The sequence below is a fragment of the Streptomyces angustmyceticus genome, from assembly GCF_040701845.1.
Taxonomy (GTDB): domain Bacteria; phylum Actinomycetota; class Actinomycetes; order Streptomycetales; family Streptomycetaceae; genus Streptomyces; species Streptomyces angustmyceticus_A.
This window is the reverse complement of sequence record NZ_JBFBHQ010000037.1, coordinates 1-48,895: the sequence shown is the minus strand read 5'-3', so window position 1 is coordinate 48,895 and position 48,895 is coordinate 1. Positions and strand designations below refer to the sequence as shown.

Genomic DNA, 48,895 nt, shown 5'->3' with positions numbered 1-48,895 from the left:
CAGCCGATCCGCTTCGGCGCCCTGGCCCCCGACGGCTTCGGCTCCAAGGGCGTCGTCCGCGACCCGGCCACCGGCGACCTCAAGGTCATCGACGTCCGGGAGGAGGGCACGGGCGGTGTGCTGGTGCACGACGCCCACAACCCCTCGCCCACCACGGCCTTCGCGCTCTCCCGGCTCGCCGACGCCGACACCCTCCACCACACCCCCATCGGGGTCCTGCGCAGCGTCGACCGGCCCGTCTACGACACCCTCATGTCCGACCAACTCGACGACGCCATCCAGCAGAAGGGCAAAGGCGACCTCGCCTCCCTCCTCACCGGCAACGACACCTGGACCGTCGCCCCCGCACCGAGGAGCCCGCGATGACCTACGTGATCGCCGAGCCCTGCGTCGACGTCCAGGACAGAGCATGTCTGGGCGAGTGCCCCGTCGACTGCATCCACGAGGGGGCGCGCTCCCTCTACATCGACCCCGACGCCTGCGTCGACTGTGGCGCCTGCGAACCGGTCTGCCCGGTCGAGGCGATCTTCTACGAGGAAGAACTCCCCGAGGAGTGGTCGTCCTACCGCGTTCCCTCACCGCAAGCGGGAACGTGAATGCCCCCGACGAACAGACCGGCGCGGCCCCTTGCGGATGAGGTGATGCTTCATGCCGCTGCGGCGACCGGCGGTCGTACGGCCGTCTGGCGCATCGAGCTGAGCCGTGCGCTGGCCGGCGCGGTCCTGATCGACCTGTCCCTTGCCGGCCGCATCGCCATGCGTCCCGACCGTGTGACCGTGGTCCGTCCAGGTCCTACCGGCGACCCCGTGCAGGACGAGGCGCAGCGCCGCCTCGCACACGGGCGACGCACGGCCTCGCCCGAGACATGGGTCGGACGTCTCGCGCCCCCTGTCCTCGTCGGGGTTCAGGAACGTCTCGTGGACCGAGGCCTGCTGGTCCCCGACTCCGGGCGCGGAGTGCTGTCCCGCAGCCCGCTTCTGCTGCCCAAGGGAACCCCTCGGCCGAGCCCGCACACGAGCACGGCCACGGCCGTTCGCTCCCTACTGCGGGCCGCACTACCCCGATGGATATCCGGCTTCCCGCAGTCGCCCGGACCTGCGCAGAATCACACGTTCCCTTCTCCGGACTCGCCTCAGGACACGGTCGCCCTCGCGTGCTCGGCCGTCTCGGCATCCGTCAGGGCTGCCGCCCATGCCTTGATGTGCGGCTACTGAAACGCGCGACCGGTGGACCTCCAGTCCCACGGCACCGTCGCCTTCGGCACATAGCCCCGGCCCCCTGCGCGCTGCCCGCGACCCGCGACGCAGCCCGTGAGACGGAACGAATCCCCGCCCTCGCCCTACACGCTGGGCGCGCGGAACGGGACTTGCCGGCGGGCGGCCTCGTCGATCTCCTCGACGGTGAGGAGGGGCGTGGCCCGGGTGTGCAGGCCCCCGCTGGCCTTGACGGCGAGGCTGATGGCGGCCATGGAGACCGGGTCGGGCAGGTCGATGATGAGCACGACGTCGTCCTCCCCGAACGCGAAGTACACGGACTCGACCGTCCCGCCGAGAGCCGTGACGACCTGTTCGACGGCAGCGCGGCGCCCACTCGCGCCTTCCTTGAGCAGCCCCTTGGTGCCCTCGGGCGTATAGGTGGCCTGGATCAGAAACTTCGGCATCGGGACGCTCCCTGCCCATCGCATGTCCGGTGTGCAGAGGGCCTTCCCGCTGTCACGCCGACCGCCACGCACCGAATGCCCTGATTCACCCGTTGGATGCCAAGGCGGCGGGGCATCCGCCGGCGGATGCCGGCTCCGCGCCGACGTGGTGGACGTAGCGGCACGCGTAGGGCAGCCCCCTGAAACGCCGAAGGGCCAGCCCGGGAGGAAACCTCCTGGACTGACCCCTTTCTGTGCCCCCGGCAGGATTCGAACCTGCGACACCCGCTTTAGGAGAGCGGTGCTCTATCCCCTGAGCTACGGAGGCCGGGCCTTGCGTAAAACGTAGATGAATACTCTGAGTAATGATTCATCCGGTTCCTGGCAAGGGAGCGGACCGCCGCGAGCAGCGGTCCCAGACAGGGTAGCGGATGGGGCTGGAGTGTGGTTGGCGCCTCGGCTCAGTTCATGATCGCGAAGCTGCTCGTGGGTCGCTGCTGAGGTCTGCAGTCTCGGTGTGGGCGTCGGAGTAGGCGGGGTCTTCTTGGTAGCGGGCTGCGCTTGTGGCGTTTTGGGCGAGGAGGAAGCCGAGGATGACGAGGCTTTGGGCTTCGGCGCCGAAGGCGATCATGCGACGGTTCCACAGGGAGCGGTCGAGTTGGGAGAAGCCGGCTTCGGTGTCTTCGCGGCCGCCGTAGAGGGTCTGGTGGACGGCGGTGTTGTCGGGGATCTGGAGGAGGTTTTCGGCGCGGTGGAAGCCGGTCTCGGTGTCGCTTTGGCCTTGGTTCTGTTCGCCGATGGTGCTGGTGACGCCGACGGATTCGCGGTGCTGGTGGGGGCCGCGGGGGCAGGGGATGTCGAGCAGGTGGTACCAGCGGTGGGTGTGGGTGCTGGCGCGGCGTTCGAGTTTGCCGACGGACAGGGGGATGAGGGTGCTGGTACCGTCGTCGAGGAAGGCGCGTTCGTGGACGCGGCCGCTGTTGGACCACAGTTCGTGGCGGCAGCACCCGAAGTCGAGGGTGCGGATGTAGCGGGGGCTTGCGCCTTTGTGCTGTTTGTTGACCAGTAGGCGCCCGCGGCGGGCGATGACGTCGCGGTGTATGCCGCGCAGGGCGCCGTCGTAGAGGACGCCCATGCAGCCCTCGGCGGCGTCGAGGATGGCGCAGGCGAGGTCGAGGGCGACGGCGGCTTCGCCGCCGGGCTGGTTGTGGGGGACGTGGGCGTAGCGCAGGAAGACGCGGCGGAAGTAGCCGCGGTGGCGGGTGGAGAAGACCACGAACTTGGTGCCCAGCACCATCGCGCCCTCGCCGGTGTGGGCGTGGATGTCGGTGTCGGCTGCTGTTCCGGCCGGCGTTGCATTCTGTGCGTTGTTGCCGTTGCGGTCGGCGCCGCCTTCCTTCTGCCAGGAGGAGGCGGGGTCGACACGGTGGCGGCGTACTTCGCCGGTGGTGGGGTCGACGCTGAAGGGGGTGGTGGACAGGGTGGGGGATTTGGCGACGGTGCCGTCGCCGGCGATGAGTTGGTGGCGCTGCGGGCTGCTCCAGGAGCGTTTGGCGTCGGTGGGCAGCAGACCCTGGCGCAGGGCTTGGGCCAGAGCGAGGTCGGCGAAGGTTTCGCTCAGTTCTTCCAGGCGGGGGATAAGCAGGGTGCGCTGGGCGTGTTGCCACTGGTGGCGGGAGGGCCCGGCCTCGGGCAGGCGGGCGGCTTCGTCGTGGCCGAGGTGCTGCGCGACGCTGCCTCGGATCGTCGTCCACACGCTGGGTTCTTGCAGGTCGCCGGCGCAGTAGCGGGCGGAGCCGTGGATGCCACGCAGGGCGAGGAAGAGCAGGTAGATGTAGGGCGGGTAGTGGGGCGGGCGCCCGCGGCGCGGGCCGGGAGTGGGAGCGAGGATGTCGGCGAGGCGGTAGAGGTCGTCGAAGCGGGCCACGTCGGTGATGCGCTGGGAGACGGTGCGTAGGTCGGCTTCGCCGGCGCGGCGTGCGGCCTTCTTGCGGGCTGCGCGCGGGACGCGGTCGCCGAAGAGGTCATCAGGCATCGAAGTCGACCCCGTTCGGTGGTGTGTGGTGTGTCGCCTCGGCGCGCCACTGGTAGCCGATGAGGGCTGCGGTGCTGTCGAGGGAGGCCATGCCCAGGTGACGGGCTGCGACCTCGATACGGCCGGTGGCGGTGAAGACCGCCCGGCCCGCGTATGCGGTGATCGAGGCGGGCCGCACTGAGCGGTCGGCGCCCAGGCCGATGCGTTTGAGCATGTCGCGCAGGGCGACGCAGACCCGGGCCTGGACCTGCTCGTCGGTACCGCCTCGCACCGAGACAGCCAGCCGTAGCCGGTGCGGGGCTTGTTCGGGTGGTGCCGTCGCGTGGAGGTGGTGGGCGCGGGCGGCCAGCACCTGGGCGCTCCAGGCATCCAGCGGGCACCAGCGCGGCTGCGTCTTGGCCGAGCCGTGCATCCACACCCGCGCACAGGCCAGGTCGATGTCGCGGGGCGCGATGTGGCCGATCTCGCCGCTGAATCCGCCGGCCAGGGCCAGGGCTGCCGCGGCGGAGTGACGGGTGGGGCGGTCGGTGAAGTCGGCCGCGCGGCGTAGTTCGACCGCCTCCGCCTCGTCCAGTGGCCGGGTGGCGCCGCACAGACGGGCCGGCAGGTCGATGTCGCGGGTCGGGTCGGTGTCGGTCAGGGCGAGACGGCGGGCGGTGGCGAAGCACATCCGCAGCACGCTGCGGCGCAGATGCCGGGTGGACAGCGAAGCCGGCGCGACGTGCCGGTGACGGGTGTGGCCGTGCGCGTCGATGAACTGCGCGGCAACCGCAGCATCGACATCGGCGAGCAGCGGCGCGCCGCGGACGGCGGCGAAGGCTTCGAAGCGGCGCAGCAGCTGACCGAACCGGCTCAACGTCTGCGGGGACATCTCGCCGCGCGCGACGAGTTCCTGCCAGGCGGCCAGGACGGCTGTGACGGCTGCGGCGAGCGGGACCTCATCGGCCATGCGCCGCCGCCGATACGACGAAGCGGCCCGGTCGGCGGGGTGCCGGGGCGGGCGGATGCGCGGTTTCCGGCATGGGGTGACCTCCACACGGTCGGTGCATACATGCACCGTGGGGAGGCCGGAGGGATTCGGCAACAGGAACGGGCCGTACCGGTGACGGGTGCACCCTTTCGGGGTGCGGCCTGATGTGCTGTCAGAAACCTGGGCGAACTGGGCGGCTGAACATGGGCGCTGGTTCCCTTCCGGGGCGGGCTGACATGCTGATCGTTACGTGGTGGATGGCGAGGGGATCGAACCCTCCGCGGGCAGGATCCAGAAGCCGGCCGCGAGCACCAGCCGCCACCCTCAGGGCGCCGGTCCACTCGGACCGGCGCCCTTGTGGTTCCGGGCGGTCAGGCGGTCGGTGCCAGGGCGCCGTGCAGCGTCTGCAGGATGCCTTCGAGGAAGGCGCTGTAGCGGGCGTCGGGCAGCTCCTGGATCTCCTGGCGGGACATGCCGAGCAGCAGAGCGGCACCGGCGGTGCTCCGGGAGTCAGCGGCGTCGGCGCGGGTGCCGTCCGCGGCGCTGCCGTCTCGGTCCTTGACCCCCGCCCCCTCCTCCTGCCCCGCGCCTTCCTCCTGGCCTTCCTTGCCCTCCTGTTCACCGCTCGAGTCCGGTGACTGCGGTTGCCTGGGGGCGTGCCGGCCGGGCAGGTGGACTTCGAGCCGCTCCTCGTCGCGTTCCACGATCAAGGCGATCTCCAGCCACTCGACCATGTAGTGGCCGCGCATGGGCACACCGGGCAGGCCGGCGCGCAGCAGGCGGGCCAACTCCTCCTGCCGCACGGGCCCGCGGGCCAGATGGCGACTCGCCGCGGCGGCCGACCAGTGCGCGGCGAGAAGCGGGCGAAGTACCTGTCGAGCCTGGTCCCGGTCCCGCCGCCACGCGTCGGCGAAGGCCCGCCCCCGCTCGGTGATCGCGTACTGGCCCCGGCCGGCCTCGACCAGCCCGATGTCCGCCAGGAACGCCATACAGTCGCCGACGGTGGCCGCACCGATGCCGACATGCTCCGCCAGCGCCGCCCGCTGCACCGGGGCGGTGCCGATGGCGAGGTCGGCGAGCCCCAGAAAGACGTTGACCTGCTTGCGGGGATTCGCGCGGTAGCTGGGCAGCGTGCGACGTGCAGGCGACTTATCAGCACGCCGTTGGCCGCGGTGTTTTGCGGATGTGCGGGAGTCCGCGTTCCGGTCGCTACCTGAATCTGCGCGATGAGAGGAAGAAAAAGACACGTTGAGCCCAATTCCTGGCCCGGTGGGGCCGAATTCCTGTAAGGCTCTCGCACCTGCGCCGAAAGGCACATAGAATCAAGGCGATGCGTGAGCCCAAGACCGCGTATCCACGTGCCGCCGAATCGACCTCGGCGGCACGTACGCGTGTGCGGACGTTTTCGACGTGGCGGCCTTGCGCTACGCATCACCGCCCGCGTCCCCGGATGCCATCGCGTAGACCCCGCCTGTCCGGGTCAGTGTCCCGTTGGTGACCATCCGGCTCAACTCCCGCCGCAAGCTGGCGGGCTTGACGTCCGGGCGTGTGGTCTCCATGTGGTGGGTGATCTCTTCCCGGGCGGCGCGGAGGCGGGAGCGGAGGAAGGCCACAACCTCCTGGGCGATCGTCCGCGGCCGCCCCTCAGGGACACCTGCGGTGCGATCCCCGTCCGCTGCCGAGCTCTGGTCCGCCGCCGGCAGCAGCTCCTCGGCGCCGCGCACGACACGCTGGGAGACCTCAGCCCGCGTGTTCGCCGAGTTGAAAGCCGAGCGGGCCGCCGACAGTTCTTTCTCCGCCCGGGCGAGTCGGCCCTTCGCCTGCGTCAGCAGCGATGCGTCGTCTGCGGCCAACGACCTCAGCTGATCGAGGACGGCCAGTGCCCGATGCGACCGCATGGAAGAACCTCCCCACAGGTATCCAGAATTCGGCGAAACACTGAGGAGCGTATCCAGCGACTTCTCAGTCCCGTAGATCTTCTCCCGGAAATGCCCCCTCAACGCCACAGTCGGCGAGGCAAATCCGCATCGAACGAAATTCGAAATGGAATGGGTCGCCCCATGCGAGAAAGCAGCATTTCGCGCCTCACATGCCCTCTGGCCTGGTCTTTCAATCCATTGCCTCAGTTACTCACTGTCAGTGTGGCGGGCGCTGAAAAAGGAGGGGGCGCACGGTAGTGAAACGGGCGCTCACGCAGTGGCGGGGAAGCCCGGCTGTCCGGCGGCAGTGAGTGAAGGCTGTGAGCGGGTGCTGTGCTAACGAAAGGCGTAGCGGCGAGGGCTGAGCTGTATGGATGAGGTTGTACCGGTGCATCGAAGGGTGTCTACGCGAGAGTCCGCCAATGGTGTATGTATGCACCATGGCAGCGGTAGGCGGCTGCCGAGGAGTGAGGAAGAGGGGCGGCGAATGACGCGTGCGTGGGATGATCCGGCCATGCCCCGGAGCAGTAACGACAAGGTGCCGCGCGACTATGTCGTCGACGAAGCCTGGCCGCACGCCGCTCTCGTGCCCGATGCCCCCGTCAGCGCCCACTATGGCCAGGCACTCGCCCGCAACCTGGAGAATGCCCTCGCCGTCAGCGGGCACAGCCTGCGGACTCTCGCGGAGGCGACGGGGGTCACGCACTCCACCATCAGCCGCGTCATCCACGGCAAAGTGATGCCCGACCTTGGCACCCTGGCCCGGTTGGAGGCCGCCTTCGGCTTCCAGGTCTGGCCGGGCCCCGGCGCGCTGCCGACTCCTCCCCCTTCTCGATAGGAGGAGTGTGGGCGGGTGTGCCGCATCCCCCGTCCGCCCGCGTGGGCGCGCGCGGCGCACACACCGCCCCTACGCTCGCGCCATGTGTATGTATGCACCGCCTGGGAGTGGTGACGTTTACCTTGTCTGCTTCGACCGGCGGCACCGGGTCGCCCTGATCCGCCCTGGACCGCCGAATGCCGGTCACCCCTGGGGCTTGCCGGCTGTGCGGCGCAGGGAATCCGAGCCGTACCGGCGGGCCGCGCAGCGCCTTGTGCGCGCGATGGCTCCCGCGGGGGCCATCCGCCTCGGGGCGGTCACCGGCCGCATCCCTGCTGTCGCATCTGGCGCCCGGCCGCAGCGGCGGGGCGGGCGCCGCATCTTCACCGGGCACGCAGCCTCGCCGGGCGCCCCGTGCGACGTCGGTGTACCGGTCGTCTGGCTCCCGTACAACCAAATCACCGACCATATCGGGCACTTGGCGGTCGGCGACTTGAGGCTGTTTCTGGAGGGATACGTGGACGGCTGGATCCCGGACGGCTGGATCACCCTGCAGTAGCGCTGCCCATCAGGCACCGGTGGCTCAGCGCTCCTGCGACGCGCGGGGTGCCCGGGCGAGTCGGTCAGCTGCTGCCGCAGGCGCACCCGGAAGCCGGCTCGGCGGGTCCGGTGGCGGATTGGCTGCCGCAGCAGGCGTCGCTGCCGGGAATCTCGCTCTTGCCCATCTGGCCGGCGTCGGCCTTGAGGACGTAGACCTCCCAGGGCCCCTTGCCGGGGCCGTGCGCCCAGACCTTGTCCTGGAGTGCGTGGCAGCAGGGGTGTCGTTCTCCTTGAAGGTCGCAAGCCCCGCTTCCACCAGGCGGTCGGTGGCGGCGTTGGCCTGCTCGGTGGAGTCGACCTCGACACCGAGGTGGTCCAGGCGGGTCTCCTGGTCCGCCTCGCCTTCGATGAGGACGAGCTTCAGCGGCGGCTCGAGGACGGCGAAATTGGCATATCCCGGGCGGTGATTGGCCGACTCGACGCCGAACAGTTTGGAGCAGAACTCCACCGACGCCTCAAGATCGGGAAGGGCTGCTGGTGATGATGTATCCGGCGCTGGCCAAGGTCCGATACGACCGTCTGGACAGCGTCACCCGCGACCGCCGCCTGCTGATTCCCTCACTGGTGATCAACTGGATCGTCGGCCCCGCCGTGATGTTCGCGCTCGCGTGGATCTTTCCAGCCCGACCTGCCGGAGCACCTGCCCGGGCTGATCATCGCCGAGCTGGCCCGCTGCATCGCCATGGTCATCATCTGGAACGACCTGGCCTGCGGCGACCGCGAGGCCGCTGCCGCCCTGGTCGCCCTGAACTCCGTCTTCCAGGTCCTAGCCTTCAGCCTGCTGGCCTGGTTCTACCTCTCCGTCCTGCCCGGCTGGCGGGGCCTGCAGCAGACCAGGCTGAATATCTCGGCGTGGGAGATCGCCCGCAGCGTGCTGATCTTCCTAGGCATCCCCCTGGCCGCAGGCCTCCTCACCCGCCGCCTGGGCGAGAAGGCCAAGGGTCGCAGCTGGTACGAGACGAAGTTCTGACATACGCGCACTGCCCAGGATGGACGGTGATGTTCAGGATGCCTCCGGAGCAGTCAGCCGCTTTGCCAGCTCGTCTGCGGTCACGGGGTAGCGATCATTCTTGACCGTGCGGTAAGCCCGCAGTGCCCTGTCGATCTGTGCCCGAGAGTTCGGCGCGAGATGGACCAGCAGCAACTCGTAAAGGGCCTGGTTGTTGTCTTTCGCTGGGATCATCTTGCCCTTGCGGGAGGCACCATCCGGTGTCTCCTGCCAAACAGCCGAGAACGGAGCGGCCGACATTCGCCATTCCAGCTCGGACAGCCGCTCAAGCAGCTTGGGCCAGTCGAGCAGGCGCTGCTCGATGATGTGGCGTACAGCGCGGGCGACTTGCACCTGGACCGCGGGCCGCATGAACGAGTGGCCCTCTCCGTCACGTCCCTTAGGGGCACGCAGGTCTTTGGGTGCCGCATGTGCCTCATACCGCTCCCGCATCTTGCCGCAGGCTTCGAGGAGTTCGTCGATGCGCCTGGCAAGAATTTCGTAGCTCTCGTCGAGGACGTCATCGGCGGCGCGCTGCGAGGTCTTGTTCATGCTGTCGTGGAGCCCGAAGCCGAGGTCCGTGAGAACGTCGTAGAGGACACCGATCGTGGTCCAGGCTGTACCGGTGACCCCGACCTGCCGGGTAGCAAGCTTGAGTTCACCATCGGTCCCGACCTTGCTGAACACTTGCACCACACCGTCACGGCGTAGGAAGTCGTGGTCGTCGAGCAGTCGACGGGTCAGGATGGCGAAGCCGTCGTCCTCGTCCAGGGCGATGTTCTCCTGAGCCGTCGTCTTTACCGCGTTGCGGTTGATGTTCGTGAAGAGTCGGCGGGTGCGACGGCGGCCGGCTTCGTTGTCGAAGTGCGGGACCACTATGACGCTGATGTCCTCACGACCCAGCTCGGGGTCACGCTTCACAGCGTCCTTGATCGCCTTGAGGCGATGCTGACCGTCGAGTGCGAAGAACTGATGAGTGCCATCGAATGTCAACACACCAAAGTTGCGGTCCATGCCGGACAAGACGTCGCCGTTCTCGGAGTTCTTCTCCATCTCCAAGGGGATGTACTCGGGGGCGCCACCCCAAGCCGCGACGATGATGGCCCCGAGGAAGCGATTCTCGTTTGTGAGCAGGTAGTTGGTGATCTCAGCCGTGCGGGCACCGACACCGCGCTGGATCATCGTCCCTAGGTCCTGGTTCCCACCGAGGTCGTGTGCGAAGTTGATCTCCCGCGCGACGGCGGCGTAGCTCATGAGGCACGAGTAGTAGGTCCAGTTCCCAACCTTCGCTTCAAAGGCCGGGACGAACGTCTTCGAGGGCATGAGTTCCTCTGTTTCGTTGGGAGTTGATCAGGACTGCCAGGCGGAGCGCGGAGTACCGAGGCGCCCACGGAGCTTGGGGCGTCCCCGGTCATTGAGAGGTGGATTGTGCAGGCGAATGAGGCGCTTCTCCAGCCCTTCGATCCTGTTGCGCTCCTGCACGGTGGCGCACCAGAACTCCATGGGCTGGAGGATGAGGTATCGCGCTAGCCGCTGATTACGGTTGGTGGGCTCCGTGTCGGTCCACAGACTTTCGGGGTCGCCGCGAAGGAACTTCCGGTAGTCCTTGTATCGCTGGCGGATCGTGTTTCCGTAGTCGGTCTGCGACGCCCCGGCCTGCCCGATGTACAGGAGTTGAGGGAACGTGCCGTGAGTCGGCACGCTGCCGACCTGAAACTGGAACGGCGGCCGCCAGACGAACATGTACAGGCCAGGAGCGTCCGGGAGCGCCGGAGCCAGGTCCTCCGTGGCGCGGTGGATTTCCCATGGTCCAGCGAACTCCACGAGGTCTTGGGTGAGTTGCTCACAGTGCTCGGCGTCGAGCATGCGGAGCAACCCCAGCTCCACCTGGAGGGCGGGGCTGTCCTCCTCCCGGTACCTCTGGACTATTCGGCTGAGTGAGTTCGAGTTCACTGTGCCCGAGCCAGCCATATGTCAGGAGCCCTCCCCCGCTGAGTGACCTTGATGGAGCTCAGTGTGACAGGCAGGACTGACAAACAATCAGCGAAAAACGCAAGAGGCCCAGTTCGCGGAGCGTTCCGTCAACTGGGCCCCTCGCTAAATGTGGATCAGAGGTGGCAAACGGCGCAGCCGGCCTCGTCGCTGTCATCGTCGAGCGCGTCGGACAGGACCTCAAGCAGCGGCCTGTTCGGCTTCACCTTCTTGGCTGCCCGATCGAGCGCCGCCTGATGCTTCGCCTCGATCTCGTCGCGACGTCCTATCAGCTCTCCCAGCGACTCGCCCTGAGACCAGGTGTACTTTCGGCCTTGCATGGCCGTGTCCTGGTGCCTGACCTTGTCCTCGTACTCAACAGCCTTTTCGTAGAGATCCGGGTGTCGGTCCTTGAGGCCGACCCACTCGTGCTTGCGCTGGAAGAAGCAGAAGTAGCAGCCGGAGCGCGTGCGCCACTCGTAATAGCCGGGGAGGCCGATGCCGGCTTCGTCGAGGATGCGGTCCACGCCCGCGCGGTCAATCCCATCCTCGCGGAAGGGGAAGACCGCAGTGATGTTCGGCTTGGTGCTGACATAGCCGAGCCGGTTCTCGTCTGCGCGGATGGCCACGTACGAGATGGCCTCGTCGTCGCCGATCCATTCCTCAAGTGGCCTGATCTTCAGGTTCTTGGTGCACCAGCGCATTTGAGGGCTCGGCAGCGTGCCCTGGTAGACCTCGAGCCAGTGATCGAAGTCTCGGGAGGAGTTCAGTCGCTCGATTGGCTTACCCAAGGCGCCCTCAAGACGGTTGAGGTACTCGTACGTCTCTGGCAGCTCGGCCCCGGTGTCGCAGAAGAAGTACTCCATCTCCGGCACACGATCGCGCATGTAGATCGCGAGAGATGAGGAGTCCTTGCCCCCCGAGATCCCGAGAACGTGGCGTTTCTTGCTCTGGGAGCCGTCGGTGTCTGTCACAGCTGCTCCTTCTTCTCAGATGTGGCGCTGCCCTGGCCGGACATGCGCTCGGCCAGGGCGGCGAGCAGGATACGTGCGCCGTCGGGGCCCAGTGCTTCCTCAGCTTGCCTGATGACACTGACAACGAGCTTGTCCGCTGCATTTCGCGACTTCTTCGGGACGTGGATGAGCGTGCGCTCCTCCGTCCCTTGGGGAGTGGTGAGCGTCAGTAGGTGGGTGTCGATCTGGCGCTGCTTCGGCTTCGTACGATTGAGGGATGCCACGGCGGGCTCATCGACTACCTCCTCCTCCGCGACGTCGTACAGATGGCTCACGCGGTCAAGTGCACGTGCCCTGTCCCGTACGACACGGGGGAAGACCTCCATGTTCCGGTCAGTCCAGTCACCGAGTGCCTGATTGACGAGCTGGACCACGACTGTGCCGAGCCAGTCGTCGTCGGGCAGCATCTCGTTTAGCACTCGGGTCACAAAGCCATGGAGACTGACCTCGAGCGAGGCATCGGCGAAGCCACGCATACGCTCGGCCAGACCTGTCCGCAGCTCGCCGGTACTCGATGCAGGGAGCCTGAATTCCTGCGCCAGTGTCTCGACTACATACCGGGACAGGTTCGCGCTGGCATCCGTAAGTTCGTTGAGCGCGGCGGTGAGGCGTGCGACGTATGCCTCTGCGGCCTCGGGATCCTTCTGCGTGCCCGGAGTGATCTCCTCGAAGCCCAGGGCTTCCGGGAGCTCCTCAAAGACCAGCTGGTCGGGGTCGGTCGCTTCGGTCAGTACTCGGCGAACGACGAGGGTGTCATCGCTAAGACGCTTCGTCTTCCGCGAGTATTGGTCGAGGACCATGATCCGTTCCAGCATCCCGCGGGTTACCGCGAGCAACGCTGGGTTCCGATTGGCACGGCTGCGCGGGATATCAACGCCGAGCGACTTAACGAGACCGTCGAGTACGACTCGCCGCTGACCGCGATCAAACGGGGTCGATTTGAGCGCGAACCGCTCGGGGTTGACGTTCAAGCGCTCCATGATCGGAGCGGTGAGGCGCGGGCAGTAGTTGCCTTCCTCAAAGAGGGCTACATCGTTGCCCCGGATGACGAGTCCGGCAACTACCAGGATCGGGACGACACCGGCCTTGACGCCGTACGGAGGCGCCATGAGCCGCTCGTAGATCTCGACGATGTTGGTCGGTTCCTTTGCGTCGCTCAATGCCTCCTCAAGCGCCTCCCAAACAGGCATAACACTCGCGTTCGTGGCGGCTGTCGGGCGAGACATCCCGTGAGTATGAATGCTGCCTTCAGAGTTCTTTCCGCCAGTGATCTCGCCAGCGGCACGGTGCAGTCCGAGGTGCTCAACGACGCCGTCGTACAGGGCACGCTCTGCCGGGAACTTGTCGTGGGGCCAGCCGAGCAGAGGCAAGCCGGTCTTCTCGATCATCGACGTGAGGACTTCACGGCGTGTTCGAGCGGCGTTACTGGTGAGCTGGTGACGTCCCACCATCTCGTTCCGTACGTGCGGGGTCTGGTCGTAGACCACGTTGCATGCTTCGGATACGAGCCCTGCGTAGCTGCGGGCCATGAGTTGCCGGGCGGGCTCACCGTCGGTGTCCTCACCGCTATTCCACAGGAACCAGCTCGACTCGTCGCTTCCCGGGCGGAACGCCTCGGCGAGCATGGCGGTGATGCGCTGGGAGAACTCACCAGCTCGCTCGTTGATCTCCCGCCGAGCGACATGGTCTAGGTCCTCGTCGCTGATGAGGTCCTGGAGCGCCACCAGGGTGTTGCCGACGTCCAGCACCGCCTGGGGATTCTTGGTGACGCCCACGACGACTGGGAGTGGCGAGTCCACCCCAGGGCAGCTGTTCAGGCCACCGAAGTGGAAGACGAGCATCCCGTCTGCCGCGTCCTGAACGACCTTCGGACCGCGCAGCTTTTCCGTCCGATGGCTGACCGCGGTGACGAAGTGCCGCTGCATACCGGTGAGCTGGCTGTGTGCGCCAGCGGCCACCGCGTTCGGGAGGACATTCGTCCCGAGGTGCTTGTTGAAGTAGCGCACCACGTCATCTGGCTGCAGCTGAGTGGCGATCTCTCGAACCCGGGCGTCGATGTCGACATCGGTGCCCTGCCAGATCCGGTACTCATCGCTGTACGAACGGTGGACGACCAATCCGTCTTCCACCAATTTGTCCAGCCGCTCCCGCAACTGGTCGAACCGCTTCGTGTCGGTGGCGTCGGTCGGGTCGTTCAGCGCGAACTGGATCATCGCCGGCGTAGCGCGCAACAGCCCATCAGCGTCAATGAGATTGAGGACGCCGATCGCCTTGAGCAGCTCCTGGTCCGTTTCGGGGAGCCCGTTGGCCTCCTCAAGGCGAGTGTTGATCTCCAGCCACCGGCTTGCTTTCGAAGACGCGAGAATCGTGGTGCGCCCTGCAGAGAAGAAGAAGTCGTATAGCTGCGGGAGACGGATCGTCGAGGCGAGCTCCGCTGCTTCGACCGCGCAGGTGTCGAGGCTGCGCCGTACTGTGAATGGCTCATCGTTGACCAGGAAGCCGCTGAGGCTTCGATCGTTCTGGCCGATCTGCGCTGCCATGAGCGGAGCCGCGACGGCAGTAAGAGGGTGTAGTGGGTACAGCTGGGCGAATGACTCTGCCGAGATGTCAACTACCGAGTGCAGCGACTGCTGGCGCCAGATGCCGTACGCCGCCTGCGCCTGAGACTCAACCAGCTTGCGGCCCTGCGCCGGCACCTCGGAATGGGCCAGCTTCCGCTGGAGAAGGTAGACCGCATCACCCAGGTTGGGAGCGAAGGTGACGTCCTCGAATCGGCCCTGGATCTTGGCCCACTCCTGGGTCTGCACGGAACTGGACCGCGAAGCGTAGTCGGAGAAGGCCAGGTGCTGCAGGGTGAACATGAAGAGCGGCAGACCCTTGGCGCCAGCGCCCCTCTCCGCGAGGAGCTGCAGGAGGAACACGTCACTCTCGGAGCTATTGCTCTCGCTGACGGAGACCAGATACTCCAGCGTCTTGCCGAACTCATCAATGATGAGGAGGAGTGGCGCCTTGTCGCACAGCGTCGTAACCGCGTTGAGCAGGCTGTCGGTAGTTGGGACGTCCGTCTCGGCACAAGCCGCCATGACAGTGGAGACGTCCTTCGGGACACGCTTCTTCCACTTCCGCTCCACCGCGGTCTGCAGCGCCCGATGGATGGTGGCCGCCAGCGGCTCTCTGCGTGCCGTTGTGACAGCGCCCAAGAAGCCGTCAGCTGCAAGCGCCTCGCGATTCTCAGCAATCTCCTGCGCCAGTGCAGGGTTGGTGGCTGCGACCGCCTCATAGGCATTGGCTCGACGTTCGGAGTCGTGGCCGAGAAGGGCGTCAATCAGGTTGGAGAGTGTCGACTTTCCGGAGCCGTACGGGCCAGTAAACGACCAGGCGCGAGTGCGCTTGAGGTCTCCGAGCGCGTTACCCACCCGGTCCAGGACATCGAGGGCGCGCACGCCCACATATGGGGAGTGCAAGTCCTGCGCGCGGACGTCGCGCTCCAGATTGGTGGAACGGAATTCCGTTCCAACGAAGCTGATTCCAGCAGGGATCTGGAGAGCCGCGCCCTTCCGCTTGGCGCTGGGAGATGTCTTGGTCGCCGTGGTCACGCGAGCTCCTCGATCATGGTGGGCTGCTGGGGGATCTGCCCCTGCGTGGCCTCAGCATCGTCCGTAGTCTTCTTAAGGCCTGGGTTCTGCCGCGCCCACTCTTCGGGAGTCGGGAACCCGGCACGGTCACGCACGCGGCCGTACTGCTCGTCGAGGATGTCCCAAGCCAAGGTTTCCGGGTTGTCCGCGAAACGGAGGCTCCGCTGCCCGAGCGACTCCACGATCTCCAACTGGGGGTGGTTCTCGACGAAGGCTTCGATCGACCTAGCGAGTTCGGGCTCACGCATGTGGAAGGCACGGCCAGGAGCGCCGGGCTCACTGGCAAGGCGGGCCAACGAAATGGAGTCGGGCTTACGAGAAAATCGAGCAGCGTAGTCGAGGCAGGCGTGCACGAGCACGCTCGGTGGCAAGCTCGGGCGGATGCCGCTGGTGAAGCGGTAAGTGCGTTCCTTGCCGCGGCCTCCTTGATACTCGAGCAGGCCGAGCTCCTTGAAGGGGCAGAGCAACGAGTCCTCAAAGCTGCCCGGGGAGAGTGGATTCGCGTCCATGTCCGGGGCGTACATCTTAACGAAGCACTGGACGTCCCGGCTGATCGAGTCGGGCGCCGGCCACTTATCACGATCGAAGCTGCTGTGCACCTCTCGTGTAATGAGGGTAGCCATCTCGTCCACCGTGACGCGAGCAAGCGGCGCAAGGTGGAACATCACATACCAGCTCGGCACGAGGCACTTGGCTTCCCTCTCGCCAGAGACGAGCCACCAGTGCAATAGCCAGAGGCTTCCGGTGTCCTCTAGGTAGGGGTCTGCGCCATCCTCGTCAAGGAGCCACCGCGCACGCCAAGTTGGGGCTGCCGCGAGCGCGCGTGCCTGCACATCGGCACTGCGGTATTCGTGGGTGAGTTTGAACGCTTGCGCCCAATACCTCATGGAATCGACCATGTTCTTTCCCACGCCCAGACGCACAAGCGCATCAGGGGCGTGGAAGAGCATCTCGTCCTTTTTCACCTGTAGGTATGCCTTGTGCAGCCAACCGAAGCGCGGAGGGAAGCTCTCGTGCCTGTTGAATTTCAGTCCGACGACGTCGGAGGAGAGGCGGCCTTCTGGCATTACGGTCGAACCCTTCAGTTCAAGGTATGAGTGCGAAGTCTTAAGTCGAGATCAAGGATGGCCAGGCGCATCCATGACGGCCCGTACGTATGTCACAGCTCGTACGGTGGCGTCGATGGCTTTGTGAATCTCCTGCTCCGTGGTGGCGTAGCCCAGCGAAAAACGGAGGGTGGAGTCGGCAGCCTCCCGGCCCAGCCCCATGGCCAACAGGACGTGACTCGGGGTGGGCGCGCCAGCAGAGCAGGCGCTTCCGTCGGACACAGCGATGTCGGGCATCGACGTGAGGAGCGCGTCGGCGGGGCAGCCAGGGAAGGTGACACTGGAGACGCCGGGCAGACGTGTGGAGCCGACACCATTGACGTAGCTCCCAGGGAGTTGCGCGAGGATCTTGCCCTCCAGAAGATCACGCAACTTTCCGATGCGAGATGCCTCGGCATCGAGTTCACGGTGGGCAGTCTCGGCAGCAGCGCCCAGGCCGACGATCCCAGGAACGTTGAGGGTGCCGGCACGCCAACCTCGCTCGTGTCCCCCTCCAAACACGAGCGGCCGCTGCGGCAGCGGGGTGCCGCGTCTGATGTAGAGCGCGCCGACTCCCTGCGGGCCGCCGAACTTGTGGGCAGATAGAGAGAGCAGGTCCACGTCGAGATCCCCCAGATCGAGGGGGAGCCGGCCGACATACTGTGTCGCGTCTGTGTGAACCAACGCGCCGACCGAGTGCGCTACCTCTGCAATGGGGGCGAGATCGGTGACGACCCCTGTCTCGTTGTTCGCCAGCATGATGGAGACGAGGGCCGCTCCGCGCTGCTCGACCTCGGCTCTAAACGCGCTGTAGTCGATCTTCCCCTCACCATCGACGGGCAAGATCATTAGAGAGCCCGGAGCCTCAGCAGTCAGGGCTCGAGCAGTCTCCAGAACTGCCGGGTGCTCGACTGCAGAAGTGACGATGGTCCCTTGGCTTGCGTAAGTGGCGTGCAGCGCAAGGTTGTTGGCTTCTGTCGCGCCCGAGGTGAAGATGAGTTCGCTGCGCGAGCAGTTCAGCAAATCTGCGACTTGTTGACGCGCCCGATCCACCCTTCCTGCGGCATCGCGACCGTGATCGTGGATGCTGGAGGCATTACCTACCGCCTGAAGCGCGTCGTGTGTGGCCCGCAGTGCTTCCGGGCGCATGGGTGCGGTCGCGTTGTAGTCGAGGTACACCGCCTCCGCGGCGTATGAGCCTGTGTTCATGGAGTGCCCCCGCCTGCTGAGATTGGCTCCTTACATCGCTCCTGGTGACTGTTCTCGTAGCTAGCTCATCTTCCACCAGGAGTGCCCTGAGATCCTAACGGACTCATCAACCCCTCGAGGCAGGCTCGCCGGAACCGCGAGTTTCAGCCACTCCGGGCCACAGATCTGCCGGAGCGCCCCACACCCTTAGCCGTCAGGGCTAGCCTTGATCCGGTGTCGTGAACACGCAGGTCCGCCGACCCTGACGGTCGGCAACCGTCTTCAGTAGCGGCCAAGCACAGTAGGCAGCGTGGCCGCGAACGGGGGGCGAGCACGATGAACGACCAACTGATCGCAGCCCTTCGGCGAGCTCATCCGATCTACGACATCCCAGAGGACGACCTCGTTGGGGAAGTTCTCATTCCAGCGATCAAGGTGTCGGATGACGTTCGGATCGCTGCCGGCTTCTTCAGCTCTCAGTGCCTCGCGCAGATCGCGCCGGGCCTAGCAGATTTTTTGCGCCGAGACACCGGCACACTTCAGCTCCTGATCAGTCCGGCGGTCGACGCGACCGACCTAGCAGCGATGGAGCGAGGGGTACGGAGTGCTGAGCAGGTCATTGAAGCTGCCCTCGATCGCCTGCTTGATGAAGCAGCCCTTTCCGAACATGCTCTTGTGCATCACACCCTCGAATGTCTCTCCTACCTTGTCGCAACCGGACGCCTAAAGGTCCGCTTCGCCCTCATGAAGTCCGGCATGTACCACAAGAAGCAGTGGCTCATCAGGTCGGACTCGGAGTGGGCCGCGGTGCATGGCTCGGGCAATGCGACCGCACGAGGACTGCTCGTAAACGGCGAGCAGATGACGGTTGACCAACCCTGGCGTGATGGACACATCGCCTCGGAGCGCGTGTCCAAGCTCCTGGCAGGCTGGGAAAGGCAATGGCGCAACGAGAGTCCACACGTGCTAGCCGTGGATCTCAACGATGGCCTCCGACTGGCAGGACGGCAACGTAGTACGGCACAGGCGCCGACTATCGATGACTTCTGGCGGGCATGGCACGCCGATCACGCACGAGGTTTGGAACCCCCACTGCCTCCCGGCGTGAGTCTCGCTCAGCCAAGGCTTCTTTCGATTCCGCCTGATGTCGAGTGGCGCAATGGCCGCTACGCACACCAAGCGGCAGCAGTCGAAGCCTTCTCGGTCAACGGCTCTCGGGGAATTCTGTCTATCGCCACAGGAGGAGGCAAGACCCAGACGTCCTTGATTGCTGCAGTCCAAGAGCAAGATCGCCACAAAGGGCCGATGGTTGTCATCGTGATCGCCCCGAGTGCGCCACTGATGCGGCAATGGTCCGATGTTGTCCGGCGCTTCGGGGTTGAACCATTTGTACCAAGCGGCAGCTCCGGGTCGAAGCGAGAAGCCCGTCTCGAGGAAATTAAGGCTGGACTTGCTTCACAAGGATCGTATACATCGGTCATCGTGTGCACCCAGAAGCTCTTCACTACGGATGCGTCTTTCCGGGGGTTCATCGGCACCCTCCCTCCATCGGTTCTCGCGATGGTCATCGGGGACGAAGTCCACAACCTAGGCTCAAAGAGCTTCATGACACAGAAGCCCGAACGCTTCGACGTCCGCTTGGGCCTCTCAGCAACTCCGAGTCGACAGTACGACTCTGAAGGCACTGCAGGCCTGCTCGGCTATTTCGGTCCGGAGCTATTCGAATTCACGCTCAAAGATGCTATTCGCTCCGGTTGCCTGAGTCCATACAACTATCATCTCCATGAAATTGCCCTCTCCGAAGATGAGATGGCAGAGTATGAGAACTTGACTCGACAGCTGCAACGGAAGGGTTTCCAGCAACCGGACGATGGTAAAGATTCCGATCTGCAGGCGCAGATCGAGCATCTACTCCGCCGCCGGCGTGCTCTTCTTGAGCATGCCGAAGCGAAGATCCCAGCCCTCCGTCAGCTCCTCGCTCTGCACGGATCGCGCGATGTGAGTAAGACGCTCATCTATACATCAGCGAAGCCCCCTGTGCTTACCCGTGAGCGTCAGATTGATGCCACTAATCGGATGCTCGACGAGTTGCGCATCAGCTTTCATCAGTTCACTCATGCAGAGACTGCGAAGCGTGGATCAGGGAAATATCTGGAAGCCTTCGGGCGAGGGGAATATCAGGTCCTTACAGCCATGGAGGTTCTGGACGAAGGAATTGACATCCCGCAAACTGACACCGCCTATCTGCTGGCTTCGAGCACCGTGCGCCGGGAATGGGTTCAGAGGCGAGGCAGGATTCTCCGACGTGCGGAAGGTAAGGAGATCGCCAATCTCCATGATTTTCTAGTGCTTCCGCCAGCGCTGGGAACGAGAGAGGGGCGCGCGCTCCTAATCGGCGAACTGAAGAGGGCGCGAGAGTTCGCGAGTGCGGCCGATAATGAATACGACTCGGATGGACCCCGGGCCGCCATCGACAGGCATGAGCGAACGCTCTAACGGGGAGGGATGGATGACTACATCACCGCGAATTAGTCAAGTTGCACACGAGGAAGTAGACGCGTGCAGCGAACGGTACACGGGATATCACGATGACCTTGTTTCAGCTCTCAATGTCCTTGTGCGGCAGCAGGACCACACGAGCCCAAGACAACGCCAGGACAATCTCCAGAAGGTCATTGAGAAGCTCGGGGCGCAGGCGATCAACCTCGGAAGGAACGAAGCCTGATGAGGCTGCATCGCATCCAAGTGCACAACTTTAAGTTGTTGCTAGATGTCCGAATTGACCTCTCAGTGGACCCCGGACGCCCACTGACCGCCATCCGAGCCGAGAACGGCTCAGGTAAGACATCTCTACTTTACGCAATCCTGTGGGGGCTCTATGGCGTAAGCGGCCTTAGGGCAGCGACAGGCAAAGAGAATATCCGCCTAACTTCTACGGCCAGTCCGGCAGGAATCCCCGTCATGGTCGAGGTCAGCCTTGACTTCGAAGTCGAGGACGATGGTGTACTGGCCCGCTATCGACTCCAGCGGACAGTGAACGAGACTCCTGCGGAGGGAGATGAATTCGAGCGAGGCAATGAAATCTTTCGCCTCACCCGACTGACTGAGGCCGGAGGAGAGCCGACGGCGTTGCCCGAGCGATGGATAGCGCATCGGCTACCCGAACGCCTCGCCGATGTCTTCTTCACGAATGGTGACGACGTCCAGAGGTTCATTAGCGGTCGGCAGCATGCTCATGAGCGCCAGGAGAAAGTGCACCTGGCTATCGAAAGCCTTCTAGGAATCGGCGTGCTACGGAAAGCCGTCGAGGATGCTGCCGCTGTATATGAAGTCTACGAGAAGCGCGCCGCGAAAGACGCGGGCTCTAAGGTTGAAGCGCTAGCAGATCAGAGAGATGCACGAAAGGAGAAGTACGATGAACTCGTCGCCAGGGTAGATGTACTTTCGGCACGCCAGAAGAACATGGAAGGCACCCAGGCTCAAAAGCGGCGCGAACTTGAGGCGATCAAGGATGTCGGGGACCTTGAGGTCCTCAATGCTCAGATTTCCGACCTCGAGCGCGATTGCGTAGCACTGGACTCCCGCAGGAATGAATGTCTACGCGAGATGTCCCTGTTGTTGCGCAGCGAGATCACCTCCTGGTCTTTGATGAGCGAGTCCCTAGCTGCCGGGCTCGAGCGCCTCGATGAACTCGCAGACAAGAGAATTATCCCTAGCCACTCAATCCAGGTCCTCCATGACTGTCTCGACGACTACCGGTGCATCTGTGGGGAGTCACTAAACCCTGGCACCTCGCACCGAAACCACGTGCAGGGCCTTCTCGCTGAGCAACAGAAAAGGAGCGAAGTAGGCGAACGTCTCTCCAAAACTAGGTACCGCGCACGCGCCCTTCGCGATATTGGGGACCAGTCGGATAAATTCCCCAACCGAAGGACTGAACTCCTCGCGGAGTATGCGACAATCACGCAAGAGATTGAACGTAAAGGTGCTCTGCTTAATGTTACAAAGGAGCGACGGGGCCGGATTGATGACGAAAGGGTTCGCTGGCTTCAGGGCGACTTGAATGACCTGGACGATAAGATTAAAGACACCATCTATGAGCACGGCAATCTCAGCAACCAGGTCGAGGCCGCACGGCAGGACCTCGCTGTCAAGCAAAAGGCTCTGGAGAAGGCTCAACGCGACGCTCAAATCAGCGCCGATCTTGCCACGAAGCGCGATGTTGCCCACGACCTGAAGACTCTTGTTTCTGCCGTGCGTCATCGCTTGGAGGGCGAATACGTCGATCGTGTCTCGGGCAGACTGCAAGGAATGTTTCAGGAAATTATTGGCACCGATAGCTCTGCTACGCAAGGGGTCTATACGGGTGTAACGATCACGGATTCTTTTGATATTAAAGTAATGAGTCAAAGGGGTGCTAGTTTCGATCCCGACTTCGAAGTCAACGGGGCGTCACAGCGAGCTTTGACCCTGTCATTCGTATGGTCGCTCATGGAGGTTGCGGGCGTCGTCGCTCCACGTTTTATTGACACTCCTCTTGGGATGGTGTCTGGTGATACAAAACGCCGCATGGTCGAGGCTATAACCCGCCCCGCAAGTCCATCAGAGACGCCTTTCCAGGTTGTCCTATTGCTTACGAGGTCGGAGATTGCCGGCATCGAAGACATCCTGGATGATCGCGCCGGCTCATTCACAACGCTCTCGTGCAGCCATCACTACCCGCGGGACCTATCGAACAACTGGCTTGTTGACGCTCCGGTGTCACGAACCTGTGCATGTACACATCGAGAAATGTGTGACGTGTGTGCCCGGCACGGTGACGTCGAGCATCTTCAGTACCGCGAACAGGGGGTTCCGCAGTGACGGTAGCACCGTACGCCAGCATTGATCTCTACATGCCGGAAGATGCGCACCGAGTCATTCGAAACTGCACCGGCCAAGGGAAGATATTTAGTCGCCAGATTGACGGATGGTGGCTTGGTCTGTGCATCGGCGTAAGAAAGGGTGAGCGTCTGCCGTTTCAGTCAGACGCTCAGCGCGTTAAGTTCATGGACGGCTCTATCTTCAACAGTGACCCGTGGCGGGTGACGCACCTGGAATTGCTTGCCCTTACGAAAGAGGGCGATGATGTCTTGACGGAGCCGCGACGGGTCGTTGGGCTGGCCATGGAGTATGCAAACTTCGGGCTTGAGTGGCTGGGAAATGAGTGCCTGCTCAAGACGGAGCCCACATTGTCGGTCCTTAGTCGCCTCGACCTGAGCACACTCGCTCCAGACTGAAGACCGCTCGTGATCCACGCGTGTCGGTATGGGAATCAGCCCAGATGGGAGTGCTATCGAGGAAGAAGGGCAGTTGGTGCCAGTGCGCGGAAACGTGCGAGATTGAATCCCAGACATCTTCAGAGACGGCGGCGCAGAACCCGTGACGCGTACTGCGAACCCTGGCGAGTACAGTCAGTGACTGTGGCTCAATTTTCAGGAGGAAGCCGCCGAGTTTTTGGGCACTACCCCAGAGATCGCTCCCGGAGGAGCTTGCCGACTTCCTTAGAAGTCCTGGGCGACGGCCGCGCCACGGTCAAAGAGCTCGGCGCGATCGGCTTCAGCGGAGTCGAGATCGATCGGCTGCGGCGACGCCTGCCCTTGCCCGGCAAGAAGTGCCTTGACTGCGAGCTGGCGGTCCCGGCCGGGCAGGGAGTCGACGCCGTCCGCCCTATCCGCGAGGAGATCAAGCCCAGCATCGAGGTCCTCATCGCCGAAATCGATGCCCAGTAGAAAGTGACGCCACCGCACAGTGCAACGCCTCGGGCTGAGCACCGACCAGCCAGTCTCGGTGGCAGGCTGGTCGACTGTGACCACAGCATGAACGGCGCAGCCTCGGTGCTGGATGTGCGGCCGGGCCGCACTCGCAATGCCTCAGGGCGGAGCCTCGAACGGCGCTGCGTCGTCAGTCACGCGACGCTACACAGCTGACCTGCGATGACGTTCCACACGTTCCCGATTCGCTGCGGAGGCGTTTCGAGGGCCTACTGCGACGGGGCTCTGACCTGCGGATTCGCAATTATCCGCAAGGCCCACTACGGAGGCACGGAGGCAGGGCCTTGCGCAAACGTGGATGAATGCTCTGAGTGATGTTCATCCGGTTCCCGGCAAGGGAGCGGACCGCCGCGAGCGGCGGTCCCAGACAGGGTAGCGGATGGGGCTGGGGTGTGGTGGGCGCCTCGGTCCAGTTCATGATCGCGAGGCTGCTCGTCGGTCGCTGCTGAGGTCTGCTGTCTCGGTGTGGGCGTCGGAGCAGGTGGGGTCGTCTTGGTAGCGGGCTGAGCTGGTGGCGTTCTGAGCGAGGAGAGACCGAGGACGACGAGGCTTTGGCGACGGTGCCGTCGCCGGCGATGAGTTGGTGGCGCTGCGGGCTGCTCCAGGAGCGTTTGGCGTCGGTGGGCAGCAGACCCTGGCGCAGGGCTTGGGTCAGGGCGAGGTCGGCGAAGGTTTCGCTCAGTTCTTCCAGGCGGGGGACGAGCAGGGTGCGCTGGGCGTGTGCCACTGGTGGCGGGAGGGCCCGGCTTCGGGCAGGCGGGCGGCTTCGTCGTGGCCGAGGTGCTGGGCGACGCTGCCTCGGATCGTCGTCCACACACTGGGTTCTTGCAGGTCGCCGGCGCAGTAGCGGGCGGAGCCGTGGATGCCACGCAGGGCGAGGATGAGCAGGTGGAGATAGGGCGGGTAGTGGGGCGGGCGCCCGCGGCGCGGGCCCCGGAGCGGGAACGAGGGTGCCGGCGAGGCAGTTGAGGTCGTCGAAGCGGGTCACGTCGGTGATGCGCTGGGAGACAGTGCGCAGGTCGGCTTCGGCGGCGCGGCGTGCGGTCTTCTTGCGGGCCGCGCGCGGGCGGCCCGCACCTGGGCGCCCCAGGCGTCCAGCGGGCACCAGCGCGGCTGCGTCTTGGTCGGGCCGTGCATCCACACCCGCGCACGGGCCGGGTCGATGTCACGGGTTGGCAGGCCGCGCAGCGCCTTGCCTGCATGGTGGCCCCGGCGGGGGCGATCCGCCTCGGCGCGGTCACCGGCAGGATCCGGGCCGCCGCCGACGCCGGGGGCACCTCGCCCGGTGGGCGGCCCTGTCAGCGCCGCATCTTCACCGGGCACGTCACCTCGCCCAGAGGGCTGCCTGGCACGGACGTGGCCCTGACCGGGGCTCCGCGCGCCAAAGTCGCCGCATACGCCGGGCAGATGGGGATCGCGGAACTGGGGCTGTTCCTTGAGGGTTATGTGGCGGATGGATCCCGGACGGCTGGATCACCCTGGAGTGGCGCTGCCCCTTCAGGTGTCCGCGGTCCTGGCATCGTGCAATGCGTGGCACGGGGCCGGGCTGTGCGGCCGACCGGAATCCGGGCAGCACGCCGGGGCGGCGAGTCAGCTGCCGCAGGCGCACCCGGTGGCCGCCCCGCTCGGCTCGGCCGCTGCGAGGTCAGTGCAGCAGGCGCTTCCGCTGAGGACTTCGCTCTTGCCCATCTGGTCGGCGTCGGCCTTGACGACGTAGACCTCCCAGGGCTCCTTGCCGGGGCCGTGTACCCACACCTTGTCCTGGAGGGCGTAGCAGCAGGAGGTGTCGCTCTCCTCGAAGGTCGCAAGCCCCGCCTCCTTGAGACGGCCGGTGGCGGCTGCGACCTGCTCGGTGGAGTCGACCTCGACGCCGAGGTGGTCCAGGCGGGTCTCCTGGCCCACCTCGCCTTCGATCAGGACGAGCTTGAGCGGCGGCTCGGTGAGGGCGAAGTTGGCGTATCCGGGGCGGCGCTTGGCCGGTGTGACGCCGAACAGCTTGGAGTAGAACTCCACCGAAGCGTCGAGGTCGGGAACGTTGAGGGCGAGCTGAACGCGGGACATGGCACTCTCCCCATCTCGTTGTATTGATGCCTGTCGATTCAAGCTTGCGCCCTGTATCGAAGTTCGTCAACATAGACATATGTCGAATCAAGAGCTTGAGGTGCTCGGCCAGGAGTGCTGCCCGGGTCTGCTGACCGCGCCGCTGGACGAAGAACAGGCCACCGAGCTGTCGAAGGTCTTCAAAGCCCTCGCCGATCCGGTGCGGCTGCGGCTGCTGTCGATGATCGCCTCCCGGGCCGGCGGCGAGGTGTGCGTGTGTGACCTGACGCCGGCCTTCGACCTGGCTCAGCCGACGATCTCCCACCACCTCAAGCACCTGCGGCAGGCCGGACTCATCGACTGCGAACGCCGCGGGACATGGGTGTACTACTGGCTGCTGCCTGAGATGACCGACCGCCTCGCCGGCATCCTGACCCGGCCCGCCGGCCAGCCCCTCGCCCAGACCGCCCAGAAGCCTGCCGGGGCGGCCTCATGACCGCGAAGGCGACGGTCCAGACCGCGCCTGCGGGGCCGGTCGCGGCCCGCTTGTCGTTCCTGGACCGCTTCCTGGCCTTGTGGATCCTGCTGGCCATGGGCGCCGGTCTCGGACTGGGCCGCGCGGTGCCGGGCCTGGGGGGCGCGCTGGCGAAGGTGACCGTCACCGGCGTCTCCCTGCCGATCGCGCTGGGCCTGCTGGTGATGATGTATCCGGTGCTGGCCAAGGTCCGCTACGACCGCCTGGACACCGTCACCCGCGACCGCCGCCTGCTGCTTCCCTCGCTGGTGATCAACTGGATTCTCGGCCCCGCCGTGATGTTCGCGCTCGCGTGGATCTTCCTGCCCGACCTGCCGGAATACCGGACCGGACTGATCATCGTCGGGCTCGCCCGCTGCATCGCCATGGTCATCATCTGGAACGACCTGGCCTGCGGCGACCGCGAAGCCGCCGCCGTCCTCGTCGCCCTGAACTCCGTCTTCCAGGTCCTCGCCTTCAGCCTGCTCGGCTGGTTCTACCTCTCCGTCCTGCCCGGCTGGCTCGGCCTGCAACAGACCGGACTGGACATCTCGGTGTGGGAGATCGCCCGCAGCGTCCTGATCTTCCTCGGCATCCCCCTGGCCGCAGGCTTCCTCACCCGCCGCCTGGGCGAGCAGACCAAGGGCCGCACCTGGTACGAGACGAAGCTGATCCCCCGCATCGGCCCCTTCGCCCTGTGGGGGCTGCTGTTCACCATCGTCGTGCTCTTCGCACTCCAGGGCGACGCCATCACCTCCAAGCCTCTCGACGTCGCCCGGATCGCGCTGCCCCTGTTGGTGTACTTCGCCCTCATGTGGGCCGGGTCCATGGCCCTGGGCAAGGCCGTCGGGCTGGACTACCCACGCACCACAACGCTGGCCTTCACCGCGGCCGGCAACAACTTCGAACTCGCCATCGCCGTCGCCATCGCGACCTTCGGCGCGACATCAGGCCAGGCCCTGGCCGGCGTCGTCGGCCCCCTCATCGAGGTACCGGCACTCATCGGCCTCGTCCATGTCGCCCTCGCCGCCCGCCGCCTCTTTGCCGAAACCGACCCGGCCGCCGAGCCGACCCGCCTCCAGGAGCCCGCCCGTGACTGATCCCCGCAAACCGTCGGTGCTGTTCGTCTGTGTCCATAACGCCGGACGCTCCCAGATGGCCGCCGCCTTCCTCACCCACCTCGCCCAGGACAAGGTGGAGGTCCGCTCAGCCGGTTCCGCCCCCGCCAACGCCGTCAACCCGGCGGTGGTCGAAGCGATGACCGAGGTCGGCATCGACATCTCCGCCCAGAGGCCGAAGGTGCTCACGCCCGAGGCGGTGCAGTCCTCAGACGTCGTGATCACCATGGGCTGCGGGGACGCCTGTCCCGTCTTCCCCGGCACGCGCTACCTGGACTGGAAGCTGAATGACCCCGCAGGCCAGGGCATCGACGCCGTCCGGCCCATCCGCGACGACATCGAGCACCGGGTGCGCGGCCTGCTCGCCGAGCTCGGCACCCGGGCCCGCCCATGAGCACCGCCGCCTTCGAGACCATCGCCCCGACCCGGGAGCGATGCGATGCCGAACGCCGCAGCCCCGCCGTGAACTGAACGCGACCGTCGTCCCTGGAGACGCCGGTACCTGATCAGCTGTCAGGAGCAGACCGCAGTCTGAGATCGGGCAGTGCGGTCCGCTTCGAGAAAGGGCGGGTGCACTGCCAGTGGCCGCAGGCACTGTGGGGCGATGGGCATCGACGCCGCTTGGGCTCGCGCGGAGCTCGCCGGCTTTCTGAAGTTGACCGAGCTGTACCGACCGCCGGACCCTCCACACCTCGGGACCCTCAGCGGCAAGTTGTCCTGGCCCGCTGGGTGGACGGTGCGGCGCTCAGCACGGCCCGACCGCGTCTCTCCGGGGCTTTGGACACCTGGTCGCCCGGTAGCTGCTCGCCGTGCCGCACAGCTCCGTGGCCTGCTCGCCGCAGGGCAACTGCCCTGCGGCGAACCTCGCCCGGGACCGGGGCATGCGGACGCTACCGTCCGGTGTAGGTGAACTCGTCGTCCGGGCTGGTGGGAGAGGTGGCCTTGCCCACCGTCACGGTGATGTTCACCGTCTGCTGGACGTCGAGCAGATCGGGCGCTGTTGCGGTGATCTGGCCGGTCGAGACGAACTGGACCGAGCCGGACGGCTTGTCCTTGAAGTGCACGGTGGCGCCTTTGGCGAAGCCCGAGCCGTTGATGGTGACCGGGGTGCCGACCTTCCCGCTCGTCGGGCTGACCCCACTGACCACCACAGGTGCGGGGCCGCCATAGGCGAACTGACTCATGGCGATGGCCGGGGATGTGCCGAGGGTGTTGGTGACGCGGACGTGGACGACGCCGGTTCCGGCGGGGACCTTGGTGGTGATCTTGAGGCCGGAGGGGTCGATGACGGTGTCGCGGTCGGCGCAGGCGAACTTGCCGAAGTCGACCTTGCTGTCCGGACTGAAATCCTTGCCGTTGATGGTCACCGTGTCGCCTGCGGCGCCGAAGGTGGGGCTCAGGTCGGTCACCACCGGCGGGGAAGGCACGTCAGGCGCCCCCACCAGCTCCAGGTAGGTGGAGTTGGCGTGCTGGTAGGCGACCTGGCCGAGGAAGTCCTGGGTGGTCTTGTTGACCAGCTTCTCGGAAAGGCTCGTGTATCCGGTGTTCATCAGGCAGAGCGTGCCGGGCTGGACGTAGATGTTGCCGTTGGTGCGCTTGGCGATCGCCCCGATGAGCAGCTTCACTTCTTCGGTCGCCTGGGGTCCCGGGCTCGGGTACCAGCCGGTGGTGGTGTCGAGATCGGTCCACGCGTGCGGTACCAGGTCGTAGGCGTTGTTCTGGCGCTCGTCGATGACCCACGGCACGGAGTTGAAGTAGTCGACGAAGCTCTGCACGCCGGCGGTGGGAGCGGCATAGGTCATCACCGCGAACTTCGGCTGTTTCGGCCAGGTCTGTGCCTGAAGGTACGGCGCGAGCATGCTGGCGATGCAACCGCCCAGGCTGTGACCGGTCAGATAGATGGTCGGCTGCGGCGAGGAGGGCGCCGCCTTGAGCGCGACGGAGAGCGCCTGAGCGAGCGTGGCGTTCGGGGAGGGAGAGGCGATCGAGCGGGTGGTGACCACTCGTGTGAACGCGTCCTTTGCCCCCTTGGAAACGTAGACGGGCTTCGGCGACCCGCTTTCGGGGAACGGGACGACCGTGCCGACCTCGAGGTCTTCGAGGATGTCGGTCCAATCGGCGTCCGTTCCGCGAGCGACCACGGCGAACTCGTTCGAGCCGTTGGTGCTCCGTACGAGGTAGGCCATATTGGCGTTGGCCTCGCTCAGGGCGAGCCACACCAGCTCCCACTCGCCCTGGGTCGCCAGGGTGGGATCGTGCAGTTGCGCGTTGATGCCGGTGATGATGCGGTTGGTCTGCTGCTCCAGGGTTTCCCCGGAGGGACGCGGGGTGTTCCCGGTGGCTGCAAGGGCAGCCAGCGTCATGGTCACCTGGGCGATTGCCGGATCGGATGCCATCGTCGTTCCTGCTCCTCGGAGGTTTGCCGGTGCGGAGGCGCGACGGCCTTTCGGCAGCATCAGGGCAGATCTGTGCCGAACCGACCGTCGGAGTGGATCGGCACAATCAGACCTTCCTCTCTGCAATGTCCGGCGCCTTTCTGCCTTCAGGCGGACCAGGTTCACCGCGTTGGCCCTTCGCCATACCTGCGGGCGGTTCGCCGAGCCATGTGACGCTGAGGCTTCCACGCCGCCCGTCCGCGCGGCTCTTGGAAAATGGCCCAGCGCTGAGACCAGAAGGTGCCGCACCGTCAGGAACGCCCTGTTGCTCCGCCGACCTGCGAGAACGGCACAGCTGTTCCCGAATTCGGGAAGAGGCGTTCCAGGGGTTCCCTCAGTTGAGGCTCTGACCTGCGGCTTCGCCATTATGCGCAAGGCCCACGGAGGCGCGGAGGACGGAGGAAAGGCCTGAGCCTCTCGCAGGGTGGCTGATGCGTTCGCTGTAGTTCGCTTCTGTTGGGGATGGGGGTGGTTGCCGTTGCTTGTGGCGACGGCGACGGCGACGGCAATGCCGATGGCGGTGGTCGGGGTGGACCACCGCCATCGGCAGTGTGTGCGTGGTCGGGCCGGTATGTCGTGGTGGCCCGGGTGGGGCGTCAGCCGCCGATGTGCCAGCTGACCGTGCCGTCCGTGGTGGTGAGGAAGGCCAGGAGGAGGAGGTCGGCGATGCCGAGGGCGATGCCCAGGAGGGCGCGGCCGCGGCGGGTGGTGCCGCGGGCCAGGGACAGGCCGCCGAGGACCAGGGCGCAGGGGCCGAGCACGACGTTGAGGACCAAAGTGCCGAGCAGGCCGAGGATGAAGGAGGCCACGGCCATGCCGTCCGCCTGGGGGCGGAGGCGGGAGGTGGGCCGGTGCGGGGCCCGGGGCTCGATGGTCTGCGCGGGCGAGGTCGTCCGGGCGGTTTCGCTGAGCGTGGTCATCGGGAGGTCACCTCGTCGTGATGGCGGCGTTCGCGGAGGAAGAAGACGAGCAGCCAGCCGGCGATGACGGCGGCCGCGACCAGGGTGACGGGGACGGGGAGGTGTGCCGCGGTGCCCAGCATGATCCCCATCAGGAGGAGGGCTGCGACGAGGAAGAGCATGATCTTCCTTTCCGATTCCAGAGGACAGTTGTTCACTCAGTTCCTTCAGTCTACGACTGCCCACGGGTGGAGTAGTTCGGAGAACGGTTGTTTACTGGATGACATGAGTCACAGTCTTGGAGTCCGGCAGGCCCAGAAACAGAAGACCCGTCAGGCATTGCTCGACGCGGCGCTCGGCCTGCTGGAGGAGCAGAGCCTGAGCAGCCTGGGGCTGCGGGAGGTGACGCGGGTGGTGGGGATCGCCCCGACCGCGTTCTACCGGCACTTCCGGGACATGGGGGAGCTGGGCGTCGTCCTGGTCGAGGAGGCGCTGGGCAGCCTGCATGTGATGGTGCGGGCGATCCTCGCCGAGCAGGACGGGGCCGAGGAGCGGATCGACCGTACGGTCGCGGTCGTCGAGCAGCACGTGCGCCGGTATCCGTTGCACATCAGGTTCGTGGCGCGCGAACGGCACGGCGGCGTACGGGCCGTGCGGCAGGCCATCGCGGACGAGCTGGGCCGGTTCGCGGAGGAGGTCGCGGCGGCGCTCAAGTCCCAGCCGGTGTCGGAGGGCTGGCGCGATGACGACGTACGGATGCTGGCGGAGTTGTACGTGGACCGGCTGGTGACGACGGCCGCGGCGCTGCTCGATGCGGAGGCGGACGGGGCCGAGGGGGCGGCCGAGCAGGTGGTGCGGGTCGCGCGCCGGCAGCTGCGGCTGATCAGCATCGGGCGACGCCACTGGCGGGAGGAGGGGCGGGGGGACGACGGCGGGGGAGGGCGGGAGTAGGGGCGTGCGCGGTACTCGTCTTCGGCGGGCGCGCGCCGGGGTGTCCGTTTCCCGGGCCCGTCTTCGTCAGCCCCGGGCCGGGGTGACCCGTACGCGGTAGGTGCCGTCCGGGTTTTCCGTCAGGACGGTGACCGCGGCGCCGCTGCGGCGGTCGGTGTAGGTGTCGCCGGGGAGGAAGGTGGCGTCGGTGAGTTCCGGGTCGACGTATTTGCTGTCCTGGTAGCAGCCGTCGCTGTGCGGGGTGGCGTCCACGACGCGGAGGGGGCCGCGGCCCGAGGGGACGTCGGTGGCGACGCGGTAGACGAGGATGCCGGGGCGGCAGACCGTGGGGTCGAGCGCGCTGCGGGTGCGGGCCTCGACGACCAGGGCGGTACGGGGGGAGGTCGGGATGACGACGATCTTGGTGCCGCCGGGGGTGGAGATCGGGGTGAGGGTGTGTTCGCCGGGTGTCCCGCGGTGCGGGGCGCAGTGCACCTGATCCGGGGACAGCCAGCCCAGCTTCCACTTGTGCCAGCCGACGAAGTCGTTGCTCGGGCCCCAGTCCTCGTCCATCGGGTCCCAGTGCCCCGCCGCGGGCGGGTCGTCGCGGTCGTCGGTGTAGTAGAGGTCGGGCAGGCCGAAGCTGTGGGCGTTCTCGTGGTTGAGGACGCGGAAGGCGCTCACCCCGGTTTGCCGGCTCCAGATGAAGGACGCGTTCCGGAACGGCACCCGGTCGGCGGTCCTCAGGCCCATGTCGCCGCCGCTGAAGGTGACCGACAGGACGGTGCGGGTCGCGGGCGGGCCCGCGTTGGGGGTGGCGATGACGTTGATGACGTCGTAGTCGCGGAAGTCGACGACCGGATCGACGGCGCGGACGATCTCCCGGGAGAGGGCGTGGTAGCCGTCGTCGGAGGCCGGGTCGAAGTTGGCGCCCCGTCCGATGCCGTACGCCGCGAGCGGGCGTGACATGTGGATCCACCGGAACAGCGGCACGGGGCGGTAGGTCAGCCTGCCGTACGAGCTGGTGCGGAAGTAGTCCGTCGCGGCCGGGAAGAACTCGGCGAACCGGGCCTGGGGGGACAGCGTGGCCGGGGCGTCCGGGAAATCGATGAAGAGGGTGAGTGCCCTGACGGTGCCGGACGAGCGGGCGTAGCCGGCGGGGGTTTCCGCGGTTTCGGCGACGTCGTCGGTGATGCCGCGCAGGGCGCAGGGGCCGCTCGGCGAGGCGCCGGGCACGGCAGGTATGGCGACGGCGCTGGGCGGCGAGCCCAGGGCTATGGCAGCGGCCGCGGTGGCCGCACCCGCGGCCAGAACCGCCGATACCTTGTGCTTCATATCGATCACCTTGTGATGACGGGGGACCGCTCGCGCGCGGGGTTACGTCAACCGGAGGCATGGCGGGGCCGGATGGGTCGGTACGGGCGGAGGGGGCGGCCTGGTGGTGGCCCGGCCCGGGTGCGGGGCCGGCCGGGAGGGGGCCGGGTCGGTCCGGGTGGCGGGGCGACCGGTCGGTGGCCCGGCCCGGCGTGGCCCGGCCGCGTACGGGGTGGGCGGTGCCGAGCGCCGGACGGGAAGCGGTCGCGTGTGGCTCAGGTCACGTGCGGGCGGGAAATATCCGGGGACCATCTCCCCGTTTGCACGGACGTCCGGATGAACCGGGGAGCGTTTCCCCGGTTCGCGCCGGGTCCCGGCCGGCCGCCGGCTCCTTCGCTCGTCGGCCGGTCCTCCGCTCGTCAGCCGCCCGTCGGTTCACCCGACCGGGCGCGCGGGGCGCGGGCGGCCCGGGAATCCGGACCTGCGGAAATGCCGAGAGTTGAGGGGAGTGAGCTGCCGTGGCCGCTGTCGCCGCCTGCGCGAAGACCGGGAGCAAGGGGCAGCCGCCCCGTCTGCGGGCCGATGCGCTGCGCAACCGGGAACGGATCGTTGCGGCCGCGCGCGAGACGATGGTCGAGTTCGGGTCCGAGGTCCCGCTCGATGAAATCGCTCGACGTGCGGGTGTCGGCAATGCGACGCTCTATCGTCACTTTGCGGATCGCCTGGAGTTGATCCACCACGTCACGCTCGCCGTCATGTCCCGTACCGCGGACCGCGCGGAGCGTGCCCTTGCCGAGGAGTCCGATGCTTTCCAAGCGCTGAGGCGTTTCGTCCACGCGGCCGTGGAGGAGCGGATCGGGGCCCTGTGCCCGCTGCTCTCCGACGGGGTCGACCGGGATCACCCCGATCTGGTCGCGGCGCGCGATCGCCTGGAGGCGGCCGTCGAGGCCGTGATGGGCGCGGCGCGCGACAGCGGCCAGCTGCGCACCGATATCGCGGTCGGTGACCTGATGGTCGCGATCACCCAGCTCACCCGGCCGCTGCCGGGCAGCAGTTGCCCGAACTTCGACCAGTTCGTGCACCGTCATCTGCAGCTGTTCCTGGACGGTCTGCAGGCGCCCGCCCGTTCCGAACTTCCCGGTGCCGCGGCCACCTTGGACGATCTGAGGCGCCGCTCGTAGACCGGGCCGCGGGCCGTAGTGGCCCGATGCCTTCCGCCTGTTGTCCCAGCCGTCCCACCCGTCCTGTTCGTCCCGTTCTCCGCTCCTGTTCGCTCACTGCACCACTAGGTGGATACCGCCATGCCCGAAACAGCCGCATACGTCGATCCCCGGCGCTGGAAAGCGCTGATATTCATTGCCCTCGCCCAGCTGATGGTCGTCCTCGACGCGACCATCGTGAACATCGCGCTGCCCTCCGCGCAGCAGGACCTCGGTATCACCGACGCCAACCGGCAGTGGGTGATCACCGCCTACGCGCTGGCCTTCGGCGGGCTGCTGCTCTTCGGCGGGCGCGTCGCCGACCTGTGGGGACGCAAGCGGACCTTCATCATCGGCCTGACCGGGTTCGCGGTCGCCTCCGCCCTCGGCGGGGCCGCGGTCAACCAGGGGATGCTGCTGGGCGCGCGTGCGCTGCAGGGTGTCTTCGGTGCGCTGCTGGCGCCGGCCGCGCTGTCGCTGCTGGCCGTGACCTTCACCGAGGCCAAGGAGCGCGCCAAGGCGTTCGGCATCTTCGGTGCGATCGCCGGTGGTGGCGGCGCCGTGGGTCTGATCCTCGGTGGTGTGCTGACCGAGTACATGAACTGGCGCTGGACGTTCTTCGTCAACATTCCCTTCGCCGTGGTGGCCGCGACCGGCGCGTACCTGGTCATCCGTGAGCCCGCGGGCAGCCGCAACACCTCCCGGCTGGATGTCCCCGGCGTCATCCTGGCCACGCTGGGCCTGGTCTCGCTGGTCTACGGGTTCACCCGGGCCGAGTCCGACGGCTGGCTGGCCGGTTGGACGCTCGCGCTGTTCGCCGCGGCCGTCGTCCTGCTGCTGGCGTTCGTGCTGGTCGAGTCCAAGGTGAAGGCCCCGCTGCTGCCGCTGCGGGTGGTCGCGGAGCGGAACCGCGCCGGCATCTACGCGTCGCTGGGCCTGGCCGTGATCGGCATGTTCGGTCTCTTCCTCTTCCTGACCTACTACCTGCAGATCGTGAAGGGCTACACGCCGGTCACGACCGGTCTGGCGTTCCTGCCGATGATCGTCGGCATGATCACCGGCTCGACGCAGATCGGCGCCCGGCTGATGACCCGGGTCCGCCCGCGGCTGCTGATGGCGCCGGGCTTCACGGTCGCCGCGCTCGGCATGCTGGTGCTGACCCAGATCGACCTGGACACGTCCTACCCGGCGCTGATCCTGCCCGGCTTCCTGCTGATGGGTCTCGGTATGGGTACGGCCTTCATGCCGGCCATGTCGCTGGCCACGCACGGGGTGGAGCCGCGGGACGCCGGTGTCGCCTCCGCGATGGTCAACACCTCGCAGCAGGTCGGCGGCGCGATCGGTACGGCTCTGCTGAACACCATCGCGGCCAGTGCCACCACCGCGTACGCCACCTCGCATGCGGCCGGTGCGCGCTCGCTGGATCTGCTCAAGCTCCAGTCGATGGTGCACGGCTACACCACCGCCATCTGGTGGGCGGTCGGCATCCTGGCCCTGGCGGGCGTGATCGCCTTCACCTTCATCAACGCCGGGAACCCGGGCGGCGGCCGGCAGATGGCCTCGTCGGAGGACGGCGAGGGCGCGGCCCACGAGGACGAGGTGCACGTTCCGGTGATGGCGCACTGATCATGCGAGGGTGAGGCGGGGCCCGTGGGGCGGCGGAGCAGGGCGGCTGTACGGGGCGGCGGGCCGGCTGGGCCGCGTCGTCGGCCCGCCGCCCCCGCCGTTCTCTTACCGCATTCCTACCTGATGCATCAGCGGGCCCGCTCGTGAGCCCGCCCGCCTTCCCGCTGTCGCCGGCCTCCTCCGGCCCCGCTGATCCGTCAGCGGAGCCAGGGGAGGTCGGCGCCTTTCGGTTGCAGTCCCTCGACCATGACCTGGCAGATCTCGGCCAGTTGGGAGACCTGCTCCGGGGAGAGCCGGTCGAAGATCGCGGCGCGTACGGCGGCGACGTGACCGGGGGCCGCCTTCTCCAGGACCCGCATTCCCTCGTCCGTGAGGTGGGCGTTCTGGCCGCGCTTGTCGGAGGCGCAGTTCTCGCGCCGTACCCAGCCGTTCCGCTCCAGCCGTGCGATCGCGTGCGAGAGCCGGGAGCGGGTGATCTTGGCGTTCTGGGCGAGTTCGGTCATCCGCATCCGGCGCCGCGGAGCACGGGAGAGCTGGACGAGCAGGCCGTAGTAGACGTGCGGCATTCCGGCGTCCCGCTGCAGCTGGCGGTCGAGGTGATCCTCCAGGAGCGTGGTGGCGTGGAGGTAGCACTGCCAGGCGAATTGCTCCTCGTCGCTGAGCCAGCGCGGCTCTGCTGCGGGTTCGATGCTCATACCATCCACTCTCTCACCACTCGGAGAGTTGTTTAAGCTTGAATAACGTCGATCTGCCCCGGTTCTCGACGTTTGAACCGTTGAGGGGTTCGTCGTCCGCGGCGGTCGGATCGTCCCGCGCACCGACTACTGCCCAGTGTGCCGCCGCGAGGTTGCGTTGTCCGCAAGACCGGTGCGCGCTCTCCGGCATGGGGGCCGCGTCCCGACGGGGGCGACGGGGGCGGCCGAGGTGGCCGGGGCGGCTCTGCACGGTCGCGGAGGAGAATCCGGATGAGCCCGGATCCAGGGGTTGAAGCTGCCGCTGCGGCAGCTTCTACCGTCCTGAACGGGGCCGGAAACGCCGGCCCGGTGAAGCGACCGTGAGGGGGACGGCGATGGACTGGCCGATCGCGGAGGTCGCCCGGATGTCGGGCGTGACGGCCCGGACCCTGCGGCACTACGACGAGATCGGCTTGCTGCCGCCCGCCCGGATCGGGGCCAACGGCCACCGCTACTACGCGGAACACCAGCTCCTGCTGCTGCAGCAGATCCTCGTGCTGCGCGCGCTGGGCCTGGGGCTGCCGGAGATCGGCAGGGTCCTGGCGGACCAGGTCGACGAGGTGGCGGCCCTGCGCGGCCACCACCAGCGGCTTCTCGCCGAGCGGGACCGGATCGACGCGCTGGCCCGCACCGTCTCCCGCACGATCGCCGAACTGGAGCAGTCCAGGAAGGACGGCACCACCATGACGACCGTCAACCGACCGGAGAACCTGTTCGAGGGCGTGCGGCCCGCCCAGTACGAGGACAGCCTGCGGGACTTTCCCGGGCACGCCGAGGAGGTCGCCCGCAGGGTCGCCGGGATGACCCCGCAGGACGTCGAGGCCGGGCAGCGCGAGCGTACGGCGCAGATGATCCGGCTGGCCGAGCTCATGACCGCCGGCCACCCGGCCGGCGCCGAGCCCGTCCAGGCCGAGATCGACGCCCAGTACCGGGCCCTGACCGACCTGCGCGCCGTCTCCACCGAGGAGTACCGCGCGATGGGCCGCTCCTGCGTGGACAACGAGGCCTGGCGCGCCGCGTACGAGGCCATCGCGCCGGGCCTGGCCGCCTACCAGGGGGACGCCATCGAGGCGTACGCCGCCACCCGGCTCGGCTGACCCGGGACCGGCCGGTCACGGGGACCACCCGTCCCGAGCCTGCCGCAAAAAACGGCAATGCACCTCGCCCGGCGGCACGAGCGCCGGGCGAGGCGCATTGCCGTTTCCCGCTCGCCGCTCGCCGCTCGCCGCTCGCCCTGGTCCGGGCCGCCCGGCGCGCTCGTCACTCGTCCTCGTCGATCAGTGCGAGGGCGTTCAGGGCCGCCGACAGGGCGCGGGTGTCGCCGTCCTCGGAGGCGGCGGCCACGTCCAGCGCGGTGTCCGCGAACTTGATCGCATGCTCGTTGCCGTGGGCGACCGCCCGCTCGAAGACCTCTCCGGGCGTGGCCGAGGCGGCGTCCGGGGCCGGCCGCGGGGCGTCGGCGGCGTAGATCGCGGTGATCGCGGACGTCGCCGCCCAGGCCGCCGCGTACGAGCTCGCCCACAGGTCCCGGGGGAGGGCGGGCAGGGTGCGCAGCACCGCATTGGGCGCGGTGGCGGCGTGCACCAGCATGATGCCGTTCCCGTGGCCGTGGTCCGCGTAGTTGAGGGTGGCGGCGCGGACGAGCGCGGTCAGGCCCGCGCGTGCGGCCTCGGGATCCTCGGGAACGTACAAGGACTCGGTGGTGCTCAACCACGCGGGAGTGCCGGGGAGTTGCGCGTAGCCGTCCGCCGGCGTGACGCGCTGGTCGGCGATGCGGGGGAGGGCGGCCAGCGCCTCGGCCGGGGTGGCGCGGCCCGCGGGGCGTACGGCGGCGGGCAGGGGCAGATGGCGGGCGGCCCAGTAGCCGAGGGCATGGGCGAACTCCGCGACCCGCGCCGCGTCCTCACCGTCCGTCAGCAGGCTGCGCACGGCGTGGCCCACACGGATCGCCGGGTGGGTGGCGGCGCCGGCGATGCCGGGCAGCAGGCGCGGCCACCAGGTGGCAAGGAGCTCACGCCAGGGCCGCTCGGCGATCTGGTCGGTGAAGTACGCGGTCCAGTCGGTGACCCGGCTCGGATCGCCCAGCGCCGCCCGCCAGTTGTCCGGGGTGATCCGGGCACGGGCACGCGGTACGTCCTCCAGCTTGGCCGCGTAGGAGTCGAGCCAGCGGTGGACGGTGCGGGCCTGGCCGTTGCGGATCATGGCTTCCACGGCCATCGGCCCGTGATTGCTCAGAAAACCCCGGAACTCGGGGCCGGAGGCGTGCAGGCGCAGCAGGGCTTCGTCGAGTGTGCCGGTAGTGGGCTCCATGAAGTGGAGGCTAGGAGCGCGCGTCGGCACGCGTAACGGGCTTCCGGCCTACGCCGCCGACCGTCTTCCGGCTTACGCCGCCGGGCTTAAGGCGGCGGGCGGAGACCAGGGCCGATGGGGCGAAGGCCGGTCCGAGGCCGGTTCGGGAGCGGCCCGGGGCCGGTGACGGCGGCGCCTGCCTCGAACCGCCCCGAACCCGTCTCCCTACCCGACAGAAGGTGTCAGGTATTGCGGGGAGAGTGGCCGTCATGACGAGTGGGAGCACACGTGGCGGGAGCGTTGAGGGTTCCGAGGGCGGCGAGGGTGCCGCGCGCGGTGAGGGCGGTGCGGGCCGTGGTGGTGCCGGGGGCGAGGCGGTCGGCTGGTCGGTGGTCGAGGCGGAGGTGCCGGAGTTCGCCGGGCGGGTGCGGGAGCGGTTCACCGCGTACCGGCACCATGTGCTGGCGAGCCTCCGCAAGGACGGGGCGCCGCGGCTCACCGGCCTGGAGGCGGACTTCCGCCACGGGGAGCTGTGGCTGGGCATGATGGTCGGCTCGCGCAAGGCGCTCGACCTGCGGCGCGACCCCCGCTTCTCGCTGCACGCCAATCCGGGGCCGGGCGCCGATCTGTCCCGCGGTGACGTACGGGTGTCCGGGCGGGCCGTGGAGGTGACGGACCCCGCGGTGGTCGCGCGCTATGCCGCGGCCGTGGGGCCGCCGGAGCCGTTCCACCTCTTCCGGGCGGAGCTGACGGAGGCGGTGCGTACGTACTCCGCGGACGCGTACGTGGTGCTGGAGAGCTGGGCACCGGGGCGGCCGCTGCGCACCATCCGGCGGACGTCGGACGATCCGGCGCTCCGGGTGGAGTGAGGGGCCCGCGAACCTTTGGCCGAGTCTCCGTGGCTGCCGTTTGCGTGGTCGCCACGCCTGCGGCCCAGGCTCCGTGGGGCGCCTGCGCGGACGCCTCAGTGGGTGGCCACGGGGAGGCTGGGGCTGCGGGGGTGCTTGTGGTGGTGGGGGCGGTGACGGCCGTGCGGCTCGCGGACGCGGTGGGTGCGGAAGACGTAGAGGGAGGCGACGAACATCACGGCGCCCAAGGTGAGGCCGAAGGCGCACGACTTGAGGATGGATTCCCCGCCGAGGCTGTACACCCAGCCCATGGAGCAGCCGAACAGCGCGCCGTAGGCGAGTGCCCGGGTCTCGGTGAGCAGGGACGACTGGAAGTGGGCCACCACCAGCCCGAGCGCCCCGGAGATCACGAACGCGGCCAGCCCGTACAGCATGGCCGGACCGCCCTTGGTGCCGTCGGTGTGGGTGCGGAAGATGGTGAAGAGGCCGAAGGCGAGGGCCGTGATGAGCGGCAGGGCCACGGTCGCCGGGAGGTGCTTGGCCCGCTCCGCCAGGCCGGCCCGGCCGGCCGGCAGCGAGGTCCGCTGCGGGTCGCGGGAACGGGCGTCCGCCGTCGCGCCGTGTTCCCCGTCGACGGTGCCGTGTGAGCGGGCGGCCTTCGCACCGTGCCGCTGAGCGTGCTGGTCCATGACGGGCTCCTCTCGTTCGCCCCGCTGTCCCGCTGCCCCTCCTGTCCAGGCGACACCAGGGGGCCGTCGGCGGCAACCGGAACGGCGGGGGAGGGGAGAGTGCGGAGGGGTGCCGAGGCCGGTGGCGGCGGGGGCGGACGGCCAGGGCGGTGGGAAGCCGGGGCCGCAGGGAGCGCCTGGTGGCGGGACGGCGGCCCCTGCGGTGCGTCCCTGCGGCGCGGCCTCGACCCGGTTCCTCGGCCCGGTTCTCGACCCGGTTCCTCGGCCCGGTTCGCGGCCCGGGGTGGGCCTCAGCCGGGTCCGGAGGGAGCCCAGGTCCTCAGTCCAGATCCTTCTGGTACCAGGCCACGTCCCAGTAGCGGCCGAACTTGCGGCCCACCTCCGTGTACGTCCCGATGTGCCGGAAGCCGAAGCGGGTGTGCAGGCGGGTGGAGGCCTCGTTCGGCTGGGTGATCCCGGCGTACGCGCGGTGGACGTCCTCGTCGGCCAGTGCCCGGAACAGGGACGTGTAGAGCAGCGTGCCGATGCCGCGGCCGGCGGCGTGCGGGGCGCAGTAGACGGTGACCTCGACGGAGGGGGCGTAGGCGGCCTTGGGGCGGAACGCGCTGCTGGTCGCGTAGCCGAGCAGGGGACCTCCGGGGTGCCCGGCCCCGGACGAGGCCGTCACCCCGGTTGCCGTCGTCCCGGACGCCGCCGCCCCGGGGTGAGCCCCGCTCACCGGCCCGTTCTGCGGCTTTTTCGTCCGATCTGTCGCCTCCTGGGCAACCAGAAGGCGGTGCGGTCCGTCTTGGGGGTGGGAGAGCAGCCACGGGCGGCGCTGGTCCGGGGTGAAGGGCTTCAGGTCGAAGGTGATGCATGTCTCACGGATGTAGTGGTTGTAAAGATCCGTGAGGGCCGGAAGGTCGGCCTCCGTGCCCGCCCTGACCTGCACTTCCCCCTGCTCACGCAGCATGTGTCCTCCCTAGGTGGGCGCGCAGGGTACTGCATGATCAGAAAAATAGCGGGGCGGCGTGGGAATTCTGTCCGGATTCCAGCCGTTGTTTCCTTCGGACGGGTCGCTCGGTGAGCATCGGGTGCGATGCCCCTTCCGATCCGCCCATCGTCCCGCGACCGACTCATCGCAAAGGGAGCACACGCATGGCAACCCGTGCCGTCGCCCGACGTCAGGAAAGCAGCAGCGGTTCTGACGGGGCCAACAGTGTTCGCGCCGTAGGCGGGGAGATCGCCGACCGCGACCTGGTCGGCATGTACCTCGACGAGATCGCGCGTACGCCACTGCTCGACGCCGCCAAGGAGGTCGAGCTGTCGCAGACCATCGAAGCGGGCGTCTACGCCCAGCAGATCCTGGACGGCGAGGTGACCGACGGCAACGCCGCGGGCGCCGGGCGCGAGGAGCTCGAAGCGCTGGTCGAGGAGAGTGCGAAGGCCAAGGACATCTTCATCCGCTCCAACCTCCGCCTGGTCGTGGCGGTCGCCCGCCGCTACCCACGCGCCGGACTCCCCCTGCTGGACCTGATCCAGGAGGGCAACGCCGGTCTGGTGCGTGCCGTGGAGAAGTTCGACTACGCCAAGGGCTTCAAGTTCTCGACGTACGCGACGTGGTGGATCCGCCAGGCCATCACCCGCTCCATCGCCGACCAGTCGCGCACCATCCGGCTGCCCGTGCACCTCGTCGAGGAGCTGGGCCGGATCCGGCGGGTGCAGCGCGAGTTCAACCGCGAGAACGGCCGTGACCCGGAGCCGGCGGAGGTCGCCGGCGAGCTGGGCTCCACGCCCGCGCGCGTCACCGACGTCCTCGACTGGGCGCGCGACCCGGTCAGCCTCAACATGTCGGTGGACGACGACGGCGACACCCAGTTCGGCGACCTGCTGGAGGACACCTCCGCCGCCTCGCCCGAGCAGTCCGTGCTCTCGCTGCTGCGCAGCGAGGAGCTGGAGGACCTGATCGACCGCCTCGACCACCGCACCGCCTCGATCATCAAGGCGCGCTACGGCATCGAGGACGGCCGTGAGCGCACGCTGACCGAGGTCGGCAAGCAGCACGGTCTGACCCGCGAGCGGATCCGGCAGATAGAGAAGCACGCCCTGCTGGAGCTGAAGCGGATGGCGCGTGACACGGGATTCGACGCGGCCGCTTGACGGGTGCGCGCCCCGTCGCGCGCCCGAGCCCCCGCCCATGGCGAGACCTGTGTCCGTAGCGGACGAGCCCCGGTGCCCTTCGCGGCAGCGGGGCTCCGCTGTGTCCGGGCCGGGGCCGGGGTCGGGGTCGCGGGGTCAGGGGCGGTCCGGGGTGTGTCCGGCCTTTCCCCGACGGGGTCCGGCCTGCCTCCTGACCGCGCCCGGCCCGCTCGCCGGCGGCGCCCGGCCTGCCTCCTGACCGCGTCCGGCCGGCCTCCCGGCGGCGCCCGGCCCGTTCCTGGAGACGTGTGCGCCACGGACCCCTGTCGGTCTCCCTGCGGCTCCACGTCTGCCTGTGCATGTCTGTTTGAGTCCGAGTGGAGTCCGTTTGTGTTTACTCCGCGGGAATCCCGGCGTAGTATCGCGGTGAAACCACAGGTTCGGGCATGAGAACGGACACAGACGCAGATGTATGCACCGGAGCGCCAGCAGGAGATTCTGCGGCTCGCCCGTGAAGGCGGGCGGGTCGATGTGCTGTCCCTGGCGGAGGAGTTCCAGGTCACCGCCGAGACCGTACGGCGCGACCTGAAGGCGCTGGACCGGGCCGGCCTGGTGCGCCGGGTGCACGGCGGGGCCATTCCGGCCGGCCGCCTGGACTTCGAGCCCGACCTCGCGGAGCGGGACGCCGTCGCCGCCGACGAGAAGCAGCGCATCGCGCGGGCCGCACTCGCCGAGCTCCCCGGCGGCGAAGGCTCCGGCTCCGGGAGCGTCATCCTGGACGCGGGGACGACGGCCGTCCGGCTCGCCGCCGAGATCCCGCTGGAAGCCGAGCTGACCGTCGTCACCCACGGCCTGCCGGTCGCCGCACGGCTGGCCGACCACCCCGGGCTCACCCTCCACCTCGTCGGCGGCCGCATCCGGCGCCGTACCCGGGCCGCGGTCGACGACTGGGCGCTGCGCGCCTACCGCGAGATCAACGCCGATGTGCTGTTCCTCGCGACCAACGGCTTCTCGCTCGACGGCGGCCTGACCACCCCCGACCTCGCGGAGGCCGCCGTCAAGCGGGCACTGATCGCCGCCGCCCGCCGGGTCGTCCTCCTCGCCGACTCCGCCAAGTTCGGGCAGCAGCACTTCGCCCGTTTCGGCGAGCTGTCGGACGTGGACCTGCTCATCACCGACACCGGACTGAGCCCCGACGACGCCCTCGCCCTCGAACGCGCGGGCACGGAAGTGGTACGTGCATGATCCTCACCGTCACCCCCAACCCCAGCCTGGACCGGACGTACGAGATCCCGGCGCTGGACCGCGGGGCCGTGCTCCGGGCCACCGCCGACCGGATCGACCCCGGCGGCAAGGGCGTCAACGTCTCGCGGGCGGTGGCCGCCGCCGGACACCGCACCCTGGCGGTACTGCCCCTGGGCGGTCCGGCCGGCGCGGCGCTGGCCGGACTGCTGGGTGCCGAGGGCATCGAGGTGGCGGAGGTGGCGGTGGCCGGCCAGACCCGCTCCAACATCTCGGTCGCCGAACCCGACGGCACCCTGACGAAGATCAACGCGACCGGGCCCGAGCTGACCGCCGACGAGTCGGAGGCGCTGCTCGGCACGGTCGGCGAGCGTTCCGCGGGGGCCGACTGGATCGCCTGCTGCGGCAGCCTGCCGCGCGGCCTGGCGCCCGAGTGGTACGCGGAGCTGGTGGCCCGCGCCCACCGCGCCGGCGCCCGGATCGCCCTGGACACCTCGGGCCCGTCGCTGACCGCGGCGCTGCGCGAACGCCCCGACGTCGTCAAGCCGAACGCCGAGGAGCTGGCGCAGGCCGTCGGCCGCCCGCTCACGACCCTCGGCGACGCGGTCAAGGCCGCCGAGCAACTGCGCGCGGGGGGAGCCCGCGCCGTCCTGGCCTCCCTGGGGGCGGACGGCCAGCTCCTGGTCGACGACGAGGGCGCCTACTTCGGCAGCGCCCCGGTCGCCGCCGTCCGCAGCAATGTCGGCGCGGGCGACGCCTCACTCGCGGGCTTCCTCACCGCGGGAGGGACGGGGCCGATGGCCCTGGCCGCCGCCCTGGCCCATGGCGCGGCCGCCGTCCAACTGCCCGGCAGCCAGATGCCGACCCCCGCCGATCTGGAGACCTCGGCCGTGACGACCACCGACGCGGTGCCGCTCGACCGCGTCCTGACGGAGCCGGTGTCATGAGGGCCGCGGGGAGACCGGGTGGGGCGGCGGCCGGTCCGGTGACTGCCGTTCCCGGCCGGGTGACTGCCGTTCCCGGCCGGGTGTCTGCCGTTCCCGGCCGGGTGACGGCTGCCGTCGGCCCGGCGCCTGCCGCTGCCGGCCGGCGGACTGCCGTGTACGCGGCCGGAGTTCCGAGCCGGTGCCGCGAGCCCGGCCCGTCCGCCGCCGCGGCCTCCTGGTCCCACGCCCCGGTCCGGTCCTCTGCGGTCTCCCGGCCCCTCCTGCCTCCTGGGCCCCCGCGACCTCTCTCCTGGTCCCCCGCCACCCCTGGATCCCGCCCTCCGGCCGTCGCCGGGAGGCGCTTTCGCCACCCCCCGTTCCGTCCCCACCGCCCCCGTGGCGGTACCGCGCGCAAGGGAGCCCGCGATGAGTGAGCTGATCACCGCGGAACTGGTCGACCTCGACCTGTCCGCAGAAACGAAGGACGCCGCCGCACGGTCCCTGGCCGAGCGGATGGCCGCCCACGGTCGGGTCACCGACCTGGAGGGCTTCCTCGCGGACGTGGCCGCACGGGAGGCCCAGATGCCGACCGGCCTGGACGGGGGAATCGGCATCCCGCACTGCCGCAGCGCGCATGTCACGGAGCCGACGCTGGCCTTCGGACGCAGCGCCTCCGGTATCGACTTCGGGGCGCCGGACGGCCCGGCCGACCTGATCTTCCTGATCGCGGCCCCGGCGGGCGGCGACGCCGACCACCTGTCGATCCTCTCGACCCTCGCCCGGCACCTGATGGACGAGTCCTTCACCGGCGCGCTGCGGTCCGCCACCGAGGCCGAGCGCACGGCGGCACTGATCCGCGGGGACGCGCCCACGGAGGAGCCCCCGGCCGGAGAGCCGCCAACGGACGCGCCCGCGGCGGAACCGGCGCCCGCGGCGGAACCGGCGCCCGCGGCGGAACCGGCGCCCGCGGCGGCACCAGCCACCCAGCCGGAGCCCGCCGCTGCCGCGGAGCCCGCCCCCGAGCCGGAGCCCGCTGCTGCCGAGGCCCCCTCCGCCCCCGCCCCCTTCCGTATCGTCGCCATCACCTCCTGCCCCACCGGCATCGCGCACACCTACATGGCCGCCGAGTCGCTGGAGAAGGCCGGGCAGGCCGCCGGTGTCGAGGTGTTCGTCGAGACCCAGGGCTCGGCGGGGTTCAAGCGGCTCGATCCGCGGCTCGTCGCGGACGCGGACGGCGTGATCTTCGCGCATGACGTCGAGGTCCGGGAGAAGGAGCGGTTCGCCGGGAAGCCGACCGTCGACGTCGGGGTGAAGGCGGGCATCAACCGCCCCGCCGAACTCATCGCCGAGGTGCGGCAGAAGGCCGCTCGCGGCGAGACGGCCGTCCCCGCGCGCGCCGCCGCGCCCATGGACAAGGACGCCGCCACGGGCGACGGCTTCGCCACCCGCCTGCGCAAGTGGCTGATGACCGGCGTCAGCTACATGGTCCCGTTCGTCGCCGCGGGCGGCCTGCTCATCGCGCTCGCCTTCGCCCTCGGCGGCTACACGATCAACAAGGCGCCGTCCGTCGCCGACCACTTCCTGTGGACCGAGTCCACGAGCTGGGCGGCCCTGCTCTTCCAGGTCGGCAACGTCGCGTTCGGCTTCCTCGTCCCGGTGCTGGCGGGCTTCATCGCGTACGGCATGGCGGACCGGCCCGGCCTGGTGCCCGGCTTCGTCGGCGGCGCCATCGCGCTGACCATCAACGCGGGCTTCCTCGGCGGTCTGATCGCCGGACTGATCGCGGGTGCGGTGGTGATGGCGATTCAGCGGGTCGCCGTCCCGGCGGTGCTGCGCGGCATCATGCCGGTCGTGGTCATCCCGTTGATCTCCTCGGCGGTCGTCGGCTTCCTGATGTTCCTCGTGATCGGCAAGCCGATCGCCGCGCTGCAGAAGGGCCTGACCGACTGGCTGTCCGGCCTCACCGGCGCCAACGCGATCATCCTGGGCGTGATACTCGGCCTGATGATGTGCTTCGACCTGGGCGGCCCGCTGAACAAGGTCGCCTACGCCTTCGCGGTCGGCGGCCTCGCCAACCCCAACGAGGGCAGCCTGAAGGTCATGGCCGCGGTGATGGCGGCCGGCATGGTGCCGCCGCTGGCGATGGCCCTGGCCACGACTGTCCGCGGGCGGCTCTTCACCAAGGCCGAGCGGGAGAACGGCAAGGCGGCCTGGGTCCTCGGCGCCTCCTTCATCACCGAGGGCGCGATCCCCTTCGCCGCCGCCGACCCGCTGCGCGTCATCCCCGCCGCGATGGCCGGCGGGGCGGTCACCGGAGCGCTGTCGATGGCCTTCGGCTGCACCCTGCGCGCCCCGCACGGCGGCATCTTCGTCGTCCCGCTGATCGGCCAGCCGTTCGTCTACCTGCTCGCCATCGCCGCGGGGACGGGTGTCAGCGCGGCCCTGGTGATCCTCCTCAAGGGTCTCCGTTCGCCGCGGGGGACCGGCGCGGCGGACGCGCCGGCCGACGGCGGCGCCGAGGTGAAGGCCGCCGCCTGAGACGAAGGCCGCCGCCTGAGGCGTAGGCGGCGGCCTGATCCGCGCGGCCGCTGCCCGGCCGTCCCGAGGCCCCCACCGGACACCCGGCGGGGGCCTCGGCGCATGTGCCGACCTCCCTCTGCCCGCCCGCCGAACGCGCGCTGACGGGGCGTAAGGCGTGGTTACCGGTGCGTTAGCAGACCTTTAGCGACCGCGACGAGAGTCAGGGGTGCCAGGCCGACGGGTCCGCTCACCGCCCGCTCACTCATCCGCTCACCAGTCGGGGGACTCCTCATGTCGCTCTCCACCACCACCCTGCGCCGCGGGCGCCGGGTCGCCGCCGCCTCCCTCGTCGCGGCCGCGGCGCTGTCGCTGACCGCCTGCCGGCACGGGGACGACAAGGCGTCGGCCGTGCCCTCCGCGTCGAGCGGCCAGGACGCGTCCGGTGGTTCGACGGCGGAGAGCGCCGCGTCCGGCGGCCCCTCGGCGGGCGGGCAGGCGGGCGGCGACTCCGCGACCGGGACGGACAAGGGCGCCCCCGGGAGGGGCACGGCCGGCGGCCAGGGTGCCGCGACGGGTGGTTCCGCCGGGCAGGGCGATGCCCCGGCCGGCCTCAAGGGCGTCAGCGGCAGTTGGGTCGGCAAGCTGAAGTGGCTCACCGAGGACAAGCTCTCGGTGGCCCCGGATTACGGCCCGGAGCAGGCGTTCTACATCGCCGGCAGCACCAGGGCGCTCGGCGCGGCGGCGCTCTGCGAGGCCCCCGACGGCCGCGTCCACACGGACGGCCCCGGCTACGGCACCACCGCGTGCACCCTTGGCGACCTGCGCAAGGCGGCCAGGATGGGCACCGTCGACGTCCGGGTGACCGTGCAGGGCGGCGTCGCCGCGAAGATCGCCGAGCGCTACCACCCGTAGGTCCGTACGACCCCCGAGAAACGTTCAGCGGCCGCCGGAGCTCCGGCGGCCGCTGCCTGCGTGCAGGTGCGGCAACCGACGGCGTTCGGGCGTCCGCAGGGCCTGCGGACGCCCGGCCCTGCGGCCGCCCGGCACTGCGGAGGCCCGGCCCCTGCGGAAGGCCGCCCGGCGCCGCCCGACTCCTCCGGCCGAAACAGCGGTGGCCGGCCTCCGGACAAAACGGCGGTGGCCGGCCCCCTCCCGGGGACCGGCCACCGCCGTTCGCGTGCAGGCTCAGCGGCCGCAGTCCGTCAGACCGCGCTGCCCGCCTTCCAGTCGGACCAGGACAGGTTCCAGCCGTTGAGGCCGTTGTCGGGCTGGACGGTCTTGTCGTGCGAGTTCTTCACGATGACGACATCGCCGACCAGCGACTCGTTGTAGAACCACTTGGCCGGGGTGTCGCCACCGCCACCCTTGTTGTCCCGCAGGCCGACGCAGCCGTGGCTGGTGCCGGAGTTGCCGAAGATCGACGGGCTGCCCCAGTAGTTGCCGTGGAGGAAGGTGCCCGACGACGACAGACGCATGGCGTGCGGCACGTCCTTGATGTCGTACTCACCGCCGAAGCCGACGGTCGAGCCGTCCATCCGGGTCTGCTCGAACTTCTCCGAGATGACCATCTGGCCGTTGTAGGTCGGGTGCTCGGGGCTGCCGCCGGAGATCGGGATGGACTTGTAGGTCTTGCCGTCCCGCTTGACCGTCATGGTCTGGGTGTTCATGTCGACGGTGGAGACCTGGGAGCGGCCGATGGTGAAGGAGACCGTCTTGGACTGGACGCCGGTGATGCCCTGGCCGCCCTTCACGCCGTCCAGGTCGATCTTCATGGTGATCTT

General features: G+C 68.3%; 40 protein-coding genes, 1 tRNA gene and 4 pseudogenes. 22 read left to right on the top strand and 23 right to left on the bottom strand.

Annotated features, from left to right (window positions below):
- The 3 genes and pseudogenes from AB0411_RS36235 to AB0411_RS36225 all read left to right on the top strand — a co-directional run.
- A pseudogene (locus tag AB0411_RS36235) lies at nucleotides 1–366 on the top strand (2-oxoacid:ferredoxin oxidoreductase subunit beta); the annotation flags it as partial.
- Nucleotides 363–566, top strand: a pseudogene (fdxA, locus tag AB0411_RS36230) (ferredoxin); the annotation flags it as partial. The pseudogenes AB0411_RS36235 and fdxA, both read left to right, overlap by 4 nt.
- A 30-nt stretch (nucleotides 567–596) precedes the next feature.
- Nucleotides 597–1,214 carry a GOLPH3/VPS74 family protein gene (locus AB0411_RS36225; protein WP_366421486.1) on the top strand — a complete coding sequence of 206 codons (618 nt, stop codon included), beginning with the start codon at nucleotides 597–599 and terminating at the stop codon, nucleotides 1,212–1,214.
- Nucleotides 1,215–1,339: 125 nt separating this feature from the next.
- Here AB0411_RS36225 and AB0411_RS36220 read toward each other — a convergent pair whose 3' ends face one another.
- From AB0411_RS36220 to AB0411_RS36195, 6 genes are all read right to left on the bottom strand, one after another.
- Nucleotides 1,340–1,660 (bottom strand): GYD domain-containing protein, encoded by a 321-nt coding sequence (locus AB0411_RS36220; protein WP_366421485.1) that lies wholly within the window; start codon nucleotides 1,658–1,660, stop codon nucleotides 1,340–1,342.
- 234 nt (nucleotides 1,661–1,894) lie between these two features.
- Nucleotides 1,895–1,967 (bottom strand) — tRNA-Arg (locus AB0411_RS36215).
- A gap of 138 nt (nucleotides 1,968–2,105) precedes the next feature.
- Nucleotides 2,106–3,674, bottom strand: a complete 1,569-nt coding sequence (locus AB0411_RS36210) for a hypothetical protein (protein ID WP_366421484.1) — start codon at nucleotides 3,672–3,674, stop codon at nucleotides 2,106–2,108.
- On the bottom strand, nucleotides 3,667–4,623 hold the full coding sequence (locus AB0411_RS36205; RefSeq protein ID WP_366421483.1) for a hypothetical protein: 957 nt from the start codon (nucleotides 4,621–4,623) through the stop codon (nucleotides 3,667–3,669). The genes AB0411_RS36210 and AB0411_RS36205 overlap by 8 nt, the downstream gene beginning before the upstream one ends.
- A gap of 392 nt (nucleotides 4,624–5,015) precedes the next feature.
- Complete coding sequence (locus tag AB0411_RS36200) at nucleotides 5,016–5,891, bottom strand: hypothetical protein (RefSeq protein WP_366421482.1); 876 nt, start codon at nucleotides 5,889–5,891, stop codon at nucleotides 5,016–5,018.
- Nucleotides 5,892–6,068: 177 nt separating this feature from the next.
- Nucleotides 6,069–6,542, bottom strand: a complete 474-nt coding sequence (locus tag AB0411_RS36195; protein ID WP_366421481.1) for a hypothetical protein — start codon at nucleotides 6,540–6,542, stop codon at nucleotides 6,069–6,071.
- Between the two features lie 535 nt (nucleotides 6,543–7,077).
- On the opposite strand from AB0411_RS36195, the gene AB0411_RS36190 reads away from it, so the two are divergent.
- Entirely contained in the window at nucleotides 7,078–7,401 is a 324-nt protein-coding gene (locus tag AB0411_RS36190; RefSeq protein ID WP_366421480.1) for a helix-turn-helix domain-containing protein, read from the top strand.
- A 602-nt stretch (nucleotides 7,402–8,003) separates the two neighbouring features.
- On the opposite strand, the pseudogene AB0411_RS36185 reads toward AB0411_RS36190, so the two are convergent.
- Nucleotides 8,004–8,491, bottom strand: a pseudogene (locus tag AB0411_RS36185) (ArsI/CadI family heavy metal resistance metalloenzyme).
- Here AB0411_RS36185 and AB0411_RS36180 point away from each other — a divergent pair.
- Nucleotides 8,449–8,944 (top strand): annotated as a pseudogene (locus AB0411_RS36180) (arsenic resistance protein); the annotation flags it as partial. The pseudogenes AB0411_RS36185 and AB0411_RS36180 overlap by 43 nt on opposite strands.
- A gap of 39 nt (nucleotides 8,945–8,983) precedes the next feature.
- Here AB0411_RS36180 and AB0411_RS36175 read toward each other — a convergent pair.
- The 6 genes from AB0411_RS36175 to AB0411_RS36150 form a co-directional block, all read right to left on the bottom strand.
- Entirely contained in the window at nucleotides 8,984–10,291 is a 1,308-nt protein-coding gene (locus tag AB0411_RS36175; protein ID WP_366421479.1) for a DGQHR domain-containing protein, read from the bottom strand.
- A 27-nt stretch (nucleotides 10,292–10,318) separates the two neighbouring features.
- On the bottom strand, nucleotides 10,319–10,834 hold the full coding sequence (locus tag AB0411_RS36170) for a hypothetical protein (RefSeq protein ID WP_366421478.1): 516 nt from the start codon (nucleotides 10,832–10,834) through the stop codon (nucleotides 10,319–10,321).
- A gap of 242 nt (nucleotides 10,835–11,076) precedes the next feature.
- Nucleotides 11,077–11,913: a phosphoadenosine phosphosulfate reductase family protein gene (locus AB0411_RS36165; protein ID WP_366421477.1), complete on the bottom strand. Its 837-nt coding sequence runs from the start codon at nucleotides 11,911–11,913 to the stop codon at nucleotides 11,077–11,079.
- Nucleotides 11,910–15,548, bottom strand: coding sequence for an ATP-binding protein (locus AB0411_RS36160; protein ID WP_366421476.1), 3,639 nt, complete (start codon nucleotides 15,546–15,548; stop codon nucleotides 11,910–11,912). The genes AB0411_RS36165 and AB0411_RS36160 overlap by 4 nt, the downstream gene beginning before the upstream one ends.
- Nucleotides 15,545–16,654 carry a DUF4007 family protein gene (locus AB0411_RS36155; RefSeq protein ID WP_366421475.1) on the bottom strand — a complete coding sequence of 370 codons (1,110 nt, stop codon included), beginning with the start codon at nucleotides 16,652–16,654 and terminating at the stop codon, nucleotides 15,545–15,547. The genes AB0411_RS36160 and AB0411_RS36155 overlap by 4 nt, the downstream gene beginning before the upstream one ends.
- Nucleotides 16,655–16,705: 51 nt before the next feature.
- Nucleotides 16,706–17,851 carry a cysteine desulfurase family protein gene (locus AB0411_RS36150; RefSeq protein ID WP_366421474.1) on the bottom strand — a complete coding sequence of 382 codons (1,146 nt, stop codon included), beginning with the start codon at nucleotides 17,849–17,851 and terminating at the stop codon, nucleotides 16,706–16,708.
- A 345-nt stretch (nucleotides 17,852–18,196) separates the two neighbouring features.
- On the opposite strand from AB0411_RS36150, the gene AB0411_RS36145 reads away from it, so the two are divergent.
- The 4 genes from AB0411_RS36145 to AB0411_RS36130 all read left to right on the top strand — a co-directional run bounded on the left by AB0411_RS36145 (nucleotide 18,197) and on the right by AB0411_RS36130 (nucleotide 23,631).
- The gene (locus AB0411_RS36145; protein WP_366421473.1) at nucleotides 18,197–20,356 is read left to right on the top strand and encodes a DEAD/DEAH box helicase; all 2,160 of its coding nucleotides are present in this window, start codon (nucleotides 18,197–18,199) and stop codon (nucleotides 20,354–20,356) included.
- Nucleotides 20,357–20,584: 228 nt separating this feature from the next.
- Nucleotides 20,585–22,723 carry an AAA family ATPase gene (locus AB0411_RS36140; RefSeq protein ID WP_366421472.1) on the top strand — a complete coding sequence of 713 codons (2,139 nt, stop codon included), beginning with the start codon at nucleotides 20,585–20,587 and terminating at the stop codon, nucleotides 22,721–22,723.
- Nucleotides 22,720–23,139: a hypothetical protein gene (locus tag AB0411_RS36135; RefSeq protein ID WP_366421471.1), complete on the top strand. Its 420-nt coding sequence runs from the start codon at nucleotides 22,720–22,722 to the stop codon at nucleotides 23,137–23,139. The genes AB0411_RS36140 and AB0411_RS36135 overlap by 4 nt, the downstream gene beginning before the upstream one ends.
- A gap of 252 nt (nucleotides 23,140–23,391) precedes the next feature.
- Nucleotides 23,392–23,631 carry a hypothetical protein gene (locus AB0411_RS36130; protein ID WP_437044418.1) on the top strand — a complete coding sequence of 80 codons (240 nt, stop codon included), beginning with the start codon at nucleotides 23,392–23,394 and terminating at the stop codon, nucleotides 23,629–23,631.
- A gap of 1,632 nt (nucleotides 23,632–25,263) precedes the next feature.
- Here the strand turns inward: AB0411_RS36130 and AB0411_RS36125 are convergent.
- Nucleotides 25,264–25,734, bottom strand: a complete 471-nt coding sequence (locus AB0411_RS36125) for an ArsI/CadI family heavy metal resistance metalloenzyme (protein ID WP_366421470.1) — start codon at nucleotides 25,732–25,734, stop codon at nucleotides 25,264–25,266.
- A 79-nt stretch (nucleotides 25,735–25,813) separates the two neighbouring features.
- Between AB0411_RS36125 and AB0411_RS36120 the strand changes: the two genes are divergently transcribed.
- From AB0411_RS36120 to AB0411_RS36110, 3 genes are read left to right on the top strand one after another with little or no spacing between them, the layout of a single operon-like run.
- Nucleotides 25,814–26,209 (top strand): ArsR/SmtB family transcription factor, encoded by a 396-nt coding sequence (locus AB0411_RS36120; protein ID WP_366421469.1) that lies wholly within the window; start codon nucleotides 25,814–25,816, stop codon nucleotides 26,207–26,209.
- Nucleotides 26,206–27,327 carry an ACR3 family arsenite efflux transporter gene (gene arsB / locus AB0411_RS36115; protein ID WP_366421468.1) on the top strand — a complete coding sequence of 374 codons (1,122 nt, stop codon included), beginning with the start codon at nucleotides 26,206–26,208 and terminating at the stop codon, nucleotides 27,325–27,327. Before AB0411_RS36120 ends, arsB begins: the two co-directional genes overlap by 4 nt.
- On the top strand, nucleotides 27,320–27,739 hold the full coding sequence (locus tag AB0411_RS36110; protein WP_366421467.1) for an arsenate reductase ArsC: 420 nt from the start codon (nucleotides 27,320–27,322) through the stop codon (nucleotides 27,737–27,739). Before arsB ends, AB0411_RS36110 begins: the two co-directional genes overlap by 8 nt.
- A 496-nt stretch (nucleotides 27,740–28,235) precedes the next feature.
- Here AB0411_RS36110 and AB0411_RS36105 read toward each other — a convergent pair whose 3' ends face one another.
- The 3 genes from AB0411_RS36105 to AB0411_RS36095 all read right to left on the bottom strand — a co-directional run bounded on the left by AB0411_RS36105 (nucleotide 28,236) and on the right by AB0411_RS36095 (nucleotide 30,897).
- The gene (locus AB0411_RS36105; RefSeq protein ID WP_366421466.1) at nucleotides 28,236–29,741 is read right to left on the bottom strand and encodes an IPT/TIG domain-containing protein; all 1,506 of its coding nucleotides are present in this window, start codon (nucleotides 29,739–29,741) and stop codon (nucleotides 28,236–28,238) included.
- 635 nt (nucleotides 29,742–30,376) lie between these two features.
- Nucleotides 30,377–30,700, bottom strand: a complete 324-nt coding sequence (locus AB0411_RS36100) for a hypothetical protein (protein WP_366421465.1) — start codon at nucleotides 30,698–30,700, stop codon at nucleotides 30,377–30,379.
- Nucleotides 30,697–30,897, bottom strand: coding sequence for a hypothetical protein (locus tag AB0411_RS36095; RefSeq protein WP_152105119.1), 201 nt, complete (start codon nucleotides 30,895–30,897; stop codon nucleotides 30,697–30,699). Before AB0411_RS36095 ends, AB0411_RS36100 begins: the two co-directional genes overlap by 4 nt.
- A gap of 67 nt (nucleotides 30,898–30,964) precedes the next feature.
- On the opposite strand from AB0411_RS36095, the gene AB0411_RS36090 reads away from it, so the two are divergent.
- Complete coding sequence (locus tag AB0411_RS36090) at nucleotides 30,965–31,630, top strand: TetR family transcriptional regulator (RefSeq protein WP_366421464.1); 666 nt, start codon at nucleotides 30,965–30,967, stop codon at nucleotides 31,628–31,630.
- Between the two features lie 66 nt (nucleotides 31,631–31,696).
- Here AB0411_RS36090 and AB0411_RS36085 read toward each other — a convergent pair whose 3' ends face one another.
- Nucleotides 31,697–32,944, bottom strand: a complete 1,248-nt coding sequence (locus AB0411_RS36085; protein WP_366421463.1) for a M6 family metalloprotease domain-containing protein — start codon at nucleotides 32,942–32,944, stop codon at nucleotides 31,697–31,699.
- A 497-nt stretch (nucleotides 32,945–33,441) separates the two neighbouring features.
- Here AB0411_RS36085 and AB0411_RS36080 point away from each other — a divergent pair, with 497 nt between their 5' ends.
- Together AB0411_RS36080 and AB0411_RS36075 are read left to right on the top strand one after the other, a co-directional pair.
- Nucleotides 33,442–34,104, top strand: a complete 663-nt coding sequence (locus AB0411_RS36080; protein WP_366421462.1) for a TetR/AcrR family transcriptional regulator — start codon at nucleotides 33,442–33,444, stop codon at nucleotides 34,102–34,104.
- A gap of 120 nt (nucleotides 34,105–34,224) precedes the next feature.
- On the top strand, nucleotides 34,225–35,748 hold the full coding sequence (locus tag AB0411_RS36075; protein ID WP_366421461.1) for an MFS transporter: 1,524 nt from the start codon (nucleotides 34,225–34,227) through the stop codon (nucleotides 35,746–35,748).
- Nucleotides 35,749–35,945: 197 nt separating this feature from the next.
- On the opposite strand, the gene AB0411_RS36070 is transcribed toward AB0411_RS36075, so the two are convergent.
- The gene (locus AB0411_RS36070; protein WP_366421460.1) at nucleotides 35,946–36,443 is read right to left on the bottom strand and encodes a MarR family winged helix-turn-helix transcriptional regulator; all 498 of its coding nucleotides are present in this window, start codon (nucleotides 36,441–36,443) and stop codon (nucleotides 35,946–35,948) included.
- Nucleotides 36,444–36,817: 374 nt separating this feature from the next.
- On the opposite strand from AB0411_RS36070, the gene AB0411_RS36065 reads away from it, so the two are divergent.
- On the top strand, nucleotides 36,818–37,579 hold the full coding sequence (locus AB0411_RS36065) for a MerR family transcriptional regulator (protein ID WP_366421459.1): 762 nt from the start codon (nucleotides 36,818–36,820) through the stop codon (nucleotides 37,577–37,579).
- A gap of 163 nt (nucleotides 37,580–37,742) precedes the next feature.
- Here the strand turns inward: AB0411_RS36065 and AB0411_RS36060 are convergent, their stop codons facing one another.
- A complete protein-coding gene (locus tag AB0411_RS36060) occupies nucleotides 37,743–38,792 on the bottom strand; it encodes a questin oxidase family protein (RefSeq protein WP_366421458.1) in 1,050 nt (349 codons plus the stop codon).
- A 248-nt stretch (nucleotides 38,793–39,040) separates the two neighbouring features.
- Between AB0411_RS36060 and AB0411_RS36055 the strand changes: the two genes are divergently transcribed.
- Nucleotides 39,041–39,640: a pyridoxamine 5'-phosphate oxidase family protein gene (locus tag AB0411_RS36055; RefSeq protein WP_366421457.1), complete on the top strand. Its 600-nt coding sequence runs from the start codon at nucleotides 39,041–39,043 to the stop codon at nucleotides 39,638–39,640.
- Between the two features lie 95 nt (nucleotides 39,641–39,735).
- On the opposite strand, the gene AB0411_RS36050 is transcribed toward AB0411_RS36055, so the two are convergent.
- Together AB0411_RS36050 and AB0411_RS36045 are read right to left on the bottom strand one after the other, a co-directional pair.
- Nucleotides 39,736–40,308, bottom strand: a complete 573-nt coding sequence (locus tag AB0411_RS36050) for a hypothetical protein (protein ID WP_366421456.1) — start codon at nucleotides 40,306–40,308, stop codon at nucleotides 39,736–39,738.
- A gap of 319 nt (nucleotides 40,309–40,627) precedes the next feature.
- Entirely contained in the window at nucleotides 40,628–41,260 is a 633-nt protein-coding gene (locus AB0411_RS36045) for a GNAT family N-acetyltransferase (protein ID WP_366421455.1), read from the bottom strand.
- Between the two features lie 185 nt (nucleotides 41,261–41,445).
- On the opposite strand from AB0411_RS36045, the gene AB0411_RS36040 reads away from it, so the two are divergent.
- From AB0411_RS36040 to AB0411_RS36020, 5 genes are all read left to right on the top strand, one after another.
- Nucleotides 41,446–42,447: a sigma-70 family RNA polymerase sigma factor gene (locus tag AB0411_RS36040; protein WP_086716255.1), complete on the top strand. Its 1,002-nt coding sequence runs from the start codon at nucleotides 41,446–41,448 to the stop codon at nucleotides 42,445–42,447.
- 447 nt (nucleotides 42,448–42,894) lie between these two features.
- Complete coding sequence (locus AB0411_RS36035; RefSeq protein WP_366421454.1) at nucleotides 42,895–43,671, top strand: DeoR/GlpR family DNA-binding transcription regulator; 777 nt, start codon at nucleotides 42,895–42,897, stop codon at nucleotides 43,669–43,671.
- Nucleotides 43,668–44,615 carry a 1-phosphofructokinase gene (gene pfkB / locus AB0411_RS36030; protein ID WP_366421453.1) on the top strand — a complete coding sequence of 316 codons (948 nt, stop codon included), beginning with the start codon at nucleotides 43,668–43,670 and terminating at the stop codon, nucleotides 44,613–44,615. Before AB0411_RS36035 ends, pfkB begins: the two co-directional genes overlap by 4 nt.
- Before the next feature lie 405 nt (nucleotides 44,616–45,020).
- Nucleotides 45,021–47,132, top strand: a complete 2,112-nt coding sequence (locus tag AB0411_RS36025) for a PTS fructose transporter subunit IIABC (protein ID WP_366421452.1) — start codon at nucleotides 45,021–45,023, stop codon at nucleotides 47,130–47,132.
- Between the two features lie 273 nt (nucleotides 47,133–47,405).
- Entirely contained in the window at nucleotides 47,406–48,026 is a 621-nt protein-coding gene (locus tag AB0411_RS36020) for a hypothetical protein (protein WP_366421451.1), read from the top strand.
- Nucleotides 48,027–48,316: 290 nt separating this feature from the next.
- Here AB0411_RS36020 and AB0411_RS36015 read toward each other — a convergent pair.
- A partial coding sequence (locus tag AB0411_RS36015; RefSeq protein WP_366421450.1) for a L,D-transpeptidase occupies nucleotides 48,317–48,895 on the bottom strand: 579 nt, incomplete at its 5' end.

Excerpts from the sequence above, each read along its gene's own strand:
- AB0411_RS36225 (WP_366421486.1), top strand. The coding sequence starts at position 597 with ATGCCCCCGACGAACAGACCGGCGCGGCCCCTTGCGGATGAGGTGATG.
- AB0411_RS36220 (WP_366421485.1), bottom strand. The coding sequence starts at position 1,660 with ATGCCGAAGTTTCTGATCCAGGCCACCTATACGCCCGAGGGCACCAAG.
- AB0411_RS36210 (WP_366421484.1), bottom strand. The coding sequence starts at position 3,674 with ATGCCTGATGACCTCTTCGGCGACCGCGTCCCGCGCGCAGCCCGCAAG.
- AB0411_RS36205 (WP_366421483.1), bottom strand. The coding sequence starts at position 4,623 with ATGGCCGATGAGGTCCCGCTCGCCGCAGCCGTCACAGCCGTCCTGGCC.
- AB0411_RS36195 (WP_366421481.1), bottom strand. The coding sequence starts at position 6,542 with ATGCGGTCGCATCGGGCACTGGCCGTCCTCGATCAGCTGAGGTCGTTG.
- AB0411_RS36190 (WP_366421480.1), top strand. The coding sequence starts at position 7,078 with ATGCCCCGGAGCAGTAACGACAAGGTGCCGCGCGACTATGTCGTCGAC.
- AB0411_RS36175 (WP_366421479.1), bottom strand. The coding sequence starts at position 10,291 with ATGCCCTCGAAGACGTTCGTCCCGGCCTTTGAAGCGAAGGTTGGGAAC.
- AB0411_RS36170 (WP_366421478.1), bottom strand. The coding sequence starts at position 10,834 with ATGCTCGACGCCGAGCACTGTGAGCAACTCACCCAAGACCTCGTGGAG.
- AB0411_RS36155 (WP_366421475.1), bottom strand. The coding sequence starts at position 16,654 with ATGCCAGAAGGCCGCCTCTCCTCCGACGTCGTCGGACTGAAATTCAAC.
- AB0411_RS36145 (WP_366421473.1), top strand. The coding sequence starts at position 18,197 with ATGAACGACCAACTGATCGCAGCCCTTCGGCGAGCTCATCCGATCTAC.
- AB0411_RS36140 (WP_366421472.1), top strand. The coding sequence starts at position 20,585 with ATGAGGCTGCATCGCATCCAAGTGCACAACTTTAAGTTGTTGCTAGAT.
- AB0411_RS36125 (WP_366421470.1), bottom strand. The coding sequence starts at position 25,734 with ATGTCCCGCGTTCAGCTCGCCCTCAACGTTCCCGACCTCGACGCTTCG.
- AB0411_RS36120 (WP_366421469.1), top strand. The coding sequence starts at position 25,814 with ATGTCGAATCAAGAGCTTGAGGTGCTCGGCCAGGAGTGCTGCCCGGGT.
- arsB (WP_366421468.1), top strand. The coding sequence starts at position 26,206 with ATGACCGCGAAGGCGACGGTCCAGACCGCGCCTGCGGGGCCGGTCGCG.
- AB0411_RS36105 (WP_366421466.1), bottom strand. The coding sequence starts at position 29,741 with ATGGCATCCGATCCGGCAATCGCCCAGGTGACCATGACGCTGGCTGCC.
- AB0411_RS36100 (WP_366421465.1), bottom strand. The coding sequence starts at position 30,700 with ATGACCACGCTCAGCGAAACCGCCCGGACGACCTCGCCCGCGCAGACC.
- AB0411_RS36090 (WP_366421464.1), top strand. The coding sequence starts at position 30,965 with ATGAGTCACAGTCTTGGAGTCCGGCAGGCCCAGAAACAGAAGACCCGT.
- AB0411_RS36085 (WP_366421463.1), bottom strand. The coding sequence starts at position 32,944 with ATGAAGCACAAGGTATCGGCGGTTCTGGCCGCGGGTGCGGCCACCGCG.
- AB0411_RS36075 (WP_366421461.1), top strand. The coding sequence starts at position 34,225 with ATGCCCGAAACAGCCGCATACGTCGATCCCCGGCGCTGGAAAGCGCTG.
- AB0411_RS36070 (WP_366421460.1), bottom strand. The coding sequence starts at position 36,443 with ATGAGCATCGAACCCGCAGCAGAGCCGCGCTGGCTCAGCGACGAGGAG.
- AB0411_RS36065 (WP_366421459.1), top strand. The coding sequence starts at position 36,818 with ATGGACTGGCCGATCGCGGAGGTCGCCCGGATGTCGGGCGTGACGGCC.
- AB0411_RS36060 (WP_366421458.1), bottom strand. The coding sequence starts at position 38,792 with ATGGAGCCCACTACCGGCACACTCGACGAAGCCCTGCTGCGCCTGCAC.
- AB0411_RS36055 (WP_366421457.1), top strand. The coding sequence starts at position 39,041 with ATGACGAGTGGGAGCACACGTGGCGGGAGCGTTGAGGGTTCCGAGGGC.
- AB0411_RS36050 (WP_366421456.1), bottom strand. The coding sequence starts at position 40,308 with ATGGACCAGCACGCTCAGCGGCACGGTGCGAAGGCCGCCCGCTCACAC.
- AB0411_RS36045 (WP_366421455.1), bottom strand. The coding sequence starts at position 41,260 with ATGCTGCGTGAGCAGGGGGAAGTGCAGGTCAGGGCGGGCACGGAGGCC.
- AB0411_RS36040 (WP_086716255.1), top strand. The coding sequence starts at position 41,446 with ATGGCAACCCGTGCCGTCGCCCGACGTCAGGAAAGCAGCAGCGGTTCT.
- AB0411_RS36035 (WP_366421454.1), top strand. The coding sequence starts at position 42,895 with ATGTATGCACCGGAGCGCCAGCAGGAGATTCTGCGGCTCGCCCGTGAA.
- pfkB (WP_366421453.1), top strand. The coding sequence starts at position 43,668 with ATGATCCTCACCGTCACCCCCAACCCCAGCCTGGACCGGACGTACGAG.
- AB0411_RS36025 (WP_366421452.1), top strand. The coding sequence starts at position 45,021 with ATGAGTGAGCTGATCACCGCGGAACTGGTCGACCTCGACCTGTCCGCA.
- AB0411_RS36020 (WP_366421451.1), top strand. The coding sequence starts at position 47,406 with ATGTCGCTCTCCACCACCACCCTGCGCCGCGGGCGCCGGGTCGCCGCC.